This is a genomic window from Pandoraea sp. (genome assembly GCF_004297875.1).
Classification (GTDB): domain Bacteria; phylum Pseudomonadota; class Gammaproteobacteria; order Burkholderiales; family Burkholderiaceae; genus Pandoraea.
Map to the genome: position 1 here is coordinate 55,176 of NZ_SCSK01000069.1, position 57,131 is coordinate 112,306.

Sequence of the window (57,131 nt, forward strand, 5' to 3'; positions counted from 1 at the left end):
GCCAGCGCAGAATCTCGCCTTCGTCGACGAACCTGGGCAGCACCACCTTGGGAATCCGGCTGCCGGAGAGCGTCGTGTAGGTCAGCGCGGTGCGAATCTCCTTGTCGCGGATCTTCACCACATATTCGTCGCCGCTATAGGCCTTGAGCGTTTGCGGCCATTGCGCAAGCAGCTTCTTTTCGTTTGCGCCGAGCTGAGCGTCGCGCTCGGCCAGCAGTTGGCCGAGTTGCTCGGCGCCGGCCTGGTCGCCGCCGGCCTCGGCAAGCATGCGGCGCGCCTCGCGCAGTTGCTGGCGCTCGCGCGCCACGCGGCTCTGAGCTTGCACGCGCTGGTGATAATGGCGCACCGTATCGGCGATTTCCGCCAGATAGCGGCTGCGCGCCGGCGGCAAAATCGCGCCACGGTAACTCGGCATATGACCGTCGACCACCGGCAGGCGCCCCGCCTCGGCCTTCAGTCCCTTTGTCTTGAGTGCCGACAGCAGGCCCTGATACAAGGCGGTCACGCCATCGTCGTTGAAGTGCGCGGCCATCGTGCCGTAGACCGGCATTTGCTCGGGCGGCGTGCTCCATGCCTCGCGATTGCGCTGCACCTGCTTGGCGACGTCGCGCAGCGCATCGCGCGCGCCCTTGCGGTCGAACTTGTTGATCGCCACGAAGTCGGCGAAATCAAGCATGTCGATCTTTTCCAACTGGCTGGCCGCGCCGAACTCGGGCGTCATCACATACAGCGACAGGTCCGAGTGCGGCACGATCGCCGCGTTGCCCTGGCCGATACCCGAGGTCTCCACCACGATCAAATCGAAGCCGGCCACCTTGCACGCATCCAGCACGTCGGGCAGCGCCGGCGAGATCTCGCTGTCGGCCTCGCGCGTGGCCAGCGAGCGCATGAACACGCGCGGCCCCTGGCCCCAGTCGCCGATCGCGTTCATGCGGATGCGATCGCCCAGCAGCGCCCCGCCCGATTTGCGGCGCGACGGATCGACCGCGATCACGGCGATGCGCCAGCTGTCGCCCTGATCGAGCCGGAAGCGCCGAATCAGCTCATCGGTGAGCGACGACTTGCCGGCGCCCCCGGTGCCTGTAATGCCCAGTACCGGCACGCGCGACGTCTTGGCATGCGCGTGCAGGGTGTCACGCAGGCCGGCGTCGACCTTGCCGTTTTCCAGCACCGTCAACAACTGCGCGAGCGCGCGCCGGTCGCCTGCCAGCACCGCATCGAGCGAGTTCGGCGCGAATTGCGACAGATCGCCCAGCTCGGTCTCGCAGCGGTACAGCATGTCGTTGATCATGCCCTGCAGACCCAGCTGCTGACCGTCGTGCGGCGAATAGATGCGCGTCACGCCATAGGCTTCGAGCTCGGCGATTTCCTCCGGCACGATCACCCCGCCGCCGCCGCCGAACACCTTGATATGCTCGCCACCCTGGCGGCGCAGCAGATCGATCATGTACTTGAAGTATTCGACGTGGCCGCCCTGATAGCTCGACACGGCGATGCCGTGCGCATCTTCCTGCAGCGCCGCATCGACCACCTCGGCCACCGAGCGGTTGTGCCCCAGGTGCACCACCTCCGCGCCGCTGGCCTGCAGGATACGGCGCATGATATTGATTGCCGCGTCGTGGCCATCGAACAACGAGGCCGCGGTGACGAAGCGCAACCGCACGCCGGGCTTGTAGTCGGTGAGTTTTTGCGCGATGGATAAATCGGTCATGTCTCCCCCTTGGCAAAGCGCACGCTTCGCATCGCCCGCGCGGCGCAGGAACGCCTCGCCGATCGGGCATCGGTTTCAAACAGTATAGCGGAACGGATTTGCGTGTTGACGTTTACGTTAACGTAACACGATTCCGGCGACGCTCCTGATTTACCGATGGGGCCGGCCAGGCGCGGTCTCGACGCCATCTCGAGCAGGCCTTGGGGGTCAGCGGCGCATGCGCTGCCCCCGAGCGGCGCGCCAATGCCGGCTAGGGGTGAGCGTTCTCGTCAATAGCGCGGCGCTCGCTCGGCACAAAGCTGTCTGTCGAAATGCGCGCCGCGTCGAGTCCCAGAGAGATGCAGGTTTGCGCACAAGCCTCGACGAATCCGGGTGACCCGCCAATTACCGCGCGATGGGTCGCCAATGACGAAAATGTTTGCCGAATCCACGCCGGCGCCAACATTGGATGTGACGTGTATGGACTTTGCTCGTCGGTCACGAGAATTTGATACTTGAAATTGCCATGCCGCCGCGAAAGGCCGACGAGGCGGTCCAGCGCAAAGACTTCGCGCGTCTGGCTCACGGAGTGCAGCAGCAGCATGGGCTCGTCCGCACCACGCTCAAGGGCGTCTTCGAGGATGGCGAGTACGGGTGCAAGACCCGTGCCGCCGGCCAGCCCGATCACGGGGCCCGGGCCATCCGGGAGGCGGCAGGCGCCGAACGGGCCGCGCACCCGAATCAGGTCGCCCACCCGCAATGTGTCGTGGATGAACCCACTCGCCTTGCCAAAGGTGTGGCGGGACACAAACAACTCCAATAACCCGTCGTTTCGGCAGGCCGAGGCGAAGCTATACATTCGATTGGGGTCGACACCGGGAATCTGCACTTCCAGATATGAACCGGCGGGATACACGAACGTCCGGTCGGCCGGCGTAGCGAGCACGACCCGTTTGACTCTGGGCGTCAGGCTGACCACGCTGAGCACTTCCGCGCACATCTCGGTCGCCTGCTCATTGCCCGCGCCGACGCCGCTCGGTATCTCGATTCGCAACTCCGGGGTAATCGCCCGCGCCTGACACAGCAGGCAATAGCCTTGCCCCTTCTCTTCGTCGGTAATCGCCAGGCCGAGAGACCAACCGTGATCGACTGCTCCCGACAACACCCTGACTTTGCATGTGCCGCACGACGCGCCTCGGCATTGGTGAGGAATCCGGATGCCCTGTGCCAGCGCGCCATCGAGAATAATCTCGGCTTGGCCCACGGAAAACTGCTCTCCGGTATTGATCACGGTCACTTCACATGTCGTCATGACCTGAGTCTCCTGTTGTGGATCCACCCGGGCAAGCGATACCCCCGGTCGTGCCTGGCCGTAGCGTTCACCGGTGCCCGCCGGCGAATTCAGCTACCGCGAAATCGCGCGCCAGGCATGAGCGATACGGGCGGTCGATTGCTTATCCTGGGGCGGATTCCAGTTTTTATTTCCTGAATTGATGTTTATAAGCAGTCCATATTTATCAGAATATTGGAATGACTTTTTCCGGATCGTAGACGACCTCCTTGCCGCTGATGCCGACCTCCGGCAGAGCCGGAAATTCAATCCCGTAGGGATCCAGGTTGGCTTTCATTCGCAACACCGCGGTTCGCCAGTTCTCTACGCGCTCCTCCAGCGTAAGAACGCCAAGTCCCGCGGAGCGCGCGACCTCCTCGATTTGCCGTTGTGCGGGTATGAAGGTCGCCGGCAAATCCCAGAACTGTCCCGGCGGTTCATGGAGGATGCCCGACAGGAAGACGAATCCGGCCCGGAGCTGGATCGAAATCATCTCTTTGTCTTCATCTGTCAGTTGCGGCAGCAGTTTCTGAAGCACGGTCAAACAGATGCCCAGATGACGGCCTTCATCCTGTCCGATCCGGCGGAATGCCTCCTTGAATACGGGGATCGTTGTTTTTTGGTACATGCCATGAAACAACGTGGATGAAGCCACTTCGCCGAACAGGAACGAGGTGAACAGGATCGGCAACGGATATTTGTCGACCGCCTTGTTAAAGCCGTTCCAGTAACGCGAGCCGTTGTAGTAAAGCCATTGAACGTTGTTGCGCGCGAGCTTTCCGAGCACCGTTTTCGGTTCGTAGTTGAGCGGGCCGTCGGGTGTAAGGAGGCGAATGGCACGACCGCACACTTCCTCGTGGTTCATCTCGTCTCTGACAACCGAGAAGAAGCATTTTCGAATGGGGTCTTCCTGCTTGCTCTCGTATGTGTGAATCATGGCGCGCGCAAACACCGTGGGCCCGGAGCCGTCAAAGACCGACAGCAGCGTGAACCAGTAGGCCACCGCGTACCTTTGATCGACAGTGAGCGAGTCGACGTCCAGCGTATGCCACGGCAGGGTATGCGGCGACCAGCCCGGGTCTCGGGCGGAATCGTACATTTCATACAACTTTGGCGTCTCGACCTTCCATTCCAGCGGAAAGATATTTTTCGCTTCAATAACAGGGGCGGCATTCGCCGAAAACAAAAGCTTCTCGGGATCCGGCATCTCGTCAAGGAGCACCGGTGGCACCGAAATCTGATTGGCAAGCTGCTCCGTCGTTAGTTTGGTCATCGATAGTCTCCGCAATGGTTGGTCATTCATCTGTCAGGCGATGACAGCATTATAATTAATAAACCGTCTAGACGGTATATTAATTGCCCGTTTTTTTCATTTCAGTCAAACAGCAAGGGGACGCAAGGGATGCAGCCTCCCACGATGCGGCGCTTCTGCCGCGCATCACCGATTCGATAGTCTGATGACATCCGACAGCGCTCTCACGCGCGGCAAATTGATGCGCGATCAGTTCGGGATGTCCAATCAGAACGCAGAATCGCTCCCAGAACTTGGGCTCCAATGCCCCCAGGGCAACGGTGCCGCCCGCGGCCGACTCATACAATCGATAGCAGGGAAAGCGCCCCGAGAAAAACGCACTGAAGGGATCCTCCGGCACTCGGGCGCCGATCTTCGCCATCACATTCAAGTCGTCGAGAACATCGACGATACTGATGTCGATCCGGCGCCCGAGACCATCGCGCGACCGCGCCACCAACGCGGCAAGAATCTCCGCCTCGGCCGCGAGCACGCCGCCGACGATATCCCCGATCGGGAATCGTGGCAGCGGACCTGTCGGCGACAGCCCAAGAGCATCGGCCACGCCGCTGGCCGCCAGGAAATTGATGTCATGCCCCGGCAAAGCGAAGGAATCCGCACGACGGGCAAAGCCATTGATCGAGCAGTAAATGAGTCCCTTGTTTTTGCCGCGCAGGCCCCTCTCGTCGATCCCCAGTTTGCCCAACGCTCCGGGCAAAAAAGTGTCGATCACGATATCGGCGCTCTCGCATTGGGCAAGCGCCACACCACGCTGTGCGCTGTCCCGCAAATCCAGCATGACGGTATCGCCGCCGTCATGGAGCAACGAGTAAAGCAATGGCACGCCGTCGGCGGCGCGAAACATCGTCCTGGTCGGATCTCCGGCAGGGGGTTCGATATGCCGCACGTCGGCACCCTTGCGCATCAACCTGGCAGCCAGCATTGGTCCGGGCAGATTCAGACCGAAGTTCACCACCTTGATGCCGGACAAGCTGAGCGGTTTCATCAGGCAGCCCCCTTCAAGGCGACCGGCACCACGCCGGTGGAAAACATGTCGGCAATCGTCGGGGCATCGTATCCGAGCGACTCGAGAATCTGCTGCGCATGCTGAGCGAAAAAAGGCGGTGCCAGCCGATACTGCGGCCCTGTGCTGGAAAGTTTCACCGGCGACCCCGTGCCGACATAATCGGCAATTTTCACGATCATTTCGCGATGCAAGGTGTGTGGATGCTCGGCCACCGCCGCGGCATTCGCCACAGCCCCGCACGGAACCCCCGCCCTCATGAGATTCTCGGCAAGCGTGGGGCCATCGAGATGCGCGAGCAATCGCTCGATTTCCTCTCGAAGCGCCCCGCTGTGCGCAAGCCGCTGCGCGTTGGTCTGAAATCGCTTATCGACGGCCAATAAAGGTGCGCCCACGATTTCCGAGAATTTGGCGAATTGGCCGTCATTGCCGACCGCCAGGAAGACCGGCGAGGTTGCCGTGGGAAACAGGTCGTAAGGGCAAATGTTCGGATGTGCATTGCCTGAGCGGCCGGCGGAGCGACCGGACAGATAATAGTTCGGCAGATGAGGATGCATCAGCGAGACGCCGGAGTCGTAGAGCGTCGCTTCGACGAACTGTGCGCGTCCGGATTTCTCGCGCACGTGCAAAGCAAGCAGAATGCCGATCACGGCGTTCATGCCAGTGACAATGTCGATGACCGGCGCGCCCATCCTGAGGGGCGGTGCATCGCGTTCGCCATTGACCGACATCAGGCCTGACATCGCCTGCACCACCGCGTCGTAGCCGGGCATCGCCCCGAGTGGTCCGGTGGCGCCGAAGCCGGAGACTCGGCAATGAATCAGCCGGGGAAATTTCTCCGACAGACATTGTTCGAAACCCAACCCCCACTTCTCCATCGTTCCCGGCTTGAAATTTTCGACCAGCACGTCCGCATCGGCCAACAGGTCCAACAGCACATCGCGCCCGCGTGGCTGTGCCAAATCCAGCGCCATGCCGAGCTTGTTGCGGTTGACTCCCATGAAATAGGAGGACATGTCGCCCTCGAAAGGGGGGCCCCATGCTCGGGTCTCATCGCCCTGCGGAGGTTCGACCTTGATCACCGTGGCGCCGTGATCGGCCAGTAACTGCGTACAAAATGGCCCGCCCAGCACACGCGACAGATCGACGACCTTGAGTCCGTGCAGCGACGTCATGACGTCTGTCCTCCCTCGACTCCATCGCCGCGGGCGACAACCCGCACGGCCTTGGATTCATATCTGGGCAAAACGCCTTCGCCGTGACAGACAACCTTGCATGACAGCCCGAGCCGCGCCTTGAGTTTGGTCTGCGCTTCCCTGGCGATCTCGGTGTCCGATTTACCGCAGCTCGATGCACGCTCGATGGCCACCTCGACCGAGTCAAGGTGACTGTCGCCTTTCGCGACGTAAATCTGCCAGGCTTCCTTGACCGTCCCTTCGATGCCTGTGATGACGTCTTCAATCTGCGATGGGTAGACCATGACGCCGCGCACTTTCAACATATCGTCGGAGCGCCCTACGATGCGACCGATCAGCGGGAATCCACTGCGCCCGCAAGGACAATCATATGGATGGTCGGACAGCCTGACCAAGTCGCGCGTGCGCCAGCGCACCACCGGCGAGGCTTCCTTTTCGAGCGTCGTGATCACGATCTCTCCAACCTCCCCGGGCTGAACGGGGCGCAGCGTGACGGGGTCAAGCACCTCCGTCATCACCGAGTCGTCGTTGATGAGATGCATTTCGTCCGCTTCGTGGGAATGCTCACAGGACACCGCGAGAATCGGCCCCCCGGCCTCGGTCGTGCCATAGATGTTGTGTGCCATGAAGCCCGCGGGCATCAGCGACTCCATCTCCCTGCGATATGACGCGGACACCGACTGCCCGCCAAACAATCCACGCCGCAGATGCCAATCTCTCTTGGGGTCAATCCCAGCCTTCTCGGCAAGGGAAATAAGCGTCATGAGCCACAGTGGCGACATGGTCGTTGCCGTATAACGGTGGTCGCGCAGCCATTGAATTACCAACTCCCCGCGCCCGGGACCGATCGGGAAGTTGACGGCGCCATAGGCATGCAAAGCCTGATCCATCGATGTTCCGCCGATCCACATACCGTAGCCGTAGCCCTGGTAGACGAGGTCGCCAGGAGCGATTCCCACGGTCCGGAAAATTCGGCTCAACTGTTTGACAACGGTCCGCTCCCAATCGCGGCGGGTAAAACCGAACAGCACCGGCAGGCCGGTCGTGCCCGAGGTCGCGCAAAAGCGCGCGACGTCCTCAACCGGCACGGTCAGAAAAGGGAACGGGTAATGCGCCCTCACATCGGCCTTCTCGAGGGGCGGCAACGCACTGAGCGCCTGCCTGTCAGCCAGGTCTTGCGGGTGAAGTCCGGCCCTCCTGAAATGATCTCGCCAAACCGCGGAACCGGCCAGTCTGGCACCCAGTCCAGCCAACTTTGCGGCCTGTATGCCCAGCACGTCTTCCCGGGTCATGAAATCGCCGGTTTGATTTTCTGCTTCAGCAGTCTCCATCGCTGTCTCCTTGTCCCGAGGTAACCGGGACCTCATTTTTCTCGTTAAAAAAACCTTCGTGCCACCACTGCTTGCCGGACCGGGGCTACCCGAGGCTGCTCACCTGCGCACCTATTCATATCGTCCGCGCGGAGGCCTCGAGCCTGCTGCTCCCGCCGCCGGGATCGCTCTATAACGTCGCTGCGGTGCCGAAAATGGCGGTCGAATTGCTCGACATGTAACCGCCCGGGGCATGTGCGAGCGCAACCTCCGCCGCTTCGATCTGACGCTCGCCGCAACTGCCGCGCAGTTGTTGTACCGACTCGATAATCGTGTAAATCCCAAACATCCCGGGATGGCCAAAAGACAACCCGCCTCCATTGGTATTCATCGGGAACGTGCCGCCTGGATCGATGCGGCCGTCCGCCAGGAATCGCCCGCCATCCCCCTTCGCGCAAAAGCCCAGGTCTTCGGCAAACAGCACCGGCATGATGGTGAACGCGTCATAGAGTTGCGCGACATCCACGTCTTTGGGCGTGATCCCCGCCTGGTGGAATGCGCGAGCCCCGGATTGCACGGCACCCGTGCTTGTGAGGTCAGTCATTTGGGCAACACTCCTGTGCGTCACGGATTCGCCCACGCCGAGCACATAGACGGGCGCTTGCCGGCAGTGCGCCGCACGCGCCGCGGAAGTCAGAATGACCGCGCCGCCGCCATCGGTGACCAGACAGCAATCGCGCACCGTGAATGGCGTGGCCACGCACCGCGCACCGAGAACGTCGGCCACGCTGAGCTGCCGCTTGTCCAAGGCCAGGGGATTGAGCCGCGCCCACCGGCGCGCGGATACAGCGACTGACGCAAGGTGCTCGCGAGTGGTCCCGTACTGGTGCATGTGCCGCTGCGCCATGAGTGCATAGGCGGCCACCGGGCCGGGGTAATCGTATGGCGTCTCATAGGGGTTGGGCTCGGAATGGGTCTTGAATTGGCCGCCCGACGACCGCTGGGTGCTCCCGTAGGCAATCAGCGCGACCTCGCAAAGACCGGCCGATATTGCCGCTTGCGCATGATTGAGATGAGCCACGAAGGACCCGCCGCCGACCTGGGTGGAGTCGGAATATCGCGGTTCGATGCCAAGGTACTCGCAAATGCTCAGCGTGGGCATGAACAGCTGCAGCCCGGCCGCGAACACGCCGTCTATTTCATGCAGGCGGATGCCGGCGTCATGCAGCGCGTCGGCAATGGCCAGCGCCATCGCATCGAGCGGCGAACTGCCCGGCGGCAATGCAGGGAATCCGCTCATGCCGATGCCAACAATTGCTGTCGAGCCACGCAGCGGCATATTCATCGCACCACCTCAAAAACGACGCGGTGCTCGTCGGCCGTCGCCTCGAAGCCCGCGCGCACGCGCGAGCCGATCGAGAGCTCGCCGCAATCGCCGATGACAGTCGACATCATCCGGAAGCCCTCGTCCAGCTCCACAATAACAATGGGATACGGCGCGCGGCCCTTCGGATGACAGACGGTGATGGCGTAGATGGCGCCAAACCCGGCGCTGCATCGCCACTCCAGCGCATCGCGCCGCCCGCTCGGACCCACCTCGCGGGGGAAGAAAACCGGTACGCCGGCAACGCGATCAAACTGATACAGCAGCTTCCCGCTCGCCAGCCCTTGCAGGTACTTGCTTCTCGCTGATTCGATCGGCACGGGCATCATGCTCAGCGTCCGATGAAGGCCGGGGACCGGCGCGCCTTGAATGCCTCGATGCCCTCCTTGCCGTCCGCCCCTTTCATCGCCTCGTCCTGCTTGCGCGCCTCGAGTTCCGCCATATCTTCATACGAGCCGGGACAGTCGAGAATTTCCTTGCTGGCGCCAAAGGCCGCCGTGGGTCCGGTCGAAATCGCCGTGGCGAGCGTCAGGGCTGCTCTTTCGAGATCCGCCGCGCCAACGCTACGATTAACGAGACCCATGGAGGCCGCTTCGCGGCCGCTCAGCATGCGTCCGGTAAATATAAGCTCCGCGGCACGATGTCTTCCGAGGCGCTCCCGCAGATAATGGTGACCGCCGGAGTCCGTCACCAGGCCAATCCTTCTGAATGGGCTGCCGAGCATCGCGTTGTCCGCGACGAGAGTGATATCGCATGACAGCGCCAGACCAAACCCAAACCCCAACGCCGGCCCCGCTACCGCTGATACCGTCGGAACCCGGCACGCTCTGACCGCGCCGAGCGCCGGATTGATATATTTCGATAGAATTTCATAGGTGTCGTCTTTCACCGGATCGGCGTCCCTGAGGTCGCGCCCGGCGCAGAACGCATCTCCAGCACCCATGACCAAGATGCAGCGCGCGCCTGCGTCCACGGCGCGCTGCATCGCGCGCCCGACCTCGGCCATCTCGTCGACGCCGAGACTATTCTTCACCTCCGGCTTGTTCAGGGTGATTCGCGCAACGTCGGATGCGATCGTCATGAGAATCGTGTCGGAATTTTTCAATTGGACCTCCCCCGGCAGCTCATCAGGATCTGCAGGTCACTGGTCAGCACCAACGTGTCGTTCTGGTTGTAGACGTTCCAATTGAGCTTCAGAACGCCGTCCTTGCCCTGGCGCTTGTCCGTTTTTCCGATAACTTCGCCCTTGAGCCTTATGGTGTCTCCGATGAACGTCGGCGCAACGAACCGCAGCGCGTCCGTGCCGTAGTTGGCGACGATCGCCGGAGCATCGGGTGGCACGCCGAGGCCAGCCGCGATGGCATGTACCAGCAGCCCCGGCGCGATGCGCTGTCCGAAGCGGGTTTGCTCTGCATAGTGTGCGTTGGTATGAAGAACATACCAATCTCCGGTAAGCGCGCACCATTGAACAATATCGGTCTCGGTGACGGTTCTGCCTCGCGTTACGAAACGCTCACCGAGTTCGATCTCGTCGAAATACTTCGCCAGAAAGTTCATACCCGAATCTCCTTGTGGGAGCTCAGTATATATATAACCCGTCTGGACGGTCAATTAATTTAAAAAATTTAGAGAACCCCGTGAAGGCACATGTCGGCCGCCTTTTGCGCCAGATCCTTCAGGTTGAGTTTGCCCGTGGGTTCGTACCAGGTGTAAGTCCAGTTAAGCATGCCGTAGATCAGCATGGCATGCGTCGACGTGTCTATCCGGGACGCAAACTTTTTGGGGTTCAGCTCCTTCAGAAGCGCTTCCAGTTGCTTGACCAAACCCTGCTCTGCATGACGCACTTCGTTGAGCGTGGCTTCCGGCAAATACTCTGCATCGGCAAGCAGTACTTTGTGACGATCACGCGCCCCGAAATAGTAGTGCAAATGCGCAAGCACAAACTGCCTCATCTTCTCTTCCGGCGAAAGTTTCGACGCCGTGATGTCGCGAGCGATGATCAGCAAACCATTCACATGGTCGAGCAACATCGCCTCGAGCATCGCTTCTTTCGACGGAAAGTAGTGATACATGCGCGACTTCGATGCGTTGCACGCGGCCCCGATTTCTATGATGTTTGTATTTCTGAAACCCTTCTGCGCAAACAGGTGTGCCGCCGCCGTAAGGATTTCCAACTTGATGTCGTCGAAGTTTTCTGCCCGCGTCCGTGCCATGGCCCTTATCTTATCCGCGTTATGCCAATCCGCCATTCTAGCCGAATGCTCATTTCCCCTAGCTTCCGGCGAAGGTGCCTGAGGCGCGGGCGTGGCGCATGCCGCGCCCTGCGGATGGGAAGCGGCAACAGCGCTGCGACCGAGCTCATATGAAATGCCTTATACCGCGTACAACACATCCGCATAAAGGCAAAAACCGCCCGGCCAAAATGGCGCGGGCGGTGCAGTCGGGGCAGCCGCTGGGGCCGGCCGGTCAGAAGTGGGTGCGGATACCCACGCCGTAGGTGCGGCCGCTCGACAAGCCGCTGATGTGGTCGCCGAAATACGCCGCATACACGTCGGTGCGCTTGGAGAACGGATAGTCGTAGCCGAGCGCCCAGCTGTTGCGCCGGGTATCGCTCGCCCCGGTGCTCTTGGCATAGGCATACGAGGCCAGCACGCTGCCGGTACCCAACGGTACCGAGACGCCCAGTTGGCCGCCGTTCATCGAAATATTGCCGCCGGTGATGGTGTCCTTGATGTACTGATACTGGCCGTACAGCTTGACGAACCTGAAGTCATACGCCGCGCCGAGTTGCAAGGCGCGCTGGCTGCTGAAGCCCGGGATCTCGCTGTTCAGGTCGCCCGGCGCGTTGTCGAACTTGACCTGCTGGTAAGCCAGGGTCGCCGAGAACGGGCCATGGAAATACAGCAGGTTGCCGCCCCACTTGTTCTGGCCCGTCTGGCCGGCCTTGTTGCCGAATGCATATGCCAGATTCGCCGTCAGGCCACGGAAGTCGGGCGTCGTATAGGCCACCGCGTTGCTCCAGCCGGAGTCGCCGACGATGCCTTGGCCCGAAGCGCCCATGAACGTCTGATAGATCATCGGCCCGAAGGTGTACGAGTCGATGAACGGGTTGAAAAGGATCGTCGAAACGAAATACGGCGTGGTTTCACGCCCCATCGTCAAAGTCCCCAGCGTGTCGCTTTGCAGGCCGACGTAGGCATTGCGCGAGAACGTGGTGTCGCCCGTGAAACGTCCATACTGGCCGTTTTGCGGCAGAAAGAACCCTTCGATCTTGAACACCGCCTTCAGTCCGTTGCCTAGATCCTCGGTGCCCTTCATCCCCCAGTACGAGGTCGACATGCCGCCGCCGCCCTGCGTCCAGGCGGTGCCCGACTGGCCCGGGGTCTTGATCGCGCCGGCCCAGGCGTCGACCTGCCCGTACAGCGTCACCGACGATTGCGCCAGCGCGCTGCCGGCCGACGTCGCCGCAATCAGCGCGCCTGCGAGATACTTCACAAATTTGCCGCTCATGCCGTCTCCTTGATTTTTTCGAATGAATATTAACCCGCGCCATGGCAACGTCACGGCGACGATGCATGGCTTCGGGCAACTTCGGGCAAGCGCGATGATCGCACCTCTCACCCGGCCCGGCAAAAGCTGGGCTGTGATTTTTTCTTGCCAGAAGTTCGTCAATCTTGCGGGAGACGATCGCGAACAGCCATCCCGCGAAGTGTTATCGCAGGTATAGCGGGCGCGATATAGGCAAAGCCGCGTCGATCAGGTAGCGATCGACGCGGCTTGGGAAAGAAGCGTCAGGAAGAAGGGACGTGCGCGCGACGGCCAGTGCCGCCTCGCGGGATCAATCGCGGCGGCCGCGCGCGCGCCCCATCAAGGAGCCTTCGGCCATCGGCGCCGGCCCGAAGTTGCGCGCCCGGTTATCGGCAGGCGCGGCCCAGTTGGGGTAAGCCTGCTGCCCGCGGTCGGCATTGAAGCGCACGATATCCTCGCGCAGCGACGCCCGGTCAGGGCCATCGAGCAGGCCTCGCTGCCCCGGCCGCGCATGCGCCAGCGGCGGCAGCGAGGTCGCGCATAACAAGACGATAGCGAGAGAAAGGCGATGGGCATTCATGATCAGGGGTCCGCGATCCGATCGCAAACGAAGCGGATCGGCTCCCCTTTAATGTAGGTGCGCACCCTGCCGTTGTCGACTGTAAAGTTGTTAAGAACCGGATGGGGTTGCAACCTTTTGTAACTGCCGCCGGGTATGGCTTTGCGGCAGTTACTTCTTCTCCACGGCGATCGAGATCTGGCGGATTCGGTCACCGCGTTCGGTGACCGAATCGACGGCGCTCACGGCAAAGCTCACGGGCGCGCCGAACTTGCGCGTGACAGTGCGCCACTCGGCTGGCAACTGGTCCGCGTGCGACACGTCGGTGCGCCGGACCAGCTCGGTTCGGGTGCAGCGGGCCACCTGCTGGGCGAATACCTGGGCCGAATGGCGCATCACCGGCACGCTCTGCTCGCTGAAGTCCCACACGCATTCATAGGTCGGCGCCAGGCCCGGACCACGGAAGATCTGGCAGTCGCCGCGCGGCATCTGGTAGGTCGCCTGAAAACTGGCCCCTTTGTCGTCTTTAAACAACAGCGGGCCGGTAATGTTGGAAAAACCCTGCTGCGCGCTTCGCGCGAGATCGTAGATGCCCTGGCACTGGCCGGCCGCCCAGGCCATTTGCGCGCCGCACAACAGCACGACCACGAGTCCCCGAATACACTTTGCCGCCGTTTTCATCGCTCGATCCAAAAAATTGCCGCTTGATTGCGGCGCGAATATTCATTGTTTGCCGCCGCCCGCCGATTGCATCAAGGCTCCCGATTGCGCCGACCGGCCAGATCGCGCCGCACGGCCGGGCGCAATATCCGGTTTTTGACAGGGTATTGCGTCGTCTTGTGCCCAATTCTAATGAAATTCGACCACGGGTTCATCCAAATGAATGATGTCGCGCACATAAAACCGCCTATACTTCAAATGCAGTTCTGCTGCTGGGTACTGCCTGCTTTGCGACCGGTTGCAGTACAACCGGAGGCGGCACCTCGTGAAGCCAAGTCTGCTTGGCATTGCCGGTCCGGCGCAAGTCCGGGCGCGGCGCGCCCTGTGGGGCAAAACCGGCGGTGCTCCCGCCGGTTTTCTTTTGCGCCGAACCCTATTAGGGCAAGTGCCGATTCCACGCCCTGGGGCGATCTGAAACACTGGATTTACAAGAACTATAGCTGATGGGCATTCACTTCATATCAATGGAGTGTCTGTGGATACCGAAACCGCTGTCGCGTGGCTGCTCACGAGTCGACCTGCCCGGTCTTTTCGACTCCCGAGAACTATTGCCACCCCCGCCCATCGCAACCCCGCCTGTTGCCGCCGCGTGCGGCCACCCCGACCGAGATCGAAACCGACGGCTGTTCGAGCGACAGACCGATTGCGGGCGAACCCATTCGCCGCCTCACCGGTCAAAATTTCGACATACAGGAGGGCATCATGATCGGACTCGCCAAACTGCTCGATGGCCTGATGGTGCTGTATATCCTCGCGGCAACCGTATTCGGCGTGCGCACCAGCCACGTGCATTCCGATGACCTGCTGGCCAGCATCGTCGGCGCGCTGCTCGGCGTGACGCTGCTGATCATGCTGGCGCTGCCCTACTACCTGTCGCTCACCACTCTCAGCACCTTCCACGAGCGCCGCGCCAGACTGGTGCGCTGGCTGCACCGCATGCTGATCACGCTGGCGCTTGGCACCATGGTGCTGGCCCTGATCAACGGCTTCTCGCCCATGCGCATGATGCTGCTGCTGATGCTGGTGATCGCCGTGTCCGTCGTCAATCTGCTCGCGCTGGCGCAGCGGCGCGCCCGCGACCACCGGCTGGGTTATTCCTGAGTCCTGCCGGCGCGCTGGACAGCCGGCGCGATTTCGACTTTGTATTTAATTAAATCGTGAATTAATATGAAGTCATGCGCCCCCCAGCCTCCATACCCGTGCCGCGCCGGCCGGGCCGACCCGCCAACCAGCCCGGCACCGATCACCGCGACTGCCTGCTGGATGCCGCCACGACGCTGTTCGCCAGGCAGGGCGCGGCCGCCACCTCGCTGACCCAGATCGCTCGCGCGGTCGAACTGACTCCGGCGATGGTCCACTACTACTTCAGAACCCGCGACCAATTGCTCGATGCCGTGGTCGATGAGCGCATCGGCCCGCTGATCGAGCGCGTCACCGGTCCGGCGCTGGGCGACGGCGCCGAAGCCGAGGGCACGATTGCAATGATCGTCGGTTTGGCACGGCGCATGCTGCAGACGGCCGAACAGGCACCCTGGTTTCCGCCGCTGTGGATACGCGAGATCGTCAGCGACGGCGGCCTGCTGCGCGAGCGCATGCTGCAGCGTTTCGCGTTGCCGCGCGGGCAGGTCATCGTCGCGCGCATCGCGGCGGCCCAGGCGCGCGGCGAAATCAATCCGGCGCTCGAGCCGCGCATGGTATTCATCTCGGTGCTCGGCCTCACGCTGCTGCCGCTGGCCACCGCATCGATCTGGCGTCGCCTGCCCGAGCCGGGGCGCCTCGATACCGACGCCCTGGCGCGCCATGTGAGCGCACTGCTCACCAGCGGTCTTGGCACCCCACCCACGGAGCGCGACAGCTCATGAGCCACCCGATCAATCTGCCTCGCCTGGCACGCTCCCTGGCCCTGCTGCCAGCCCTCTGGCTGGCCGGGTGCGGCAAGCCGACGCCGCCCACCTACCAGGGCTACGCCGAAGGCGAATTCGTCTACGTCGCGTCGCCGCTGGCCGGCCGGCTCGACCATCTGTGGGTGCGGCGCGGGCAAACCATCGGCAACCACACGCCGCTGTTCGCGCTCGAAGCAGCCGACGAGCTTGCCGCGCAACAGCAGGCGCAGCAGCAACTGCAGGCGGCCCAGGCCCAGCTTGCCGACCTGCGGCTCGGCAAGCGGCCCGCCGAATTGGCAGTGGTGCGCGCGCAGCTTGCCCAGGCACGGGCCAACGCGCGGCAGGCCGACCTGCAATACCGGCGCGATGCCGGGCAGTTCAAACTCGGCGGCATCTCGCAAGCGCAGCTGGAGGCCAGCCGCGCCGTGCAATTGGCCGACGACGCCAAAGTGCGCGAGCTGGGCAGCCAGTTGGCGGTGGCCCGGCTGCCGGCGCGCGCCGACCAGATCAGGGCGCAAACCGCACAGGTGGCAGCCGCGCGCGCGGCGCTCGCACAGGCCACCTGGAAACTCGATCAGAAGACCGTCGGCACCACGCAGGCCGGGCTGGTGTTCGATACGCTGTACCGCGTCGGCGAGTGGGTGCCGGCCGGCAGTCCGGTGGTCTCGCTGCTGCCGCCCGGCAACATCAAGATCCGCTTCTTCGTGCCCGAATCCGTGGTCGGCGCACTGCGCATCGGACGCGCGATCGCCGTGCATTGCGACGGCTGCGGGGCCGCGATTCCCGCCAGACTCACCTACATCTCGACCGAGGCCGAATACACGCCGCCGGTCATCTACAGTAACGAGACCCGCGCCAAGCTCGTGTTCATGGTCGAAGCGCGTCCGGACAAGACCGACGCGCCGCGCTTGCACCCGGGTCAGCCGCTCGAGGTGACGCTGCGATGATGCCCGCGCGCACCGCCCCGGACGACGGCTATGCGATCGACGTGCATGGCCTGAACAAGCATTTCGGCGACAAGCACGTCGTGTGCGACCTCACCATGCAGGTGCGGCACGGCGAGATCTTCGGCTTTCTCGGCCCCAACGGCAGCGGCAAGACCACCTCGATCCGCATGATGTGCGGCCTGCTCACGCCCGACAGCGGCAGCGGCACTTGCCTGGGCTTCGACATCCTGCGCGAGCGCGAACAGCTCAAGCGCCGCGTCGGCTACATGACGCAGCGCTTCTCCTATTGGGACGATCTCTCGATTCGCGAGAATCTCGATTTCGTCGCGCGGGTCTACGGCATGCCGCGGCGCCGCGAGGCGGTCGAGCGCGCACTGGAAAATCTCGGCCTCGCGCAACGTGCCCATCAACTGGCCGGATCGCTCTCGGGCGGCTGGAAGCAACGCCTGGCATTGGCCGCCTGCATGCTGCACGAGCCCCAGTTGCTGCTGCTCGACGAGCCGACCGCCGGGGTCGACCCCAAGGCCCGGCGCGACTTCTGGGAAGATCTGTATCAGTTGGCTGCGCGCGGCATCTCGGTGCTGGTCAGCACGCATTACATGGACGAAGCCGAGCGCTGCCACAAGCTGGCGTATATCGCCTACGGCAAGCTGCTCGCGCAGGGCACCGCGGCCGACGTCATCGCCGGCCAGGAACTCAGCACGTTCTCGGTGGCCGGTCCCGACCTGGCTGCGCTCAGCCAGCGGCTGGCGGGCCAGCCCGGGGTCGACCAGACCGTCGTGTTCGGCGGCGCGCTGCACGTCACCGGGCGCGACCGCGCCGCGCTCGAGGCCACGCTGCAGCGCCTGGCCGCGCACACCGACTACCGCCCCACACCGATCGACACCGGCCTGGAAGACGTTTTCATCCACATGATGAACCGCTCGGCCGACAACTTCGGGAGCGCGCCATGAGCTTTTCCTGGCGCCGCTGGTGGGGCATCGTGCTCAAGGAATTTTTGCAACTGCGGCGCGACCGGATCACCTTCGGCCTGATCATCGGCATGCCGTTGATCCAGTTGATGCTGTTCGGGTATGCAATCAACACCGATCCGAAGCACCTGGCCACCGCCGTGATCGCCGCCGACCACAGCCCCTTCACGCGCACCTTCCTGGCCGACATGAGCGCCTCGAACTACTTCGACTTCGTCGGCGAGCTGCCCAACGAGGCGGCCGGACGCGAGGCGCTGGCGCAGGGGCGGGTGCAATTCGTCGTCAGCATTCCGGCCGACTTCACGCGCAAATTGCTGCGCGGCGAACACCCGGCGCTGCTGGTCGAGGCCGACGCCACCGATCCGTCGACCATCGGCAACGCCGTCGCGGCGCTGGTGCAGTTGCCGCAGTCGCTCTCCGACAAGGATCTGCACGGCCCCCTCGCCCCGTTGGCCGCGCGCGCGCCGCCCTTCGAAGTGCGCGTGCACAACCTCTACAACCCCGAGCGCATCACCCAGTACAACATCATTCCGGGCCTGATGAGCGTGATTCTGACCATGACCATGGTGATGATGACCGGCCTGGCGATGACCCGCGAGCGCGAGCGGGGCACGATGGAAAATCTGTTGGCCACACCGGTCGAGCCCATCGAGGTCATCACCGGCAAGATCGTCCCCTATGTGTTCATCGGCCTGGTACAGGCCACCATCATCCTGCTGGCCGCCAAATTTCTGTTTCGGGTGCCGTTCGTCGGCAGCATCGGCTCGGTGTATCTGGCCACGCTGCTGTTCATCGCCGCCAACCTGACGGTCGGCATCACGCTCTCGTCGCTGGCGCAAAACCAGTTGCAGGCGGTGCAGCTGACGTTTTTCTATTTCCTGCCGAGCATCCTGCTCTCGGGCTTCATGTTTCCGTTCCAGGGCATGCCGGGCTGGGCACGGGTCATCGGCAGCGGCCTGCCAATGACGTATTTCAATCGGCTGATCCGCGGCATCCTGCTCAAGGGCAACGGCTGGGTCGACCTGTGGCCCAACATCTGGCCGCTGATGGTCTTCACCGTCATCGTGATGAGCGTGGCGGTAAAGTTCTACCGCAAGACGCTTGACTGATCGAGTAAGGACCATGCGCGCTGCCCGCTTCTCCCGTGCAACCCTGCCACTGCTCGCGATGCTTGGCGCACTCGCCGGCTGCACCGCCGGGCCCGACTTCAAGGCCCCTGCGGCGCCGCGCGTGGCCAGCTACGTGGCAGGCTCACGGCCCGCACGCACCGTCTCGGCCGACGCACCCGGCGGCCAGGCGCAATATTTCGTGAGCGACCAGAAAATCGCCGCGCAATGGTGGACGCTGTTTCACTGTGCCGCCCTGAACAAGCTCGTCGAGCAAGCCCTGCGCGACAGCCCGACGCTGGCACAGGCGCAGGCCCGCCTGCATCAGGCCCAGCAGGCGCTGGCCGCGCAAACCAGCGCGTTCGATTACCCCAGCGTCAACGGCACGCTGTCGACTGCGCGCCAGCAGATCAATACGCGCGCGATGGGCCTTGGCGCGGCGCCGAATCCGGGGCCGTTCACCCTCTATAACGCTTCGGTCGGGGTAAGCTACACGCTCGACTTGTTCGGTGCGCAGCGGCGCGCGCTCGAGGCGTTGCGCGCGGCGCTCGACTATCAGCGCTTCGAGCTCGCAGCGGCGCGCCTGACGCTTGCCGCCAATGTGGTCACCGCGGTGGTGCGCGAGGCGTCGCTGCGCGATCAGTTGCGCGCCACGACGACGATCGTCGACGCCCAGCGCAGCCAATTGCGCATCACCGAGGGCCGCCACCGCCTGGGCGCGGTGCCCGAGCTCGACGTCATCGCCCAGCGCAACCAATTGGCGCAAACCGAAGCCACCCTGCCCGGCCTGCGCCAGCAGCTCGCGCAAACGCGGCATCTGCTGGCGGTCTACCTTGGCGTGCCGCCCGGCGCGGCGCACCTGCCGGACATCGAGCTGGTCGAGCTGCGCCTGCCGACCCGGCTGCCGCTGTCCCTGCCGTCCGAGCTGGCACGCCAGCGGCCCGACATTCAGGCTGCCGAAGCGTTGTTGCATCAGGCCAGCGCCAATGTCGGCGTGGCCACCGCCAGTCTCTATCCGCATGTCAGCCTGAGCGCCTCGCTGGGCAGCGAAGCCACCGGCCTGCGCGACGTGTTCGGCCCCGCCTCGGGCGTCTGGAATCTGGGCGCCGCGCTCACCCAGCCGCTGTTCCACGGCGGCGAATTGCGCGCCCGCCGGCGTGAGGCGGTAGCCGCCTACGATCAGGCTGCCGCCGCTTACCGCCAAACCGTACTCGCCGGACTGCAGAACGTGGCCGACACCCTGCGCGCACTGCAAGCCGACGCGCAGGCGCTGCAAGCGCGCGCCGACGCGGCCGCGCAGGCCGAACGCACCTACCGTATCACCCAGGGACAATATCGCGCCGGCGGCCTCAGCTACCTGGCCGTGCTCGATGCTCAGCAGCGGCTGGCGCAAGCCAGACTGGCGCGCATTCAGGCCACCGCGCAGCGTTACGCCGACTCGGCCGCGCTCTTGCAGGCGCTGGGCGGCGGCTGGTGGGCGCCGGGCGCGCCCGACTAGGCGTCATCCACCACCTCGAGCGCGCCGCCCAGCATCTGCCGCGCGCTCATCTCGAAGGCCTCGAGCTCGGCGCTCTTGAGCCGCACGCGCAACGTCACGGCCTCGCCATAGCCGACCTCGAGCACCTGCGCGCCGCTTTTCTCGCACAGGCGGCGCAGCGCCGACTCCGCCGCGAAAGCCACGCGGTAGGTCCGCTCGACAGTCGGTTCGGCCTGCACCAGCGTAGCGTGCTTGAGCGCTTCGCTGATCGCCTGCCCGTAGGCGCGCACCAGCCCGCCCGCGCCGAGCTTGATGCCGCCGTAGTAACGCACCACCACACCCAGCACGTTGTTCAGGCCCTTGTGCATCAGCACGTTGTACATCGGCTTGGCGGCCGTGCCCGACGGCTCGCCGTCGTCGTCGAAACCCGACGCGCCCTCGCACAGCAGCACCCAGCAGTAGTGGGTAGCGCCAGGCCATTGCGCGCGGATCTCCTGCAGCCGCTGGCGCGCCTCGTCACGCGTGTTCACGGGCAGCACCATGCCGATGAAACGGCTTTTGCGGATTTCGATTTCGGTTTGGACGGGTGCGGCTAATTCAGGCACGGCGGCGCTCGCGCAATAGTGACGCGCTAGGGTATCAGCAATCGGCGGTATCGAAGGCGAATGACAATTGCGGTGCAGGCACCACGTCGTCGCCCGACGGCGCCAAGCGCCTGGCCGCCGTGCGCGTGCGAGACTGGCGCGCCGCGCGGGGAGCTCGCGGCACGGCCGCCGGCGGAGGCGCCAGGCGGAATTCGCGGCCGTGCCCCAGTTCCACCACCCGCGCCTTGCCGGCACCCAGATGCCGGGCGAGGATATCGTGCACGTCCCGGTCGAACGCGACCACCGGCGGCGCGGCGGCCAGCACATCGGCAACACCGGCCTGGTCGCGCGCCGAGCCGAGATAGCTCCAGTTGTCGATCACATGCCATTGGCGCTCGTCGCGCGTGCGCGGCGCCTGCTCGACCACGGCGATCGGCCCCGCATAGGGCCAGGCCCGCATGGCATGCGGCGCGAGCGCGGCGCGCAAGCGCTCGCTGTGCGCCTCGCGCGATTCCTCGCCGACGCAAGCGCCCTTGCAGCGCTTGATCTGATACGCAAAGCAGGCGCGCCGCCCATCGGCTTTCTCAAGACCGAGCAGGCCGTGGCACAGCTGATGTGCGTCGGCCAGCTCGCGCAGCCCGGCTTCGGCGCGCGCCTTCGAGACGAACGGCCCGAACAGCGCCGCGGCCTGGCCAAAATCGACCTGATGCGCATACACCAGTTCCGGCGTGTCGCTGTCGGGTGCCAGGCGCCACGCGCACAGCCCCGCCTGGCGGCGCAAGCGGCGGTTGTGCGGCGGCGCAAACTGCTTGATGAGCTGCGACTCGAGCAGCAGCGCACCGATCTCGCCTGCGGTCGGGCGGTATTCGATGCGGCGGATTTCCTGCGACAGGCGCAGATCCTTGGCGACCCGGTGATCGCCCGAGAAATGCGAGGCGACGCGCTGCTTGAGATTCACGCTCTTGCCGATGTAGAGCAGCAGATCGTTCTCGCCATAAAAGAGATAGACCCCCGGCGTGGCCGGAATCTCGTCGAGCGCCCCTTCGGGCAATTGCGGCGGCGTGCTGGCGCGCTTGATCAGCGACTTGACCGCCGCGTCGATCAGCTCGACCGAATACAGGCCGTGAATGCGCTGCCAGAATTGCCACAGCAAATCGGCATCGGCCAGCGCGCGATGGCGCCCGGCCGGCTCGAGCCCGAAACGGGCGATCAAGGCGTCGAGTCCGTGCCGCTGCACCGACGGGAAAAGATGGCGCGAGAGCCGCACCGTGCACAGCACGTCGGCCTTGAACTGAATGCCGGCGCGCTTGAACTCGTTTTTCAGGAATCCGTAATCGAAGCGCGCGTTATGCGCGACAAACAGCTTGCCCTCGAGCCGCTCTGCGAGCGCCTCGGCCAGCGATTCGAAGCTCGGCTGGCCGCTCACCATGTCGTTGGTGATGCCGGTGAGTTGCTGAATGAACGGCGGGATCGATTCCTGCGGATCGACCAGCACGCTCCAATGCTCGACGCCGGCACGGCTGACCTCCACCACGCCGATCTCGGTGATGCGGTCGTGCGTTGCGTTGCCGCCGGTCGTCTCCAGATCGACGAACACGATGGGGCGCGTCAGGCGTTCGGCCAGCGCTTGCGCATCCAGGACTTCAGGCGAGGAAAATTCTTCGGAGCTCACAACTCGGGATCAGAGGGGGCGGCAATCCAGCGATTCTACTGCCAGCGCCAGCCTCGCGTGGCGCGCGCGCCGAAATTCGCGCCGCAGCCCCCTACCCGTGAGCTGCGCGGCTGTCGGCCGGGGCCTGCTCGCGCGCGTTCATGCCGTAGTCGCGCGCCACGCCGGCGATACGCAGGCGGTAGTCGGCGAACACGCCGCCGCGCCCCATCGCCTGCGCCTGCCGGTGCGCCTCGACGTTACGCCAGGCCGCCACCGCCGCCTCGTCGCGCCAGAACGACAGCGACAGCAGCTTGCCGGGCTCGCTCAGGCTCTCGAAGCGTTCGATCGAGATAAAGCCGTCGATGCGCTCGAGTTGCGGGCGCAGGCGCGCGGCCGTCTGCAGATAAATATCGCGTTGGCCGGGGGCCGGAACCACTTCGAAAATCACGGCAATCATGGTGAATCTCCAGTTGATACGGATGGGTTGGCCGACCGCTCACGCGTGGAATTGCGGCAGGCGGATATTGCCCGAGCGGCGATAGGCGAAGTTTCTGCTCAGCGCGGCCGGGTCGAGCCCCGCGTGCAGCAACTGTTCGACCGCGGAGGCGGCGATGGTCACAGCCAGCATCTCGCCCGGGCACGCGTGCACACCGGCGCCGAACGTCCACGCGCGGCGCGCGGCGCGCCGCGGCAAGAACGCGTCGGGCGAGGCATTCGCCGCCGGGTCCCGATTGGCCGCGGCCAGTACGACCAACAACGCGGCGCCGGCCGGTAATGTCTGGCCAGCCACCGTTGCCGCTTCGGCAGCGAAGCGGCGAGTGTTCTGCACCGGCGCGTCATATCGCACCACTTCCGCAACCACCTCGCGCAACGCGTGCCAATCGTGCTGCGGCGATTGTGACAACGGCGGCTGCCGGCCCAACGCAAGCAGCGTATTGCCGATCAGGGCGGCCGTGGCTTCATAGGTCTGCGAGAGCAGGCCGATGCCATTGGCGACGACGATATCCGTTGGCAAGCGCCCCATGGCCTGGGCCGCATCGGCCAGCGCAACCAGGTAAGCGCTCGTCCTCGTGCGCAGCAGCGCATGAAAAAGCCGCTGCAGATGTTCGGCCGCGCGCGTGCCGCGCACCACGGCCGCCGTATCGGCCAGGGGCGACAGGCAGCCGACGAAGTCATCGGTCCAGGCGGCCACCTCGTCCAGATGATCGTCCGGCACGCCGAGCAGATGCGCGACGGCGCGCGCTGGCATCTCGCGCACGAACGCGTCGAGCCCGGCCAGATCCGCCGCCGGCCGATGCTTGCCCAGCAGCGCCTGGGCCGATGCCAGGCCAGCCGCGCGCGCGGCCTGCGGCCCAATCGCCGCGAGCGTCGAGGCCAGTGCCTGCTTGAACGGGCAATGACCGGCGCCGTCGTTCATGCGCACCAGACGCCCGAAAATCTGTCCTGCCGCCGTGTCCTGCAACGCCTTGGGCACCGGCTCGGCCGGCGGCCTCACACGCAGCGCGGGATGCCGCAGCGCGGCCTCGACCGCTGCGGCGCTGGCCGCCACCCATAGGCCGAGCGAGGCATCGTGCCACAGCGGGGGGCGCGCGAGCAGTTCACGATAGTAGGGATACGGGTCGTCGTGGGTGACGGCGGCGATCGGGTCGGACGGCGACATGGTGGAAGCTCCGGCAAGAGGTGCAAGGCCGCGAGAGGGCCCTGTTGTCCGACAGTATCCGCGGTGCCGTGCGCACCATGTTTCACTGCGAATTGAAGCGTCGCCGTCAATCGATGGCGCGCGCTTCCAGGCGGGCGTCGATCTCGGCAATCAGCCGCTCGGCCCAGCCGCGCAGCAGCCGATTCGACGGCGCCGCCAGGCTCGAATACGCGACGATGCGGTAGACCCTGCCGCGCGGCAGCTTGGAGACGCGCGCCGGGTCCAGCCAGGCATCGTTGTTCACCAGCAGGCGCAGTGTTTCCAGGCCAATCAGGATCGGCCAGGCGCAGGCCAGCCGCAAGCGCAGCGAGGTGGGCGGAATCGCCAGCATGTAGTCGACGGCGGCGCGGAAATGCGCCAATGTCCGTTCGACGAGTGCGCGCAGCAGCGGGCGCGCGCGCCGCGAGGCATCCGGCAACAGCAGCTCGGCCGGCGTCAAACCCGCGTGCGCCAGCATCGTGGCCGGAAGATAACAGCGGCCGATGCGCAGATCCTTGCCGCAGTCGCGCAGGATATTGGTCATTTGCAGCGCCTTGCCGAACCGGATGCCGCGCGCCATGACCGACGCCTGCTCGCCGTCGAAGGTGCCAGGCACGTGCGCATCGGTCATCCGGGTCCAGAACTCGCCCACGCATCCGGCCACGAGGTAGGTATAGCGGTCGAGCTCCTCGTCATCGCGCAGAGCCGCGATGCGCCCCGAATGCTCGTCGGGAAAGGTTCGGAGGTCGAATTCCATGCCGGTGCTCAGGGTCGACACGATATCGCGCACTGCCACGCGATCCGCTTCGCTCAACTGCGCCAGCACCGCCAGCGCGGGGCCGAGCGACTCCAGCAAGACCTTTTCGTCCGATATCTGGCGCGGCGCCACATCCGCCGCGAGACGGCGCACGAAGACCCCGCCGTCGTCCGCGCCGCTGACTTGGGCGCGCAGCGCCAACAACAGTTGCAGGCGCTGCTCGGGCGCGATCAGCGTAGTGTCGGCGATGGTGTCGGCCGCGCGCGCCAGAAGATAGGCCAGGCCAACCGGGTCATGCATGCCGGCGGGCAGCACGCGCAAAGTCAGATAAAAGGAGCGGGAAACCCGCTTGAGCAGCGGGCCGAGAAGAAAAGCGCGGTTGGGCGTGGGCATCGACGGCATCGGATCGGTCTGGAACGCATCTGGCGGCTGCCGCATTGTAGCCGGCCAGCCGCGTGTTGCCCTATTGGCACGAGCGTTCCCGCAGCGACGCGGGGCATGCCTGGTTCGGCCGATACATCGGCCGGTGCCGCGAACCAGGCATGGGCAGGGCTCAGAAGTCGGGCAGCTCGCGCGCGCGCAGGTCGAACACCAGCACTTCGGCCTGATCGCCATCGGCAAACGTCAGTGCGCGCTCATCGCGCACGCGCACGCCGTCACCGGCCGACAGCGCCACGCCGTTGAGCGTCACGCTGCCGCGCGCCACATGCACATAGGCGTAGCGGTTTTCCGGCAGGCTCAGCGTCGCTTGTTCGCTGCCATCGAACAGCCCCGCATAAACGCGCGCATCCTGGTACAGGCCAAGCGAGCCGTCGGCGCCGTCCGGCGACATGATCAGGCGCAGCTTGCCGCGCTTCTGTTCCGCCGGAAAATGCGTTTGCTGGTAGCGGGGTGTCACGCCAGCCCGATCGGGCACGATCCAGATCTGCAGCAGATGCACCAGCGCGCTGTGCGAATGGTTGAACTCGCTGTGCGCCACGCCGCGCCCGGCGCTCATCGCCTGCACGTCGCCTGGGCGAATCACCGACCCGGTGCCCATCGTGTCCTTGTGCTCCAGCTCGCCCTCAAGCACATAGGTGAAGATTTCCATGTCGCGGTGCGGGTGGGTGCCGAAGCCCTTGGCCGGCGCGATGCGGTCGTCGTTGATCACCAGCAGATCGGAGAACCCCATTTGCTGCGGGTCGTGATAATGCGCGAAGGAAAAAGTGTGACGCGAACTCAACCAGCCGTGCTCGGCCACGCCGCGCTCATTGGCTTTGCGAATTTCCAGCATGTTTCTCTCCTTAAGTTGATCTGCGGCCCTGGTGAGCATCGCATTCGTGGAGTCAAGTTTATCGTTTCAAACCAGAAACACAATTCGCAAAAACAGCTTTTACCGTTACAAAAACGGAACAATAAACCGCACCCCGCCGGGCTCGCGCGTCATGCCTGCAACTCGGCAATCTCGATCAGGTTCAGGTCGGGGTCGCGCACGTAGACCGAACGAATCGGGTGCGTCGCGCCGGTGCGCGCGACCGGTCCCTCGACGATCGGCCAGCCCTTGTCGCGCAGCCGCTCGATCACCTGTTCGAGCGGGATCGACGCGATAAAGCACAGATCGAGCGCGCCGGGCACCGGCACATGCGCCTTCGGCTCGAACTCGCTGCCGCGCACGTGCAGGTTGATTTTCTGGTTGCCGAAGCGAAAGGCAAGACGCCCCTGCCCGAAGGTTTCGAGCTGCATGCCAAGCACTTCCGTGTAGAAGTGCATGGTCGCCGCCGGATCGACGCAGGTCAGCACCAGGTGGTCCAGATGATCGATCATGATGGCCTCATGAAGTTGTCGAACGAGCGTCTTCAGCCGGCGCACGCCTGGGCGCCCGGACGGGCATGCAGGTCCAGCCGGCGGCCCGCCTTGAGCACCTGGCCGGGCACCTCGTGGCCCACCAGCGCAGGCAGGCGGCGCGCGGCCTGCAGCAGCGCAGGCAGGTCGATGCCGGTATCAAAGCCCATCAGGTCGAGCATGTGCACCAGGTCTTCGGTACAGGCGTTGCCGGTTGCGCCGGGCGCATAGGGACAGCCTCCCAGCCCGCCGAGGCTGGCATCGAAACGGTCGATGCCGGCCTCGATCGCGGCCAGCGCATTGGGCAACGCCATGCCGCGCGTGTTGTGGAAATGCAGCGTCAGTTCGAGCGCGGGAAAGGCCTGCCGCACGCGCTCGCACAACTGCCGCACCTGCGTCGGATAGGCCATGCCGGTGGTGTCGCACAGCGTCATGCGCCCCACCCCGAGCGCGCAGAAGCGATCGGCCAGGCGCAGCACCTCGTCCTCGTCGATGTCGCCCTCCATCGGACAGCCGAACACCGTCGAGAGCGACACGTTGATCGCCACCGGGCTCGCCTGCACCGCTTTGATCACTTCGCTCAGTTGTGCCAACGATTGCTCGCGGGTCATGCGCAGATTCGACTGGTTATGGGTTTCGCTGACCGACATCACCAGATTCACCTCGTCGACCGCGCACGACAGCGCGCGCTCGGCGCCGCGCACATTGGGCACCAGCACCGTATAGACCACGCCGGGCACGCGCCTGATCTGCTGCATCACCGCTTCGGCGTCGCGCAGCGCGGGGATCGCGCGCGGCGAGGTGAACGAGGTCACCTCGATCTTGGCAAAACCGCAGTCGCTCAACGCATCGATCAGCGCGACCTTGTCTTCAGTGGGAATGAATGCCGCTTCGCTCTGGAAGCCGTCGCGGGGCGCGACCTCCTGCAGGTAAAGACGTGGCTGGGGGGAAGTCATGACAGTCCTCACAAGAATTCAAATAATGCCGCGCGCGCGCCAGTCGGCCAGCGTCTCGGGCGCGACGCCCATGGCCGAGAGCACTTCGTCGGTGTGCTGGCCCAGCGTCGGGGCCGGCGCGCTCACCTGGCCGGGGCTCGCGCTCAGCTTGGGCAGCACGCCCGGCAGCTTGACCGGCGTGCCGTCGGGCAACTGGCTCTCGAGAATCATCTCGCGCGCCTGGTAATGCGGATCGGCCGCGATATCGGCCACGTCGTAGATCTTGCCGGCCGGCACGCGGGCCTCGGTGAGCGCCTGCAGCACCTCGTCGAGCGAGTGTTCGGCCGCCCACTCGCCGATCGCTGCGTCGATGCGCTCGACTTGCTTGACGCGGCCGTCGTTGCGGGCCAGTGCCGGGTCTTCGGCCAGATCGCGACGACCGATCAGGGCCATCAGTCGGGCGTAAATGCTGTCGCCATTGCCGGCGATCAGCGCGTATTTGCCGTCCTTGCAGCGGTACGCGTTACTCGGCGCAATGCCCGGCAGGCTGCTGCCGGCCGGCTGGCGCACCGCGCCGAACACCGAGTATTCGGGCAGCAGGCTCTCCATCATGTTGAAGACCGACTCGTACAGCGCCACGTCGACCATCTGTCCTTGCCCACCGTTCTGGTCGCGATGGCGCAGCGCCAGCAACACGCCGATCACGCCGTGCAGCGCCGAGAGCGAGTCGCCGATCGACACCCCCACGCGTACCGGCGTGCGGCCCGGCTCGCCGCTCAAATGACGCAAGCCGCCCATCGCCTCGCCGACCACGCCGAAACCCGGGCGGTCGCGGTACGGTCCGGTCTGCCCGTAGCCCGACACGCGCAGCATGATCAGTCGCGGGTTGATCTCGTGCAGCGCTTCCCAGCCCAGCCCCCAGCCCTCCAGCGTGCCGGGCCGGAAGTTTTCGATCAGCACGTCGAACTCGCCGATCATTTGGCGCACCAGTTGCTGCGCTTCGGGCTGGCGCAAATCGAGCGTCACGGATTTCTTGTTGCGCGACTGCGCGGCCCACCAGACCGAGGTGCCGTCGTGCATCAGGCGCCATTTGCGCAGCGGATCGCCCCCCTCGGGCGGCTCGATCTTGATCACTTCGGCGCCGAACTCGGCGAGCATCTTGCTGGCAAAGGGGCCGGCGATCAGCTGGCCCAGCTCCAGCACGCGAACACCTTTGAGAGGAGTGGACATGACGGTCTCCATGGATGGCTATCGAATATCGCAGCCATCATGAACCGTCCACGGCGGTTTGAAAATATCGGTTTTTTCGCCCACCCTTTCCCAACCGGAAAGGGTCGCACACGCCCCGCGAGCCTCGTCAGGCCGCCGCGCCCGGCGCCGACGCCTGCAGGAAGGCATACAGCTTGGCCGCCTCCGGCGCGAGCTGCACGCCGGCCTTGACGCCCACCCACAGGGTGCGATTCGCCCACGCATCGGTCAGCTCGACCGCATGCAGCCCCGCGCCGAGGATCTCTGCGCGCACGGCTGCCTCGGGCAGAATGCCGATGCCCAGGCCCGCCTCGATCATGCGGCAGATGCCGTCGAAGCTGCTGACCTGCACCGTCAGGCGCAGCGCGCGCTCGGCGGCCGCAGCCTCGTCGACCATGCGCGCGAGCAGCGAGCTGCCCTGATTCAGGCCGACGTAGTCGTACTTGAGTGTGTCGGCAAAGGCGATCTTGCGGCGCCGCGCCAGCGCATGATGCGGCGGCACCAGCACCACCAGCTTGTCCTGGCGATAGCGCACCTTGTCGAGCAGCGGCGCCGGGATGTTCTCGGCGAAGATGCCGATATCGGCGCGCCCCGCCGCCACCGCATCGACGATCTCGGCGCTCATGCGTTCCTCCAGGCCGATTCGCACGCCGGGATTGGCCGCCAGGAACGCCGACAGATCGGCCGGCAAAAATTGAATCACCGCCGAGGGCGTCACCCACAAGCGCACATGGCCGCGCACGCCCACCGCGTAATCGCCGATTTCGCTGGCCATCCGGTTGACCTGATCGAGAATCTGGCGCGCATGCTCGGCCAGCCCGCGCCCGGCCGGCGTCAGATCGAGGCCGCGGGGCCGGCGCACGAACAGCGCGCAATCGACGGTTTTCTCGAGCTCGGCAATGCGCTTGCTCACCGCCGAGAGCGTCATCGCAGCGCGCTCGGCTGCCTTGGTCAGGCTGCCGAGTTCGGCGGCCATCAGAAAAACGCGCAGCGACTGCAGATCGAAGTGGGAGGGATTGACCATGAGAGGCACGCGGACCGGGCGTGGTTGACGAAACGACACCTTACCACCGTGGCGCCCACCTTGGATCGGGCACGTGCGGCGCGGCCGTCGACAGGCGGAGGGTTACCCCAACACCAGAATCCGATTCATCTCAAAGACCGCGGCGCGCCGCTTCGGCTACGGTCCCCTCACGGCGTTGCATTCGGCGCGCCACCGCCACCCATCCCGCACTGAAAAAAATCGGCATGACTGACGCAAACCATTCATCGACTTTTCCCCGGTGCGCTGACGCGGCAAACACCGCCAGCACCGCGCCGCCGAGCCTGCCCCATCTGCCGGGCATCGTTATCTTCGTGCACGGCGTCAATTCGGAGGGAGAATGGTACGACGCGGCCGAAGCCGCGCTCTGCCAGGGACTCAACCAACGCCTGCGGCGCGACGACCTCACCCCCAACCGGTACGTGAGCGCCGACCCCGTCACCGGGCAATACCGGCCGCGCCGCCTCGAACGCGCCGGCCGCTCGCCGGTGGTCCGCTTCTACTGGGGCTACCGGGCACCCTCGGGCGGCGAGCAGGCGTACCGCGTGCCGCTGCGCGACGCGCACGGCGCCAATTTCTGGCGGCCTGGCGGCGACATCGGGGCGGGCCCCTGGTTCTGGGGCGGGGGACCATTCCAGAACGGCACCAACAATCTGCAACAACTGTGGAGCGACGCCGGCTTTCGCCGCCGTCTGCTTGGCATCGACCTGCAGCGCTTCAACCCGGAATGGGAGCGCGAACTGCACGACGCGCCGCCGCGCACCTACTTCGCCCACGCCGCGCAGCGCCTGGCCGGCCTGATCGACAAAATTCGCGACACTGCGCCGCGCGACACCGTCTCGATCGTCTCGCACAGTCAAGGCACGATGCTCGCGCTGGCCGCTGTCGCGCTATGCCGGCGGCGCGCGCCCGACGCGGTATTCCTGATGAATTCTCCCTACGCGCTGGACGATAAACTCACCGACTACCTGACCTGCGGCAACGCACGGCCCACCGAGGGCGCGCGCGTGCGCACTTTCCAGGCCATTGCCGCACGTATCCGGCAGGACCGGCGCGAGTTCACCGCCATGCAACTGGCGCAATTGCGGGTCAGCGGCGACGGCAAGGCCGGCTGGCCCTGCCGTCCTGGCCAGCCCGAGCGCGACAATCACGGGCGGCTCCATGTGTACTTCAATCCGCATGACCGCGTGATCGGCGCCCGGCCGATACAAGGTATCGGCTGGCAGGGGCTCCCGGACGCGCTGCTGGCCGAGTCGGGGGATACCGTCAGGCAGCGCATGCTGGCGCGTGGCACGCCATGCGGCGATGCGCCCGGCGTCAAGCCGTTCGGCACGCTGCCGCCGATCCCCGATCCGGAGCACGGTGTAGCGCCGGGCGACTTCTGGAACGGCAACCAGCGGGTACTGGGCACCGACCTGTGGCTCGCGCCGCCGGCGAGCAGGCGGGTCACCATCAATGCCGAGCCGGTGCCGCATCCGCTCACGGCCGACGAGATGGCCGCGTCGGTAACCAGCACGGTCATCACCGCGCAAGGCACACAAAGCAAGTTGGTTTATTTCGATGCCGCCCCCAGTACCCAATCGATGTGGGGCGCCCGGCACCCCGAGCGCCGCCATGCCTACCTGTATTCCGAGTACCCCTACCTGGCCGCGCTGTACCGGCCGCAACGGATGATGGTGCGCGACGACGTTCACCGCGAGACCGGTCAGCGCGTCGAACTGGAAACCGCGCAGGAACTTCGCCATCGCATCGCGACGCATGTCACCACGCCCACCAACCACAGCACCTTGCCGGCGCACGCCGAATTCATGCGGCGCGTGGTGGCCTGCGATCTGCCGATCGGCTTTTGTGACAGCCACACCACCGAGTTCTGGCACGAGTTGATACACGAGGCCGACTGGACCAGCGGCCGCGACCCCTACTACGCGCACGGCGAGCTGCGCGTACCGCCCATGCCGCCGCAGATCGACCGAGAAACCGTCAGCGAGGCAATCAACCGGGCCGATGCGGAGAAACTGCGTTGGCGTGGGGTGTGAGGCGTGCCGCGGGATCGGGCACTCGCCGGTTGCGGTGGACAAGAGCCCCTGTTGAGACCGCGTCGATCTCCGCCGCACGCCGCCAGCGTCAATGGCTGTCCAGCTGTCCCTTGGTTTCTGGAATCGCCAGCGCGCCCCATAAGAACAGCAGGCTGAGCCCAATCAGGAAGCCGGATAGCACCAACGGCAATTGCGCAGGCGTTTTCGCGGTCAGCGACACGAAGGTCGGCATCATCCCGCCGATGGCAAATCCGATATTCCATGACAGGCCAGTGCCGCTGGCACGAATCGCGGTAGGAAAACGCTCATTCAGGAAAATCAATATCGGCGCGTAGCCAGCGCTGCCGATCGCGCACAGCGCAATCACATAAACGCCGAGGATCACCACGTCGGACGTATGCACCATCGCCAAATACAGCACAGGAAACAGCACGAGGCGCAGTACGCCGACCAGTATGAAGGTCTTTTTTCGGCCCAGAAGGTCACTGAGATAGCCGGTGAAGATCGAGGCGACGATCACCCCGACGCTGCTCAGCACAAGGATCAACGCAGCCGATGAAGCTGCCGTGTGCGTCACCACCTTCAAATAGGTCGGCAGATAACCCGAGGTCAGGTAATAGCCGCTGCCGCCGCCGATCGTCAACAGCAGGTTGACGAACAGCACGCCGCGCCAATCGCGCGAGAACAGTGTCGCCAGCGGGGAGTTTGTCTTTTGCGCGGGTGCGCTGCCGGCCGCCGCCTCCTTCTTCAATTGCTTCCACAGCGGCGACTCGTCGAGGCTGCTGAAAATGAACAGCCCCAGCACCGAGCTGATGATGCCAGTGAAGAACATGCAGCGCCAACCCCACACATCGAACGCCGCACCGGGAAAGAGCCGGGTCATGATGAGATAGACCAGCGAGGCGATCAGCGCGCCGACGCCGGCACCGCCGCCGCCGATCATGCCGGAGACCGTGCCGCGCCACGATGCCGGCACCGATTCGGTGGCGATGGTGTGGGTCGATGCCACCACGCCGCCGACGAAGATACCCTGCACCAGTCGCAGCACGATCAGCAGCGCCGGCGCGGCCAGGCCGATCTGCGCCGTCGTCGGCAGCGCGCCGAACAGTGCGGTAGCCACCCCTACGCCGATCACCGCGATGATCATCGCACCCTTGCGGCCATGGCGATCCGCATACGAACCGAACAATGCGGAACCAAACGGGCGCATGAGCAGCGTCACTGCGAAAGATGCGTACACCGCTGCCAGCGATAGCATCGGGTGGGTGGACGGGAAGAATAGCCGGCCCACCACCGGTGCGACAAAGAGCAGCACAAACAGATCGAAAAGATCGAGGGCCCAGCCCAGGCACGAGGCGCTGATGGCTGCAAAAATATGCCGGTTGCTGACCACTGCCGTGTGTGGCGTCGATTGCGTTGCGGATGTCATGAATGTCTCCTGGATCCTGCGTCGCCCGCATCGATCAGCGGGCTCGGCGTTTTTTATGAAAACCTTTGGCGCTTGCGCTGCGGGTCAAAGGTGTCGTTTCTCGCTGGTTGCTCCATCTCACCCGTGCTGGGCCTTGCGCAATCGCTTCCCGCTCTCCTGCCTGCCTAGTCCTCAGGTGCCGTGCCGCGGCACCGATCATGCAGAATCGCGTCGGCGATCTTCTCGGCGATCATGATGGTCGGCACATTGGTATTTGCCGTTGGCAGGCGCGGCATCAGCGATGCATCGACCACGCGCAATCCGGTCACGCCATGCACACGGCCCTGGGTGTCGGTCACTGCCTCGGGATCGGCGGCAGCGCCCATGCGGCATGTGCCGCTCGCATGCCATACCCCGAAAACATTGCCGCGCACGAACGCCTCGAGCCGCTGGTCATCACGCAATATTTCCGCGAGCGACTGGCCCCGCGTAATAAACTGCCGCGTCACCCAGCGGCGCAGCGGCGCCGGCACGTCGAGCAACGCGCCCAGCACCGCGGTGGCCACGCGGTTGAATGGCGTGATTCGACTCAACGCTTTGACGCGGCCTGAAAACGACGCGGGGAAAAAGTCGTCGGGATGGGTATGCAGCGCGGCGCCCCCAATAATTCTCGCCATCCGCCTGACACCTTGCATGAGACGTACCGCGTCACGCTCATCGTCGAGCAAATTGAGATTGATGCGGGCGTGCGTGGCCGGATCCGGCGAAATCAATTCCAGGGTGCCGCGCGAATACGGACGGTTGCACCACAGGAAAAAGAGGCCTAACCGGCTGCCGAGCGCATGCCATGCGGCGCGCGCCGAGCTCGATAGATACATGTCAGAGGCATCGCAGCCCGCGACGCCGGAGGAGAACCGCGCCGCGGTCATGCTGGCGCGCCGCTGTCCCGCCGGCAAGCGAAAGGGCGCCGCCAGATAGTGGCAAAAGGTTAGCGTCGGATGATCCTGCAGGTTGCGCCCGACCCCCTGCCGATTCGCTACCACGGGAATGCCCAGCGCCTGTAAAGCGCCGGCCGGACCGATGCCCGCCCGCAAAAGCAGCGTCGGCGACTGCAGGGCCCCCGCCGACAAGATAATCTGCTGCCCATCCAGTTGCAGCCGCACGCCGGCGGCATCCAGCGCCACCACCGCCCGCGCCGCGCCATCCTGCATTACGATGCGCTCGACCGTGGTGCGCGCGAATATCGTCAAATTGGCGCGCCGACGCGTCGCCTCATCGAGATAAGCGAGCGCAGTCGACACCCGCCGGTCGTGCAAATTCGAGAATGCGGCGGGAAACATCCCATCGCCGAATTCGGCATTCTGATCGGCCAGTGCCGGAAACCCGTCTTTCGCCAGTGCGTCGGCAAACGCCGTGCAAAATGGCGGCCACGCGTCGGGGAAAATTCGGCGAATCGGCACCGGGCCGCTCGCGCCGTGCAGCGGTCCGTCGAAATCGACGTCGCGCTCGAGCTTGCGGAAGTAAGGCAGGACATCGGCCCATGCCCAGCCCTTGGCGCCCATCGCGTCCCATTCGTCGTAGTCGCGCGGCAGACCCCGGTTGGCTGCCTGCACATTGATGCTCGACCCGCCGCCCATCACTCGGGCCTGTTCGTAACGCCTGGGGACCGGGCTTTGGCGCGTGGCGTGCGCGTTCAATGCCGGCCAAATGTATGTGTCGCCGTGAAACACCGGCAGCGGATAGCTATCCAGGATTTCATCCGGCACGGCCCCTGGCGGCGTGTCGACGCCCGCCTCGAGCAACGCCACGCGCAGCGAAGCGTCGGCCGACAGCCGATGCGCGAGCACGCACCCGGCCGAACCGCCGCCCACAATGATGTAATCGAACCTACCGCCGTTTTGCACCAGGGTCTCCTGCCGTCTGTTCCGTGGTTGCTCGGATTGCTGCGCGCGTCATCGCCGCCGTTGCCTCTCGGGCCGACTGCATCAGGATCCGCGGAAGGTCGGCTTGCGCTTGCCGTGGAACGCCTCCACACCTTCGCGAAAATCGTCGGAGCTGCGCAGGCGGCTGTAGCAATGCCCCTCCAACTCGATGGCGATCGACAGCGGCGCGTCTTCGGTGTCGTTCAACAGCTTCTTGGCAGTGCGCTGAGCCAGCGGCGAGAAGGCGCGTAATTCGTCGACCAGCGCGTCGGTGGCCGACTCCAGCGCCGCGTCGGCGACGCAGTCCACCGCGATGCCCCAGTCGTAGGCCTGCTGGCCCGAGATGCGGCGCGAGCGCATCACAATGTCCTTGGTGCGGCCGATGCCCACCATTTTCTGCAGGCGCGCCGAGCCGCCCGAGCCGGGGATCTGCCCCAGCTTTTGCTCAGGCAGCGCATATTGGGTGGTTACTGTCGCGATACGGAAATCGCACGCCAGCGACAACTCGAACCCCACGCCAAAGCAAAAACCGCGGGTGGCGGCGATCACCGGCTTGCTGCAGCGCGCCGGGGCGGCAACGTTCCACGCCAGTTTCGAAACATGCTCGGGCGACGCCTCGAGAAAACCCCTGATGTCGCCGCCGCTCGAAAAATGCTCCCCTTGCGCGCGCAGCACGATCACACGCACGCGCTCGTCGCGCTCGAGTGCCTCGAACACCGCGCAGAGCTGGTCGCGCTGCGGCATCGAAACGATATTGAACGGCGGGCGGCCCAGGATGATGTCGGCGCGCTCGCGCTCGGCATCGACCTCAACGGTGAAACCGTCCAGTGCCTGCAGTTGGGCCTGGCCGTGGTGGGTCAGTGCGGTCATAATGATTGGCTCCTTCGGTGAACTTGAATCAAGAAGTGGTGTCGCTGCCCTGGCTGAATGCCGGCGGGACGTCCGGCTCCCGCTCGAACTCACCCGAGGACAGCTTGCGCCGCAAAATCTTGCCGACTGGCGACTTCGGTATGTCGACCACGAATACGTATTCGCGCGGCCGCTTGAAATTGACCAGATCGGAGGCTCGGCAGTAGGCATCGAGGCCCGCCTGATCGACGTTGCCGCAGCGCTTGATGAAAGCCACCACGCGCTGCCCCCACCGCTCATCGGCCACGCCCGCCACGGCGACTTCGTCGACCGCCGGATGTAGCGAAAGAATCGATTCGATGTCGACCGGCGAGATGTTCTCGCCGCCACTGATGATCATGTCGTCGATGCGCCCGCTCACATACAGATCGCCATCGCTGTCGATGAAACCGGTGTCGCCGGTGAAATACCAGCCGTCGCGCAGCGATTTCGCATCGGCGTCGGGCCGATGCCAATACCCGTCGAACGCTTCGTCGCCGCGCAGGTCGACGATGATCTGCCCCTCCTCGCCGGGCGCTGCGAGGTCATCCGGCGAAACCGCCTGCAGGCGCACCACGCGCAAGCGGGTGTTCACGCCGGCGCGGCCCGCGCTGCCGGGCTTGGACACGGCATCCTGATTGATGCTGAAGGTGTACACCTCGGACGAACCGTAGTGATTGACGAACAGGCGTGGCTTGAACGCCAGCTCCAGGCGCCGCAACAGCGCATCGTTCATCGGCGCGCCGGCAAAACCGAGTTTCGCGACCGACGAGCAATCGGCTTTTTCGAAGGCCGGATCGGCCAGCAGATCGTGGTAGAGCGTCGGCACGAGATACAGGCAGCTCACGCGATGCGTCGCAATCTCGCGCAGCGCCTGCGCCGCACTCCACCGTCGCGTGCACACGAATAGCCCGTCGACCAGGGCCATCGAGAGCAACGAGCGAACTCCCATGGTGTGATAAAGCGGCATGACGCCGAGCGTGCGCTCACCTCGCTCGTAAAGGTTTTGCGCCACGTGCGCGAGCGCGGAGGCGCGCTCGTGGCGATGCCGGCGCGGTACGCCCTTGGGTTTGCCAGTGGTGCCCGAGGTGTAGAGGATCAGCGACAAATCATCCGCCTCGGCGCTCGGCAGCAGCGTATCGGCGCTCAGCCGCGACGCGTCGAGCAGCGTATCGAAAAGACAGGTACCGCCGGGCGCGGCATCCAGCGCGATGCGCGCAATCGCTTGCGCGGCAGCGCTGCCTGCCACAGCCGGCGCGCTGATGTCTTCGAAAACAATCGCCCTGGCGCCGGCATCGACCACACAATATTCAAGCTCCTCGGGTTTGGCGCGCCAATTCACCGGCGTGATGACGATGCCCGTGAACTGGCATGCCCAATGCAAGGTCGCCATTTCCCAGCGATTCTGCAGAATGGCGATCAAGCGGTCGCCATGTCCCAGACCCAGCTCGCGCAGGCCAGCGGCCACGCAGCGGATTTTTTCGAACCATTGCGCGTAGCTCAGCAAGACCTCGCCGTCAGCCACCGCCAACGCATTGGGACTGCGCTCGACGCTTTGAACAAAAGTGCGGCCGAGGTCAAACATGCGCCACCTCGCGCGCCTGTCGTTGAGCCTTGCGTTGCCCGGCCACGTCGAGCACCGCCGCGATAATCGGCGTGTATCCCGTGCAGCGGCACAGGTGTCCCGACAGCATCTCGCGCACCTGCGCCTCGCTCGGATCGGGCACGCGCTCCAGGAAATCGGCGCATGACATCAAAATACCAGCCGTGCAAAATCCGCACTGCAGCGCGAAGTGCCGATGAAACGCCTGCTGCAGGTCGCCCAGCCGCTCGCCATCCTGCAAGCCTTCGACCGTATCGATGCGGCGCCCCTGCGCCTGCACCGCAAGCATCAGGCACGAGCGGGCGGCCACGCCGTCCACGCGCACCGTACACGCACCGCACACGCCATGCTCGCAGCCGACGTGGGTGCCCGTCGCGCCCAGCTCGTGCCGCAGAAAATCCGACAACAGCGTGCGCGGCTCGCACCAACCGGAGCGCTTGACGCCATTGAGCACCAGTGCAATCGACTGGCGTGTCTCTCGTTCAAATACCTTGTTCACCTTGCCTCCTCGATCACGCGCCTTCCCAATTGCCGGACCAGTTGCCGGCGATACCGCGCGCTCAGATGCGCGTCGTCTTGCGCGCCCAGCCGCCAGCTCAAATCATTCAGCGCCGTTGTCAGATCCTCTGCGACCAGCCTGGGCCACACTTCCACCACCGGCCGGTCGGCGACACCGCCTACCGCCAGTCGGATCGCCGTATCGGTCACCACCGCCGCGCATGCGACCACCGCGAAGTCGCCGTGACGCAGAGAAAATTCCGCGAAACCGTAGCGCTCGCCCGCTCGCCGCAAGGGAAAACGCACTTCCTCGATCAGCTCATCCGGCGTGCGTGCGGTCATCAACATTCCCTGGAAGAAATCGGCGGCGGCCAGTTGGCGGCGCTGGCGGCGCGAGCGCAGAACAACCTCGCCGCCCAGCGCGGCAAGCACAAGCGGCAGCTCGGCGCTCGGATCGGCGTGCGCGACCGATCCGCAGACCGTACCGCGATTGCGGATCTGAAAATGGGATATCCAGGGAAAGGCCAACCCGAGCAGTGGCACTTCGCTGGCCAGCTCGGGCCGCCACTCGACACTCGCTTGCGTGGCCGCCGCCCCGACCACCAGCTGCTCGCCGTCCAGGCGCACGTAGTCCAGGTCGGGCGTGCGCGAGATATCGACCAGCAGCGACGGCTGCGCAAGGCGCATGTTCAGCACCGCCATGAGCGACTGTCCGCCGGCGAGGATGCGCGCATCCTCGCCATGCCTTGCGAGCAAATCGAGCGCATCTTGCGCCGAGTCCGCGCATACGTAATCAAAAGACACCGGTTTCATCGCTTGACTCCCAGCCACGCCAGCACGCATTGCTTGACGCGCATCCACAGGCTCGGCCCGGACGCCGCGCCGCCAACCTGCCGGCCGAGCGATTCGAAAAGCTGCCGCAGGACAATCTTCGCGGCGCCTTCGAGCATGCGCGCTCCGACTGCCGCAACCTTGCCGGACACCTCGGCTTCGTAGTCGTAGGTCAATCGCGTACCGGCCCCATGCGGCGCCAGCTCAACCATGCCGGTGCCGCGCGCTGTGCCCAGCGACGACAGTCCCGTTCCCGTCAGTCGCAGGCGATGCGGCGGATCGAGTTCGGACAGCTCGATTTCGGCGGCATAGCGCGCCTTGATCATGCCCACGCCGACCGTGACGTCGGCGCGATAGCAATTCTCGGCCGTGCGTTCGAGGCCATGACAGCCGGGTACGACCCTGGCCAGCGCCTGCGGATCGAGCAGCACGGCGAAGACGGCCTCTGGCGGCGCAGCGAGGTCAACCGTGCCACGCGCGCTCAGCGCCTTGCCGCTGGCTTTGCCTGGCGGCAGAACTGCTTGCCATTGCGCTTGCGAGGGGGGCGGATCGTCGATGCCGATGAGCGACATCACTTTCGCCGGGGTCATTGGCAAAGTGATGTCCGCCACGCCCAGCGCATCAGCGATCGCATTGCCGATGCACGCCGGGGTGCTCATATTGTTACCCTCGCCCAAGCCTTTGGCGCCCAGCGGCGTGAAAGGCGACGGCGTCTCGAGGTGCACGATCACCGGGTCGGGAACTTCGCACGTCGTAGGAATCAGGTAGTCAGCCAGCGTCCCCGAGCGGAAGCTGCCGTCCTCACCGTAGCGGAATTCCTCCAGCAGCGCGGCGCCCAGCCCCTGGGCAAACGCCCCGCGAATCTGCCCGTCGGCCAGCGCCGGGTTAAGCAACTTGCCGGCATCATGCGCCGTGACATAACGGTCGATGCTCACGCGCCCCGTGGCGCGATCGACTTCCACGCCGCACATATCGAACACGAAGCCGTAAGCTGCCGACGTGTTGACGCGGTCCTGCGCATCGGGTGCATCCAACTGCGCCGGGGTCCAAAACACGGTCTCGCGCAATCCCGGTTCTTCGCCCGCAGGCAACATCTGCGGCGACCAGTGCGGCCCGCTCGCCAGCCGGCCGAACGGCACGCCCCGATCCGGCGCCCGGCCAGACGCGACGTGCCCTTGCATGAAAACCACCTCGCCCGCTTCGCAGTGCAGTTGCGGCGCGGCGATGCGCGCGAGCTTGTCGCGCAGGCGTGTCGCAGCCAGGTGCACGGTACCGGCTACCGCGCCGGCAAAGCGGCTCGAGTAGTTGCCCGAGGCCACCGACCAGGCGTCCTTTTGCGTATCGAATTCGACGTTCACCACCACGTCTTCCGGCCGCACGCCAAGCACATCGGCCACCACCTGCGCGCACACCGTCATGTGTCCCTGCCCCGCGGGAGTCGATGCAATGGTGACGACAATGCCGCCCAGCAGATCGATGCTCACCGTTGCCGAGGCGATCGCGCCGTTCTTCGGCCCGGCCTTCTCGCGCGCCTCGCGCGGCAGCACCGTGGTGATGTAGCCCATATTGGAAATCGATGGCTCGACGATCGCCGCGAAACCGATGCCGTACAGCCGGCCCTGCGCGCGCGCCGCATCGCGGCGGCGCACCAGTTCGTCGTAGCCTCCGTCGGCCAGGGCTCGCGCCAGGACTTCCTGATAATTGCCCGAATCGAGCAGCGCGCCGGCCGTGGCGCGATAGGGAAACGCATCGGCCGGCACGAAGTTACGGCGATACACGTCCAGCGGATCGAGTCCGAGTTCGACGGCAATGCGTTGGACCAGGCGCTCCAGCGCAAAATAAACTTGCGGTCCGCCAAAACCGCGCACCAGCCCGGTCGGCGTCTTGTTGGTCAGCACGACCCGGTTGCGCACGCTCAGGTGGGGGATTGCATACGCGCCGGTCAGACAGCCATGCATGCGATAGAACGTCGCCGGCTCGGGTGCGCGCAGGTAGCCGCCGCAGTCCTCGATCTGGTCATAGCGCAACGCCGTGATGCGGCCATCGGGCTCGACGGCAGCCTCGATATCGGTAAGCCGGGCTGTCGCGGAAGTAGCCGCGCTCAGATGCTCGAGCCGGTCTTCCACCCATTTGACAGGCGCGCCGGCCTTGCGGGCCGCCAGGCACATCAGCACGACGTACTGGAACACCGCCTGCTTGACGCCAAAACTGCCACCCGAATCTCGCGGCGCTTTATGGCGCAGGCGATTGGCCGGCACGTTCAGTGCCATGGCCATCACCGCATGCAGCGAAAACGGCCCCATGAAATTGGAGGTGACGTCATACCCCTCGTCGCCGGCCAGGCGCTCTGCGATCACCACCGCGCACTCGATCGGCGTGCATGAATTGCGGGGATAGTTCACGCGCAGCGACACGCGGTGCGGCGCCCGCTCGAATGCATCGTCCGGATCACCGTAACTGAAAAGCCGGTCACTGAGTACATTCGTGCCGACGGCCGGGTGCAGCACCGATGCGTCGTCGCGCATCGCCGCCTCGATGGTGACCACCGGCGGCAAGGACTCGTAGGTCACTTTAATCAGATCGAGTGCGTCTTCGGCCATCGCGCGCGACTGCGCGACCACCACCGCGACGGGCTCCCCGACGTAGCGCACGCGGTCAACGGCCAGCGAATAATGCTGCATGGGCGACTTGACGCCTACCACGAACGGCCGCGACCACGCCTTGACGTCCTCGCCGGTGAGCACCGCTCGCACACCCGGCGCAGCCAGTGCCGCGGTCACATCAAGCGCGCCCAACACCGCGTGGGCGTGCGGAGATCGCAGCACGGCGGCATGCAGCGTGCCAGGTTTGGTGGCGAGATCGTCACCGTAGCGCCCACGGCCGGTCAGTATCGCGGCATCTTCGAGCCGCGCCGTCGAACGGCCTACATGCGGCCGCGTCGCATCGGCCACGGTATCGTTCATCGGATTCACGCGTTGATCCACGTTCATGCCTCCGGCAGGCGGGCCAGGCTGTCGCTCAACCCGGCCCAGCGCCGCGGCAGCTCCGCGTGCTCCAGCCCGAGCAGGTCGAGCAGCCGGCCCACGGTGTGATTGACGATGTCGTCGACGCTTTGCGGCCGCGTGTAAAAGGCCGGCACGGGCGGCATCACGATGGCGCCCATTTCGGTCACCGCGGCCATGTTGCGCAGATGGGCGAGATTGAGCGGCGTCTCGCGTGCCACCAGCACCAGGCGCCGGCGCTCCTTGAGCATCACGTCGGCCGCGCGGCCGATCAGGTTGTCAGCCAGGCCGTTGGCGATGCCTGCCAGTGTTTTCATCGAACACGGGACGACCACCATGCCGGCGGTAAGGAACGAGCCGCTGGCCACCGCGGCGCCGATGTCGCGCGCGCTGTAGGCCACGTCGGCCAGCGCCTCGATGTCGCTGCGCTTGATGCCCAGTTCCTGGGCTGCCGTCAGCGCGCCCGAGGACGACACGATCACGTGCGACTCGACACCGTCCAGGCGCGCCAGGGCCTGCAGGAAGCGCACGCCCAGCACTGCGCCGCTGGCGCCCGTGATGCCGACAATGATTTTGCGGGGCGTCGTCATAGGCTAGGCCAACTCATCGAACAGCGCGTCCCACGACGTCTGGGCCGGCATGCGAACCTCGGCCGCCAGATCAACGTCGGTCTCACCGGGAATGCGCACACGCGTGAAGACGTGCGAGCCGTAGACCACCGGTTTGGTCGCATCGAGTCCCATCTTGGCGCTAATGCCTTGCCGGTAGCCCGGGACCGGATCGTTGCCGGCGCCACCGGTTTTGACGATGGTCGACGGATCGAGCGCCGAGCCCTGCGCGCCGGCAATCACGAGCAGATCGCGGTCGGCCTGAAAACGCGTGGCCACCGCCCACTCGACTTCCATCGGATCATGCACGTCGACGTCGGTGTCGACCACGATGACCTGCTTGATGTCGTAGTGCGCGCCGAACGCCGCCAGAATTACATTCTTCGGCTCGCCTTCGTGCTTCTTGGCGAGCTTGATATACAGGTGGTAGCGGCACACGCCACCAACCGACAAATGCACGTCGGTCACGCCGGGGTGGCTGCGCTGCAGGTGCGAGAGCAGCGACGCCTCGCGCGGGATGCCGCCGAGCAGCAAATGCTCCATCTCGGCTGGCACGATGGTGTGATATATCGGTTTAGATCGATGCGTCACCGCGTCAATCTCGATGATTTCGCGGTTCTCGCGCTCACTGTAGTATTTCGGAAACTCGCCGAACGGGCCCTCGGGTTCGCGCACGTTCGGCAGCAGGCGTCCTTCGATCACGATCTCCGCCTGGGCGGGCACCCGCACGTCGCTGGTCACGCACTTGACCACCGGCAGCGGGGCGCCGTGCAGCGCGCCGGCGATCTCCAGTTCATCGGAATCGATCGGGGTAATCGCCTGGGAGGCCAGCATGGTGAGCGGATCGACGCCGATCGCGATGGCCACCGGCAGCGCCTGGCCCATTTTCTCGGCGGCCCGGTAGAACGCCAGCAGATGCCGTGGCAGCATCAGAATCGCCATGCGTCTGGCCGCATGCACCTGGATGCGGTTGATTGAAACGTTCTGAATGCCGGTCACCGGATTGCGCGCAATGACCAGGCCTGCGGTGATGTACGGGCCATTGTCGTGCTCGCTGTGCGTCGGGATCGGCAGCAGGGTTTTGAGGTCGATCGCTTCGGTATGGCGAACTGCCTGGCAGGGTGCCTCGCCGCAGGCCACCTCACGGCTCGGCAGTGGGTGTTCCACCGCGTCACGGAAGTGCTGCAGCAGCGCAGACTCGTCGATGCCCATGGCCTCCGCGATCCAGGCGCGCCGCGCCATGAAGCCGCTCACCACCGGAATGGCGTGACCGCCCGGGCGCGGGAAGTAGGCTGCCTGGCGGCCGTCCAGCTTTTTGGCGATTGCCGCCAGCTCGTGCTCCAGCCGCACATTCTCGCGGAGAACCGACAAGCGGTCCGTCTGCGCCAGTTTTTTCAGCCAGCTGCGCAGCGTCAGTGGCGTGGCGCCGGCTTGAAATTGACTCATCCAACACTCCTAATCAGCCAGCAGCAAATCTTGGGCGATGGGCTGGCGCGGTTAAATCGGACAGCAAGACGCGCCGCGTTGCAGCCCAAGCCGTTTGCCCTGCCGCTACAGCTCCGCAACACGGTGAGCAGCGCGGTCGAATGGAGAGAAGTCTAAGCAGACCAGGCCATAACTTCTAATATTGTTTTTTGATGTTTTTAATCAATTTTAATGATGTCAATGATTTCCCTGATAGGCGCAAAATCGCAGACAGAGAAATGAAATTAATATTTATTTATATAATAATCATGCATTTATTGAATTTTTTAAATTTATTAAAAAATATATCGTTTGATTTTTTGCAATTTATTAATAATAATTTGTGATCACAAATTCTCGCGGGTGTCTCATGGATCTGCGGCAAATCCAGTATTTCATTGCCCTTTTCGAGGACGGCTCGGTCACCCGCGCCGCGAAACGGCTGAACATCGTGCAGCCGGCGCTAAGCATGCAGATCGGCAGGCTTGAGGAAGAACTTCGCCAGCAGCTGTTCGAACGCAGCCCGCAAGGTATGACGCCGACGGCCGCCGGCCGGCTGATGTATCGCCTTTTTTTACCGATCATGCGGGACATCTCCCACGCGCGCGAGCAACTGGTACAGCGCGCCGAAATGATCACCGGGCATGTATCGATCGGTGTGATCGCCTCAGTCACGGAAAGCGTGATGTCGGAATCGCTATCGCGCTTCGCCACGCTGTATCCGCAGGTCGAGGTAACCGTGGCCGACGGCTATAGCGCGACGCTCATCGACGGGGTCTCGGGCGGCCAGCTCGATGCGGCGATCATCAATAAGCCGCGTGCCCGGCTGTCCCTGGACACCCAGCATTTACTCGATGAGGAAATGGTGCTTGTCACCAGCGCGCGGCACGGGCCGGAGCTGCCCGCCACGATCGAGCTGGCGAAGTTGCCAGGCATCGAACTGGTGTTGCCGACCAAGCGCCATGGCCTGCGGGGTGTGCTCGACACGCACGCGCAGCACGAAGACATGCTGCTCAGCCCGCGCTTCGAGATCGACTCGCTCAGCACCATCGTCAAATTCGTCGAATCGACTCGATTCGCGACGATCTTGCCGCGCATTGCCGTGCAACGGGGCGTGCAAGACGGCTCGCTGCGCGCTCATCCGATTCTGGCACCGCGAATCGTGCGTCACATCACGCGCATCAGCCATCCGCGCCGCCCTCTGAGCAATGCGGCCGAGGCGCTCATGGGCATCATCGCCGAGGAAATTCATCGCGCTGCCAACCCGCCCGCATTGAAGTTCGGCCAGTCCGCTTAGCAGCGGTGGCGCCTATCGCACCATCTGTACGAGGAGAAACACGACGTGAGAGTCCAACATTGGATCGGCGGGCAATGGGTCGGCACCCCAACCGTCGCAAGCATCGATCCGGCGACCGGCGAGGGCATCGGTTATTTCGCCGATGGCGGCATACCCGAGTGCGCGGCTGCGGTCGCCGCCGCACGCCATGCCTTCGATCGCACGACGTGGCCGCAAGACGCGCGGACGCGCCAGAATGCGCTGCTGGCATGGGCCAATGCGCTGGAGGGCGAGGCCGCGACTCTGGCCGACCTGTTGACGAAAGAGAACGGCAAAGCGATCGCGCAATCGCGCGGCGAAATTGCCGCGGCAATTTCTGAAGTGCGTTACTACGCCGGTCTCGCACGGCACATACCCGGTCACGCGTTGGAACCGGAACCCGGCGTGTTCTCGACCATCCTGCGCGAACCGGCTGGCGTTGCGGGCATCATCGTGCCGTGGAACGCGCCGGCAGTGCTGCTGGTACGCTCGGTTGCGCCCGCTCTGGCGGCGGGCTGCACGGTTGTCGTCAAACCCGCGGCGCAGACCACGCTTTTCAATGCCGCGATGATGCGCCTGCTCGACAGCCGGTGGCTGCCCCCCGGAGTTGTCAACGTGGTCGGCGAGGCTGGGTTTGCCGCCGCCGAGCACCTGGTCAAATCGCATGACGTCGATGTGATCAGCTTCACAGGATCGACCGCCACAGGCAAAAAAATCATGGCCGCCGCGGCCGACAGCGTCAAGAAGTTGTCGCTGGAACTGGGCGGAAAATCTTGCTGCGTGGTGTTCGACGACGCGGACGTGGCGGCTGTCGCGCCCCGATTGGCGCGCGCGGCCACGATAATTTCAGGCCAGCAATGCACGGCCGCGCGCCGCGTGCTCGTGCACGAAGCGTGCGCGGAGGCAATGCGCGAGCACCTGTGCCGCGCGCTGGCCGCGTTGCGCACAGGGCCGGGATCGGTCGCAGGCACCGATATGGGCCCGCTCATCGATTTTGCCGCGCGCGCAACCGTAGAAAATGCCGTGGCTAACGCATGCGACACCGCCGACGCAGTGCTGCTGCGCGGCCAGCGCCTGGACGGTCCATACGAACGCGGCGCGTTTCTCACGCCTACGCTGGTCGAGCATAGCGATCCGAACGCCTCCTTCTGCCAAGAGGAAATTTTTGGCCCGTTCCTGGTGCTCGAGACATTCGGCTCTGAAGCGCAGGCGCTGGAAAAGGCGAACAACGCTGTGTTTGGCTTATCGGCGAGCGTATGGACCGACAACGCAGCCCGCGCGATGCGCGTAGCGCGCGCGCTACGCAACGGCACGGTGTGGATCAACGACCATAACCGCCTGTTTGCGGAGGCAGAAACCGGCGGCTACCGGCAAAGCGGGCTGGGGCGGCTGCATGGGTACGAGGCGCTGGCCGACTTCACCGAACTAAAGCATATTTGCCTGAACGCCGGCGTTGCCGGCATCCAGGCGCCGTGATCGCCTGCGGCGGGGGCTTTGCCTGCCCCCGCTGGGTGCCTGCGGGGCCTAACTGGACCTCGTCGAATCGAGCGGTGCCGCTGGATTCGACGATGTGGCGGCACCTGGCCGGCCCCGCATTTTCTTGAGATCCTCCGGCTTGACCGCATCGTTCGACATGCCGTTGAAGAGCGTCGCCCACAGGCCCTTGTCGAGGTCGCTGGTGCCGAACAGCACGTCGCAGATCGGGAAGGTCAGATTGAAATTGCGCGTGCCCATGAGTTCCGGATGGTGATGCACCACATGCATGCGCCGCACGGTATTCACCAGCGGCAGGCGGTCGAGCAGCGGACTATCGACGACGTGCGCCAGTGTGTGCAGGCCTTCGTACATGAGGTAATAAGCGGCCATGGTGAACATAACGATATAGCCCGCGTTGGCTGACCAAAAATAACCGACCAGCAGCGCCGCCGGCAGGGCCGACAAAACGAACAGCACTGGCGCAAACGGCGGGAAAAGCAGGGCTCGCCAGTGCCGCTGGCCATCGTATTCAAGCGTCTTGTGAGTGAAGAATTGATGATGAACCGACACATGCCGCTTATAGACGCCCTTCATCAACCGGGTAGGCCGGTGCAGCAAATAGCGGTGTGCAGCCCATTCTGCCCAGTTGCCGAAAAGGAAAAACGGGATCACCATCAGCCATTGGCCGAGTGTCGAGTGATGTATCTGGAGAAACGAGTACAGCAGCACACCGCCGGTAAATATCAGCGTGAAGGCCAAGTGCAATTCGCCTCGGTACCAGCTCGGCGTGGCCGCTATATATTCATCGCGAAACCGATAAGAACGTTGCGCGATTTCTTCATCTTTTGTCATCTTGCGTCTCCTGTAAGCATGGGTATGCAGCGCGCACACGAGCTGTTCCGCATGCGACACACCAGCGTATCCAAGGCGACGCGCACCGTCCTTAGCCAAGGGTACGAAAATTTACCCAAAAGTCTGTTTTTTATGATGCTCAGCGCCGTCGAGGCTCACCGGGGCGGGTTGCGCCAAGGGCATGAAACCGTGACAAAATGGCCCATCGGGCGCTGTGCAAAATGCTTCTCCGGGAGCTGAGGATGTCGGCTGCAATACGTGAATACCAAGGACGATTCGGACGGGTAGCGCTGCTGGATGTCGACCGCCCGCTGGTCACGCATGCGCACTCGCAATGCCACGTGCTGCTCAAGGCCGGCGGCGCGGACACGTTTTTTGCGGTGCGCGGCGAACTGCAGCCCCTGACCGACGACAGCGCAGTCATGGTCAATGCGTGGGAGCCCCACGCGTACGTTCAGCCGCGGCCCGACGCTCCGCGCACCGTCTTTCTCGCTCTCTATATCGAACCGGCCTGGTTGCTCTCGCTCGAGGGTGGGTTACGCTGGGCCGGCCAGCCCGGATTTTTCCCTGAACCCAGCGCAAGGATTTCGCCCGCGATCAGGCGCCGGATCGATGAACTGGCCTCGCAAATGCTGTTTGGCGAGCAACCCAATGAGACCGTGCTGGCATCGACGCTGTGTGGCCTGGTATTGGAAATCATCGGGCCGATCTGCGGCTCGCGGCCAGTACTCGCACCAACCGGGCGCGCGTTCGCGACCTACGATCGCCGCATCCGGCAAGCGGTTGACCACATGCGCAACAACCTCGGTGCACCCATCGATGTCGAGCGGCTGGCACGCGAAGCGTGCCTGTCGAGAGCGCATTTCTTCAAGCTGTTCCAGCAATGCACCTCGCTCACGCCGCACGTCTATGCGAACGTCCTGCGCATGGAGAGCGCGGTGCGCGAGCTGGCCCAAACCGACCATTCGATCGCTCTGGTCTCCGATACTCTCGGGTTCAGCGCGCAAAGCCACTTCACGCGCTTCTTTCAACAGCACCTGGGCGTCATGCCAAGCCAGTACCGGCGTGTCGTGGATGTTTATCCCGATGCGTGAGGCACGCGCGAGCGTGCCGCCGGTCAGGACGCCTTGCCCTGCAACGAGTAAATCGATGAATAGCCGGCGCTGAAATCGGGCGGCAGCTCGATCGAGCCGGCCTCCACGCGCGCGTGAGTGGCTGGCTGGCCGCGTACCATGTGATTTCGATGCCGGCTGTCGATCACCGGTGCCGTGTAAGCAAAGGCGTCGGCCGCGGCATACTGAATGATCAGCGTAGTGCGCATCGCGTCTGACAAATTCGGGCCCGAACCATGAACCGTCAGACCGTGGTGAGCAACAATGTCGCCAGGGTCCAGTTCACTGTCCTCGGCCAGCGCCAACTCATCGGCCGTGACGCTGGCGTTGCAGTTCAGCACGTACTTCCCGGCCGCCCAGTGGCTACGCGGCCCCTGGCGATGCGTCCCGGGAATCGTCCGCAAGCACCCATTGCCAGCGCGCGAAGGGTTGAGCGGCACGCTTAACGCCACGAGATTGGCATTGGTATGCGGAAACACCGGCCAGTCTTGATGCCAGCCGATTTCAGCGCCGCCGGAGGGCAGCTTGAAATTGATTTTGGCATGGTAGAACTTGACTGCGCCTTCGACCAGATCCGCGGCGATATCTCCGAGGATGGATTCGAATGCGGCCTCCACATACACATCGTCGAGTTCCGTCGGACTCGAGATCCTCCGTATGCGGGGCTTGCCGGGCCGATGAGCCGCGTCCAGATCGTAATGGCGGGTCGGCGTCTCAAGCATGCGGCCGGCCTCCCAGAGACGATCCGTGACGTCAGTCAGCCGCTGCAATAGCGCTCGATCGAGCCGATCGCGCAACGTCAGGTAGCCGCGCGACTGGTATTCGACGAGCTGCGCCTGGGAGAGAATGGGGCGATGAGGCGTCGTCATACCAATGCCTCCGAAGCCGCATGCGCGACCAGAATGTCGTCGGTGCCCACCGCAAGCGGTGCGAAATTCGTGGAGCGCACGTAATCCGGCCTCGGTTTCGGCACGGCCAGGGGTTGATTGGTCACCGGATTGAAAACCACATAGACCTGCCAGCGATCGTGCCTGGACAGGTTGTGGCCGGAGGCATGCAGAATGTTGCAATCGAAGAACACCACGGTCCCCGGCCGGCCGATGATCGGCACCGGCTCGGGACTGCGCGCCATGATCTCGAGCAGCTCCGGTTTGGGAACGACCCAGAATTTATACGCAGTGCCATCGTCGAACACGGGATCCAGATTGCCTTCCTTATGGCTGCCGGGAATGAAATAAAGGCATCCGTTAGCCTGCGTCGGCTCGTCAAGCATGATTAGCGCCGTGGTAAGCGTAGGCCGGGGCACGCCATCGATTTTCCAGGTGCCGTAGTCCTGATGCCACTGCCATACCGATCCATCGATGGCGGTTTTGAGATTGCACTTGGTGTGATAAACGTACAACGCTTGCTCGCCCAACAATTGCTGCGCCGGCTCGAGCAGCCGAGGCGAGCGGGAGGCTGCATGAAAAACCGCGGAGGACGTCGGGCCGTCTGCTTCGTGCACACGATAGATCGTCTTCGCGACTCCGCCGGTCCGCTCGCGAACGAGATGGTCGGTGTCGATACCCTGGATGCGGCGCAGTTCGGCCTTCATGGCGTCGACCTCGGCGAGCGTGAATAACTCGGGCAGGATCAGGAATCCGTCGCGTTCATAGGCGTCGAGCTGATTTTTCGAAAATTTCATGGCCGGTAGCGCTCCCGTGAAACAGCCGTTCATGGCGCACCGGAGTGCTCATCGACAAGGCGAACCAATGAGCCCCCGACACATAAGGCGATGCAGCGCTTCGCCTTGCCCAGATTCATGGCATGGCCCGGCAAATGCCCGCGAGACCACGCCACGGTTCCCGAGCTTAGAGGTCAAATAGCCATCGGTAAAATATATAATTGGTCGGTTATTCATACCTTTTGGGTATTGCCATGGACTTGCGGCGCCTGCGGTACTTCATTGCGGTGGCGGAGGAGTTGAATTTCACCAAAGCCGCGGCGCGGCTGCACATGGCGCAGCCACCGCTTAGCCGGCAAATCCGGGATCTGGAGGAAGAGCTCGGCGTCACGCTGCTCAACCGGACGCACCACCACATCGAACTGTCCGACGCCGGTCGGGTTTTCCTGGAAAAAGCAAAACAGGTCTTACTCGCCGCCGACTCGGCCGTCGTTGAAGCGCAACGTGCCCAACGCGGCGAAATCGGGTCGCTTGCAATAGGTTTTTTCGAACAGATTGCCTACACGCTGCTCCCGCCGACGCTGCGAGCCTTTCAGGAACGGCATCCGATGGTCGAGGTGCAATTACGCTGGTTTCCCGTGGTCGACCAAGTCGAGGCGCTACGGCGCGGAGACATCGACCTGGCGTTTGTTCGCCCCGTGACTGATCTGGCCGGTCTATCGAAAGAGACGCTGCTGGAGGAGCCGTTCGTCTTGGTCGCGCCGAGCGATCATCCTTTGGCGGCCAAAGACATCGTTTCGGTTGCCGATTGCTCGCGTGAGCGTTTTATCAATTACACGCAGCACCTGGCCCCGGACTACCACGCCATTATCATGCGGCTGTGCGCGCTGGCCGGCTTTGCTCCCCGCATTTTCCTGGAAGTGGGACAGGTTTATACCGCGCTCGGCCTGGTCAGTTCCGGCACCGGCATCACGTTCGTGCCGGCCTCGGTCCAACGCCTTCATTTCGACAACCTGGTCTATCGACCGCTACGTGAACAGCAGTTACTCAGCCAAACCTACCTGGCCTGGACCCGCCCCAGCCCTTCGCCGGTACTGAGCGCTTTTGTCGCCACGGCGCGGCAGATCGCCCAGACGGAGTTTTCGGGATGACCGGCTCGATCGGCAAGCAGTTGCCCTCTCGAGGCACGGTACTGCACTGATGGCTCCGGCGCCGCACTAACCATCGGCGACTACTGCGGCGGCTTCGGCAACCTGGTGTCGGCGCGGCAGGTGGCCAGCGGCAGTTGCCGCGCCGACAGAATTCTCACGACCCGCATATCCTTTTTGTCGACCACCACCTTCAGGCACGCGCAGCTGTAGCCGTGCGGCCCATTGGTCGCAACGAATTGGGCGTCGCTCGCATCCGGAATGCGGTCGATGCCCTGCGCCTGCGGGCCGCCCATCGTGCCGATGGTCCAGGAGCCATCGCGGTCGTCGAGCCACCAGTTGCCGGGCGTGGGGTTGTCGAGCCAGCCGCAGCGCGTCTGCGCGGCCTCGGCGGAGCGCACGACGCCGCACTGCAGGGCGACGCCCAGGCAGGCGGCGAGCGCCAGGCTTGCCATGCCGCTGCGCGATAGTTTCAACGTTGTCATGATCGGCGCGTTCGCGTGTCGAGAGGATCCGGCATCATACCGCCGGCGTACCGATTTCAGGCACCATAGGGCCCATGGAGCATTTTTACCTGCATTTCCTGCATGGGCTGGCCGGTCATCCGCACTGGGCCGAAGCGGTGGTGTTTCTCGCTTCGCTGCTGGAATCGGTGGCGTTCATCGGCACCTTCATCCCCGGCAGCACTACGCTGTTCCTGGCCGGCGCCCTGGTCGGCACCGGTGCGCTGGGGCTCTGGACCACGCTCGCCTGGGCGGTGGCCGGCGCAGTGCTGGGCGATGGCGCGAGTTTCTGGATCGGCCGCCGCTATAAAACGCAAATCGCCGCATTGCGGCCATTTCGCCGGCACCCCGAGATGCTCGATCAGGGCCAGTCGTTCTTCGCCAGGCACGGCGGCAAGAGCGTCCTGCTGGCCCGTTTCGTCGGGCCGGTCCGGGCGGTCGTGCCGGTAGTGGCCGGCATGCTCGATATGCCGCCCGGCCGCTTTTATCTGATCAACGTGCTATCGGCGCTGGCCTGGGCGCCGGTCCACATGCTGCCGGGGCTGGTGTTCGGGGCGTCGCTGCAACTGGCCGGCGCCGTCACGTTCCGCCTGGCGCTCATCCTGCTGCTGTGCGCCACCGTGCTGTGGGCCGGCGTGCGACTGGTGCGGCTGGCCATCGCACACGGCGTGCCGCGCCTTGCGGCCTGGGGTGACCGGCTGCTGGCCTGGGCGCGCCGCGCCGACAGCCGCGTCGGCCGCTTCGCGCTGCGGCTGCTCGATGCCAACCAGCCGGCGGCCGGTGCGCTGCTGCTGATGTCGCTGCTTTTGCTGGCCGGCGGCTGGGTTTTTCTCGGTGTGCTGCAGGACGTGCTGGCGCACGATCCGCTGGTGGGCGTCGACAGCACGGTCGATCGCTTTCTGGGCACCCTGCACTCCCCGTGGGGCGACCAGGCGATGCTCGCCATCGCGGCGCTCGGCAGCCTGCCGACGCTGCTGGCCGTGGTGCTGGCCGTGGCAGCGTGGCTCGCGTGGCGGCGTCATTGGCGCACGCTCGGTTACTGGTTCGCGACGACGGCCTTCTCGCAGCCGCTGATCCTGATCATCGAGACGGCGGTGGCACGGCGCCCACCGCCGGCGGCCGGCAGCGCGCTGTTCTCGTTTCCGAGCGCGCATATCACCAGCAGCGCAGTGGTGTTCGGGTTCCTCGCGTTCCTGCTGGCGCGCTCCGCCGGCGAACGCGCGCGCGACGGCTGGCGCGCCGTCATTGCCGGCACGGCGACCGCGCTGGTATTGCTCGTCGCGCTGGCCGATCTTTACCTGGGCCGCAACTGGCTCTCCGACGCGATTGGCGGCATCGCGCTGGGCGTGGCCTGGGTCGCGGTGGTGTCGCTGGTATACGCCTACCATCGCGTCGCCGTGCCGCGGGTGCGCGAGCTCGCTGTATTGGCAGCGGTGGCGCTGCTGGCGAGCCTCGGCCTGCAATGGCAAGCCGGCCCGGTTGGCACGCCCCCGCCTTACCGGGCTGCCGCGACGGTGACGCTCGTCAGCGCGCCGCAGTGGCGAGAAACCGGCTGGCGGCAATTGCCCACCCATCGATCCGATCTGGAAGGCGATCGGCAGGAGGCCTTCAGCATGCAATGGGCCGGCCCGCTCGAGCGCATCGACCAGCACCTGCAGACGCAGGGCTGGCGCGCGGCCGCGCCGCTCTCGGCAAGCCGGCTGCTGTTGCTGCTCGCGCCGCACACGCCGGTGATGCAACTGCCGGTGCTGCCCAAACTGAACGATGGCGCGCCGCCTGCATTGCAGCTGATTCATGCCGGCGACACGCCGGATACGCGCCTAGTGCTGCGCTTATGGCCAACCGCCTATCGCGTGGGCGAGAGCGCCAGCACGCCGGCCCAGCCGCTCTGGCTCGGCTCGGTCGCACGCGAATCGGTGTCGCACACGCTGCGGCTGGTCAATATCGTGCGCATCGATCGCCAGGCGTCGCCCGCCGGACAATCGCTGGCCGCCCTGCTGGGCGCGCCGGCGCCGCCCGCGGCGGACATGCCGCTGCTGCTGGAGAGCGCGCCGGCGCACAAATCGGCGCAAAATAAGTAAGATTCCGCTCGCCCCACGGCAATTCCAGCGCCATTCGTACCATCGAGAGAGATCATGTCCATCCGTCTGAACGCCGCCTTCACGGCACTCCTTGCCGCCGCGCTGTTCGGCGCCACCACGCCGCTGGCCAAGGCGCTGCTCGGCACGCTGCCGCCGGTGATGGTCGCTGGCCTGTTCTATCTCGGCAGCGGCCTGGGCCTGGCAGCGCTGATCGGCGTGCGTCGCTGGCGCCGGGCCGCCGGCGCGCCGGCCGACGCAGGAAGGATTCCGCCTGCCGATATTCCCTGGCTGGCCGGCGCGATCGCCGCCGGCGGCGTGGCCGGGCCGGCGCTGCTGATGCTCGGCCTGAGCACCACGCCGGCAGCCGCCAGCGCCTTGCTGCTCAATCTCGAAAGCGTTTTTACGGCACTTATCGCATGGTTGGTGTTTCGCGAGAATGTCGACACCCAGGTGGCGCTCGGCATGGCCGCGATCGTTGCCGGCGGCGTGGCGCTGTCCTGGCATCCGGGCGCCACGGGCGTTTCGCCCGGCGCCTTGCTGATCGCCGGCGCCTGCCTGTGCTGGGCGATCGACAACAACCTCACCCGCAAGGTCTCGGCCAACGATGCCATGACGATCGCCTGCATCAAGGGGCTGGCAGCCGGCGCGGTCAACTTCGGCCTGGCCCTGGCGCTGGGCGCGCGCCTGCCGGGCCTGGCCAGCGCGGCGGCGGCCATGCTCACCGGCTTCGCCGGCTACGGCGTAAGCCTGGTGCTGTTCGTGGTGGCGCTGCGCCATCTCGGCACGGCGCGCACCGGCGCCTATTTTTCGGTCGCGCCGCTGTTCGGCGTGACGATCGCGCTGGCGCTCTGGCCGGCGCTTCCCACGCCGCTGTTCTGGGTGGCCACCGCGCTGATGGCGCTGGGGGTATGGCTTCATCTGCGCGAGCGGCATGAGCACGAGCATACGCATGAAGCGCTCGAACACACGCACAGTCATCGTCACGACGCGCACCACCAGCACACGCACGACTTCCCATGGGACGGCACCGAGCCGCATACCCACCTCCACCGGCATGAGGTCATCACGCACTCCCACGCGCATTTTCCGGACATTCACCATCGGCATCGGCATCGATCGTCGTAGCAGCCGCCCATCGAGCCGCCAAATTAAATCCGGGTGTTATTGACGCCCGATTAATATCCGGATAATATTCAGGCCATTCCATTTCTGGACAGCCATGATGACGACCGTCTCGAACCCCGCCATCGTCAACCATTACACCGTTTTCGACGGCCAGCGCCGCATTGCCGCCGGTTCGCTGGCGACTGCCGCGCTGGCGTTCAAGCACGCGCTGGCGCAGGGCGCGAGCGGGCCCGTGCTGATCTACGACGACCGCACCGGGCGGGTGATCGACGTCGATACGCGCGGCACCGACGCGCAGGTCGCGGCGCGCTACGCGAATGGCGACGGCACCGCCCCCTCGGCCGAGCCGCGCGGGCGCGGGCGGCCCCGGCTCGGTGTGGTGGCCCGTGAAGTCACGCTGCTGCCACGCCACTGGGACTGGCTGGCGGCCCAGCCCGGCGGCGCCTCGGTGGCCCTGCGCAAGCTGGTCGACCAGGCGCGGCATGCTCATGGCGAGCAGGACCGGCGCCGGGCGGCGCACGAGCGCGCCTATCACTTCATGTCGGCAATGGCCGGCGACGTGCCGCACTTCGAGGAAGCGGTCCGCGCGCTGTTCGTCGACGACCGGCCGCGCTTCGAGACGCTGGTGGCCGGCTGGCCCGAGGACGTGCGCGAGTACGCCACCCGGCTCGCATTCGAGCGCGACGATCCGGCACTGGTCCCACCGCAGCCGTAGGCGAGGCCAAGGGGGTCGAGGGGGACGCCAGCGGCCTTCGCCAGCCGGTGACATAATTGGCCCGGGCGACGCGCCGCCGGGCGCGTCGCACATCTTGCCTATGTCTTTGTCACGCTTGACCTGGAGCCCCCTATGACCCTTTCGATGTATCAAGCATCCCTACCCGTGATGACGCGCATGATGCGCAATCTCGATGCGATCCTCGCCAAGGCGGCCGCGCATGCGGAAGAGAAAAAGATCGATCCGGCGGTGCTGATCGGCAGCCGGCTGTATCCCGACATGTTCGCGCTGGCGCGCCAGGTGCAGATCGTCACCGACACCGCCAAAGGCTGCGCCGCGCGCCTGGCCGGCGTCGAGCCGCCGAAGTACGACGACACCGAAACGACCTTCGCGGAACTCGCGGCGCGCCTGCAGAAAACCATCGATTATCTGGAGAGCTTCAAGGCCGGCCAGATCGACGGCACCGAGAAAAAAGACATCACGCTCAAGCTCGGCGGCAAACCGGTCACCTTCACCGGCGAGTTCTATCTGCTCAATTTCGTACTGCCCAATTTCTATTTCCATGTGAGCACCGCTTACGGCATCCTGCGCCATAGCGGCGTGCCGCTGGGCAAAATGGATTACCTCGGCCAGCTCGCCTGAGCTGCGGCGCGGCGGCCGGTGATGCTCAACCGCAACAAGCGCGGCATCGCGCTGAACCTCAAGACCGAGGGCGGGCGGCGCGTGCTGCGCCGCATGATCGCCGGGGC

Annotated in this window: 53 protein-coding genes and 1 pseudogene (2 of these 54 cut by a window edge); 17 read left to right on the forward strand and 37 right to left on the reverse strand. The window is 64.8% G+C overall.

What is annotated here, in order from left to right; translation table 11 throughout:
* The 12 genes from icmF to EPN80_RS20450 all read right to left on the reverse strand — a co-directional run.
* A protein-coding gene (gene icmF / locus EPN80_RS20395) for a fused isobutyryl-CoA mutase/GTPase IcmF (RefSeq protein WP_293031756.1) crosses the window boundary here: on the reverse strand, positions 1-1,711 show its 5' portion. It extends 1,577 nt beyond the left edge of the window; the window shows 1,711 of its 3,288 coding nt (coding positions 1-1,711); it begins with the start codon at positions 1,709-1,711; the stop codon falls past the left edge of the window.
* A gap of 250 nt (positions 1,712-1,961) precedes the next feature.
* Positions 1,962-3,002, reverse strand: coding sequence for a 2Fe-2S iron-sulfur cluster binding domain-containing protein (locus tag EPN80_RS20400; RefSeq protein ID WP_293031758.1), 1,041 nt, complete (start codon positions 3,000-3,002; stop codon positions 1,962-1,964).
* A gap of 205 nt (positions 3,003-3,207) precedes the next feature.
* Entirely contained in the window at positions 3,208-4,293 is a 1,086-nt protein-coding gene (locus EPN80_RS20405; protein WP_083566825.1) for a hypothetical protein, read from the reverse strand.
* A 79-nt stretch (positions 4,294-4,372) separates the two neighbouring features.
* Complete coding sequence (locus EPN80_RS20410; protein WP_293031762.1) at positions 4,373-5,317, reverse strand: CoA transferase; 945 nt, start codon at positions 5,315-5,317, stop codon at positions 4,373-4,375.
* Positions 5,317-6,510, reverse strand: coding sequence for a CoA transferase (locus EPN80_RS20415; protein ID WP_293031764.1), 1,194 nt, complete (start codon positions 6,508-6,510; stop codon positions 5,317-5,319). The genes EPN80_RS20410 and EPN80_RS20415 overlap by 1 nt, the downstream gene beginning before the upstream one ends.
* The gene (locus EPN80_RS20420) at positions 6,507-7,862 is read right to left on the reverse strand and encodes an AMP-binding protein (protein ID WP_293031766.1); all 1,356 of its coding nucleotides are present in this window, start codon (positions 7,860-7,862) and stop codon (positions 6,507-6,509) included. Before EPN80_RS20420 ends, EPN80_RS20415 begins: the two co-directional genes overlap by 4 nt.
* A 169-nt stretch (positions 7,863-8,031) precedes the next feature.
* Positions 8,032-9,141: an acetyl-CoA acetyltransferase gene (locus EPN80_RS20425; protein ID WP_293031768.1), complete on the reverse strand. Its 1,110-nt coding sequence runs from the start codon at positions 9,139-9,141 to the stop codon at positions 8,032-8,034.
* A 41-nt stretch (positions 9,142-9,182) separates the two neighbouring features.
* Positions 9,183-9,554, reverse strand: a complete 372-nt coding sequence (locus EPN80_RS20430; protein WP_293031770.1) for an OB-fold domain-containing protein — start codon at positions 9,552-9,554, stop codon at positions 9,183-9,185.
* Between the two features lie 2 nt (positions 9,555-9,556).
* Positions 9,557-10,330: an enoyl-CoA hydratase-related protein gene (locus tag EPN80_RS20435; RefSeq protein ID WP_293031772.1), complete on the reverse strand. Its 774-nt coding sequence runs from the start codon at positions 10,328-10,330 to the stop codon at positions 9,557-9,559.
* Positions 10,327-10,782, reverse strand: coding sequence for a MaoC/PaaZ C-terminal domain-containing protein (locus tag EPN80_RS20440; protein ID WP_293031774.1), 456 nt, complete (start codon positions 10,780-10,782; stop codon positions 10,327-10,329). The genes EPN80_RS20435 and EPN80_RS20440 overlap by 4 nt, the downstream gene beginning before the upstream one ends.
* 68 nt (positions 10,783-10,850) lie before the next feature.
* Complete coding sequence (locus EPN80_RS20445; protein ID WP_047215245.1) at positions 10,851-11,438, reverse strand: TetR/AcrR family transcriptional regulator; 588 nt, start codon at positions 11,436-11,438, stop codon at positions 10,851-10,853.
* Positions 11,439-11,691: 253 nt separating this feature from the next.
* Complete coding sequence (locus EPN80_RS20450; protein WP_293031777.1) at positions 11,692-12,735, reverse strand: porin; 1,044 nt, start codon at positions 12,733-12,735, stop codon at positions 11,692-11,694.
* Positions 12,736-12,757: 22 nt separating this feature from the next.
* Between EPN80_RS20450 and EPN80_RS20455 the strand changes: the two genes are divergently transcribed.
* Entirely contained in the window at positions 12,758-12,952 is a 195-nt protein-coding gene (locus EPN80_RS20455; RefSeq protein ID WP_293031779.1) for a hypothetical protein, read from the forward strand.
* 111 nt (positions 12,953-13,063) lie between these two features.
* Here the strand turns inward: EPN80_RS20455 and EPN80_RS20460 are convergent, their stop codons facing one another.
* A complete protein-coding gene (locus tag EPN80_RS20460; protein WP_293031781.1) occupies positions 13,064-13,333 on the reverse strand; it encodes a hypothetical protein in 270 nt (89 codons plus the stop codon).
* Between the two features lie 150 nt (positions 13,334-13,483).
* Complete coding sequence (locus EPN80_RS20465; RefSeq protein WP_293031783.1) at positions 13,484-13,993, reverse strand: hypothetical protein; 510 nt, start codon at positions 13,991-13,993, stop codon at positions 13,484-13,486.
* 741 nt (positions 13,994-14,734) lie between these two features.
* On the opposite strand from EPN80_RS20465, the gene EPN80_RS20470 reads away from it, so the two are divergent.
* From EPN80_RS20470 to EPN80_RS20495, 6 genes are all read left to right on the forward strand, one after another.
* Positions 14,735-15,133: a hypothetical protein gene (locus EPN80_RS20470; protein WP_293031785.1), complete on the forward strand. Its 399-nt coding sequence runs from the start codon at positions 14,735-14,737 to the stop codon at positions 15,131-15,133.
* A gap of 74 nt (positions 15,134-15,207) precedes the next feature.
* Positions 15,208-15,894 carry a TetR/AcrR family transcriptional regulator gene (locus tag EPN80_RS20475; RefSeq protein WP_293031787.1) on the forward strand — a complete coding sequence of 229 codons (687 nt, stop codon included), beginning with the start codon at positions 15,208-15,210 and terminating at the stop codon, positions 15,892-15,894.
* Positions 15,891-16,862 (forward strand): HlyD family efflux transporter periplasmic adaptor subunit, encoded by a 972-nt coding sequence (locus tag EPN80_RS20480; protein ID WP_293031789.1) that lies wholly within the window; start codon positions 15,891-15,893, stop codon positions 16,860-16,862. The genes EPN80_RS20475 and EPN80_RS20480 overlap by 4 nt, the downstream gene beginning before the upstream one ends.
* Positions 16,859-17,815 carry an ABC transporter ATP-binding protein gene (locus tag EPN80_RS20485; protein ID WP_293031791.1) on the forward strand — a complete coding sequence of 319 codons (957 nt, stop codon included), beginning with the start codon at positions 16,859-16,861 and terminating at the stop codon, positions 17,813-17,815. Before EPN80_RS20480 ends, EPN80_RS20485 begins: the two co-directional genes overlap by 4 nt.
* Positions 17,812-18,942 (forward strand): ABC transporter permease, encoded by a 1,131-nt coding sequence (locus EPN80_RS20490; protein WP_047215252.1) that lies wholly within the window; start codon positions 17,812-17,814, stop codon positions 18,940-18,942. Before EPN80_RS20485 ends, EPN80_RS20490 begins: the two co-directional genes overlap by 4 nt.
* A 13-nt stretch (positions 18,943-18,955) precedes the next feature.
* Entirely contained in the window at positions 18,956-20,437 is a 1,482-nt protein-coding gene (locus tag EPN80_RS20495; protein ID WP_293031794.1) for an efflux transporter outer membrane subunit, read from the forward strand.
* Here EPN80_RS20495 and EPN80_RS20500 read toward each other — a convergent pair.
* From EPN80_RS20500 to EPN80_RS20545, 10 genes are all read right to left on the reverse strand, one after another.
* A complete protein-coding gene (locus EPN80_RS20500) occupies positions 20,434-21,021 on the reverse strand; it encodes a YigZ family protein (protein WP_293031796.1) in 588 nt (195 codons plus the stop codon). The genes EPN80_RS20495 and EPN80_RS20500 overlap by 4 nt on opposite strands.
* A 34-nt stretch (positions 21,022-21,055) precedes the next feature.
* Complete coding sequence (locus tag EPN80_RS20505; protein WP_293031798.1) at positions 21,056-22,672, reverse strand: 3'-5' exonuclease family protein; 1,617 nt, start codon at positions 22,670-22,672, stop codon at positions 21,056-21,058.
* A 91-nt stretch (positions 22,673-22,763) separates the two neighbouring features.
* Positions 22,764-23,108: an antibiotic biosynthesis monooxygenase gene (locus EPN80_RS20510; protein WP_293031800.1), complete on the reverse strand. Its 345-nt coding sequence runs from the start codon at positions 23,106-23,108 to the stop codon at positions 22,764-22,766.
* Positions 23,109-23,147: 39 nt separating this feature from the next.
* Positions 23,148-24,311: a cytochrome P450 gene (locus tag EPN80_RS20515; RefSeq protein WP_293031801.1), complete on the reverse strand. Its 1,164-nt coding sequence runs from the start codon at positions 24,309-24,311 to the stop codon at positions 23,148-23,150.
* A 106-nt stretch (positions 24,312-24,417) separates the two neighbouring features.
* A complete protein-coding gene (locus EPN80_RS20520; RefSeq protein WP_293031872.1) occupies positions 24,418-25,479 on the reverse strand; it encodes a phytoene/squalene synthase family protein in 1,062 nt (353 codons plus the stop codon).
* Positions 25,480-25,639: 160 nt separating this feature from the next.
* Positions 25,640-26,359 carry a pirin family protein gene (locus EPN80_RS20525; protein ID WP_293031803.1) on the reverse strand — a complete coding sequence of 240 codons (720 nt, stop codon included), beginning with the start codon at positions 26,357-26,359 and terminating at the stop codon, positions 25,640-25,642.
* A gap of 149 nt (positions 26,360-26,508) precedes the next feature.
* A complete protein-coding gene (locus EPN80_RS20530) occupies positions 26,509-26,889 on the reverse strand; it encodes a VOC family protein (RefSeq protein WP_293031805.1) in 381 nt (126 codons plus the stop codon).
* 32 nt (positions 26,890-26,921) lie between these two features.
* The gene (locus EPN80_RS20535) at positions 26,922-27,863 is read right to left on the reverse strand and encodes a hydroxymethylglutaryl-CoA lyase (RefSeq protein ID WP_293031807.1); all 942 of its coding nucleotides are present in this window, start codon (positions 27,861-27,863) and stop codon (positions 26,922-26,924) included.
* Between the two features lie 18 nt (positions 27,864-27,881).
* Positions 27,882-29,072, reverse strand: a complete 1,191-nt coding sequence (locus EPN80_RS20540; RefSeq protein ID WP_293031809.1) for a CoA transferase — start codon at positions 29,070-29,072, stop codon at positions 27,882-27,884.
* A gap of 127 nt (positions 29,073-29,199) precedes the next feature.
* Positions 29,200-30,114: a LysR family transcriptional regulator gene (locus EPN80_RS20545; protein WP_293031811.1), complete on the reverse strand. Its 915-nt coding sequence runs from the start codon at positions 30,112-30,114 to the stop codon at positions 29,200-29,202.
* Positions 30,115-30,338: 224 nt separating this feature from the next.
* Here EPN80_RS20545 and EPN80_RS20550 point away from each other — a divergent pair, with 224 nt between their 5' ends.
* Positions 30,339-32,168, forward strand: a complete 1,830-nt coding sequence (locus EPN80_RS20550) for a DUF3274 domain-containing protein (protein WP_293031813.1) — start codon at positions 30,339-30,341, stop codon at positions 32,166-32,168.
* An 88-nt stretch (positions 32,169-32,256) separates the two neighbouring features.
* On the opposite strand, the gene EPN80_RS20555 is transcribed toward EPN80_RS20550, so the two are convergent.
* The 9 genes from EPN80_RS20555 to EPN80_RS20595 form a co-directional block, all read right to left on the reverse strand.
* The gene (locus tag EPN80_RS20555; protein WP_293031815.1) at positions 32,257-33,597 is read right to left on the reverse strand and encodes an MFS transporter; all 1,341 of its coding nucleotides are present in this window, start codon (positions 33,595-33,597) and stop codon (positions 32,257-32,259) included.
* Between the two features lie 164 nt (positions 33,598-33,761).
* Positions 33,762-35,480, reverse strand: coding sequence for a GMC family oxidoreductase N-terminal domain-containing protein (locus EPN80_RS20560; protein ID WP_293031817.1), 1,719 nt, complete (start codon positions 35,478-35,480; stop codon positions 33,762-33,764).
* Between the two features lie 81 nt (positions 35,481-35,561).
* Positions 35,562-36,368: an enoyl-CoA hydratase/isomerase family protein gene (locus EPN80_RS20565; RefSeq protein ID WP_293031819.1), complete on the reverse strand. Its 807-nt coding sequence runs from the start codon at positions 36,366-36,368 to the stop codon at positions 35,562-35,564.
* A 28-nt stretch (positions 36,369-36,396) separates the two neighbouring features.
* Complete coding sequence (locus tag EPN80_RS20570; protein ID WP_293031821.1) at positions 36,397-37,971, reverse strand: AMP-binding protein; 1,575 nt, start codon at positions 37,969-37,971, stop codon at positions 36,397-36,399.
* A complete protein-coding gene (locus tag EPN80_RS20575; protein ID WP_293031823.1) occupies positions 37,964-38,488 on the reverse strand; it encodes a (2Fe-2S)-binding protein in 525 nt (174 codons plus the stop codon). Before EPN80_RS20575 ends, EPN80_RS20570 begins: the two co-directional genes overlap by 8 nt.
* The gene (locus tag EPN80_RS20580) at positions 38,485-39,300 is read right to left on the reverse strand and encodes an FAD binding domain-containing protein (RefSeq protein WP_293031825.1); all 816 of its coding nucleotides are present in this window, start codon (positions 39,298-39,300) and stop codon (positions 38,485-38,487) included. Before EPN80_RS20580 ends, EPN80_RS20575 begins: the two co-directional genes overlap by 4 nt.
* Positions 39,297-42,308 carry a molybdopterin cofactor-binding domain-containing protein gene (locus tag EPN80_RS20585; RefSeq protein WP_293031826.1) on the reverse strand — a complete coding sequence of 1,004 codons (3,012 nt, stop codon included), beginning with the start codon at positions 42,306-42,308 and terminating at the stop codon, positions 39,297-39,299. The genes EPN80_RS20580 and EPN80_RS20585 overlap by 4 nt, the downstream gene beginning before the upstream one ends.
* Positions 42,305-42,910: a UbiX family flavin prenyltransferase gene (locus EPN80_RS20590; RefSeq protein WP_293031828.1), complete on the reverse strand. Its 606-nt coding sequence runs from the start codon at positions 42,908-42,910 to the stop codon at positions 42,305-42,307. The genes EPN80_RS20585 and EPN80_RS20590 overlap by 4 nt, the downstream gene beginning before the upstream one ends.
* Positions 42,911-42,913: 3 nt before the next feature.
* Positions 42,914-44,374: a UbiD family decarboxylase gene (locus EPN80_RS20595; protein WP_293031830.1), complete on the reverse strand. Its 1,461-nt coding sequence runs from the start codon at positions 44,372-44,374 to the stop codon at positions 42,914-42,916.
* A 388-nt stretch (positions 44,375-44,762) separates the two neighbouring features.
* Between EPN80_RS20595 and EPN80_RS20600 the strand changes: the two genes are divergently transcribed.
* Both EPN80_RS20600 and EPN80_RS20605 read left to right on the forward strand, forming a co-directional pair.
* Positions 44,763-45,689 (forward strand): LysR family transcriptional regulator, encoded by a 927-nt coding sequence (locus tag EPN80_RS20600; protein WP_293031832.1) that lies wholly within the window; start codon positions 44,763-44,765, stop codon positions 45,687-45,689.
* A 45-nt stretch (positions 45,690-45,734) separates the two neighbouring features.
* Positions 45,735-47,183, forward strand: a complete 1,449-nt coding sequence (locus tag EPN80_RS20605) for an aldehyde dehydrogenase family protein (RefSeq protein WP_293031834.1) — start codon at positions 45,735-45,737, stop codon at positions 47,181-47,183.
* Between the two features lie 48 nt (positions 47,184-47,231).
* On the opposite strand, the gene EPN80_RS20610 is transcribed toward EPN80_RS20605, so the two are convergent.
* Complete coding sequence (locus tag EPN80_RS20610; protein WP_293031836.1) at positions 47,232-48,035, reverse strand: sterol desaturase family protein; 804 nt, start codon at positions 48,033-48,035, stop codon at positions 47,232-47,234.
* 242 nt (positions 48,036-48,277) lie between these two features.
* On the opposite strand from EPN80_RS20610, the gene EPN80_RS20615 reads away from it, so the two are divergent.
* A complete protein-coding gene (locus tag EPN80_RS20615; protein WP_293031838.1) occupies positions 48,278-49,129 on the forward strand; it encodes an AraC family transcriptional regulator in 852 nt (283 codons plus the stop codon).
* A gap of 23 nt (positions 49,130-49,152) precedes the next feature.
* On the opposite strand, the gene EPN80_RS20620 is transcribed toward EPN80_RS20615, so the two are convergent.
* Positions 49,153-50,016: a phytanoyl-CoA dioxygenase family protein gene (locus EPN80_RS20620; protein WP_293031840.1), complete on the reverse strand. Its 864-nt coding sequence runs from the start codon at positions 50,014-50,016 to the stop codon at positions 49,153-49,155.
* On the reverse strand, positions 50,013-50,831 hold the full coding sequence (locus EPN80_RS20625) for a phytanoyl-CoA dioxygenase family protein (protein ID WP_293031842.1): 819 nt from the start codon (positions 50,829-50,831) through the stop codon (positions 50,013-50,015). Before EPN80_RS20625 ends, EPN80_RS20620 begins: the two co-directional genes overlap by 4 nt.
* 233 nt (positions 50,832-51,064) lie before the next feature.
* On the opposite strand from EPN80_RS20625, the gene EPN80_RS20630 reads away from it, so the two are divergent.
* Positions 51,065-51,961 (forward strand): LysR family transcriptional regulator, encoded by an 897-nt coding sequence (locus tag EPN80_RS20630; protein ID WP_293031844.1) that lies wholly within the window; start codon positions 51,065-51,067, stop codon positions 51,959-51,961.
* Between the two features lie 80 nt (positions 51,962-52,041).
* Here EPN80_RS20630 and EPN80_RS20635 read toward each other — a convergent pair whose 3' ends face one another.
* Complete coding sequence (locus EPN80_RS20635; RefSeq protein ID WP_293031846.1) at positions 52,042-52,443, reverse strand: DUF4087 domain-containing protein; 402 nt, start codon at positions 52,441-52,443, stop codon at positions 52,042-52,044.
* A gap of 74 nt (positions 52,444-52,517) precedes the next feature.
* Here EPN80_RS20635 and EPN80_RS20640 point away from each other — a divergent pair, with 74 nt between their 5' ends.
* The 5 genes and pseudogenes from EPN80_RS20640 to EPN80_RS20660 all read left to right on the forward strand — a co-directional run.
* The gene (locus tag EPN80_RS20640) at positions 52,518-54,542 is read left to right on the forward strand and encodes a VTT domain-containing protein (protein WP_293031847.1); all 2,025 of its coding nucleotides are present in this window, start codon (positions 52,518-52,520) and stop codon (positions 54,540-54,542) included.
* Positions 54,543-54,596: 54 nt separating this feature from the next.
* Positions 54,597-55,667: a DMT family transporter gene (locus EPN80_RS20645; protein ID WP_293031849.1), complete on the forward strand. Its 1,071-nt coding sequence runs from the start codon at positions 54,597-54,599 to the stop codon at positions 55,665-55,667.
* 94 nt (positions 55,668-55,761) lie between these two features.
* Entirely contained in the window at positions 55,762-56,382 is a 621-nt protein-coding gene (locus EPN80_RS20650) for a DUF2239 family protein (protein WP_293031851.1), read from the forward strand.
* Positions 56,383-56,514: 132 nt separating this feature from the next.
* On the forward strand, positions 56,515-57,024 hold the full coding sequence (locus tag EPN80_RS20655; protein WP_293031853.1) for a DUF1993 family protein: 510 nt from the start codon (positions 56,515-56,517) through the stop codon (positions 57,022-57,024).
* An 18-nt stretch (positions 57,025-57,042) separates the two neighbouring features.
* A pseudogene (locus EPN80_RS20660) lies at positions 57,043-57,131 on the forward strand (CoA transferase) (its annotated part continues 448 nt past the right edge of the window); the annotation flags it as partial.

Bases quoted from the DNA above. Each gene is read 5' to 3' on its own strand.
- EPN80_RS20510 (WP_293031800.1), bottom strand. From the start codon at position 23,108: ATGATTGCCGTGATTTTCGAAGTGGTTCCGGCCCCCGGCCAACGCGAT.
- EPN80_RS20420 (WP_293031766.1), bottom strand. From the start codon at position 7,862: ATGGAGACTGCTGAAGCAGAAAATCAAACCGGCGATTTCATGACCCGG.
- EPN80_RS20620 (WP_293031840.1), bottom strand. From the start codon at position 50,016: ATGACGACGCCTCATCGCCCCATTCTCTCCCAGGCGCAGCTCGTCGAA.
- EPN80_RS20535 (WP_293031807.1), bottom strand. From the start codon at position 27,863: ATGACTTCCCCCCAGCCACGTCTTTACCTGCAGGAGGTCGCGCCCCGC.
- EPN80_RS20595 (WP_293031830.1), bottom strand. From the start codon at position 44,374: ATGAGTCAATTTCAAGCCGGCGCCACGCCACTGACGCTGCGCAGCTGG.
- EPN80_RS20475 (WP_293031787.1), top strand. From the start codon at position 15,208: ATGCGCCCCCCAGCCTCCATACCCGTGCCGCGCCGGCCGGGCCGACCC.
- EPN80_RS20400 (WP_293031758.1), bottom strand. From the start codon at position 3,002: ATGACGACATGTGAAGTGACCGTGATCAATACCGGAGAGCAGTTTTCC.
- EPN80_RS20590 (WP_293031828.1), bottom strand. From the start codon at position 42,910: ATGACGACGCCCCGCAAAATCATTGTCGGCATCACGGGCGCCAGCGGC.
- EPN80_RS20630 (WP_293031844.1), top strand. From the start codon at position 51,065: ATGGACTTGCGGCGCCTGCGGTACTTCATTGCGGTGGCGGAGGAGTTG.
- EPN80_RS20650 (WP_293031851.1), top strand. From the start codon at position 55,762: ATGATGACGACCGTCTCGAACCCCGCCATCGTCAACCATTACACCGTT.
- EPN80_RS20520 (WP_293031872.1), bottom strand. From the start codon at position 25,479: ATGCCCACGCCCAACCGCGCTTTTCTTCTCGGCCCGCTGCTCAAGCGG.
- EPN80_RS20570 (WP_293031821.1), bottom strand. From the start codon at position 37,971: ATGTTTGACCTCGGCCGCACTTTTGTTCAAAGCGTCGAGCGCAGTCCC.
- EPN80_RS20460 (WP_293031781.1), bottom strand. From the start codon at position 13,333: ATGAATGCCCATCGCCTTTCTCTCGCTATCGTCTTGTTATGCGCGACC.
- EPN80_RS20455 (WP_293031779.1), top strand. From the start codon at position 12,758: ATGAATATTAACCCGCGCCATGGCAACGTCACGGCGACGATGCATGGC.
- EPN80_RS20635 (WP_293031846.1), bottom strand. From the start codon at position 52,443: ATGACAACGTTGAAACTATCGCGCAGCGGCATGGCAAGCCTGGCGCTC.
- EPN80_RS20445 (WP_047215245.1), bottom strand. From the start codon at position 11,438: ATGGCACGGACGCGGGCAGAAAACTTCGACGACATCAAGTTGGAAATC.
- EPN80_RS20405 (WP_083566825.1), bottom strand. From the start codon at position 4,293: ATGACCAAACTAACGACGGAGCAGCTTGCCAATCAGATTTCGGTGCCA.
- EPN80_RS20640 (WP_293031847.1), top strand. From the start codon at position 52,518: ATGGAGCATTTTTACCTGCATTTCCTGCATGGGCTGGCCGGTCATCCG.
- EPN80_RS20430 (WP_293031770.1), bottom strand. From the start codon at position 9,554: ATGATGCCCGTGCCGATCGAATCAGCGAGAAGCAAGTACCTGCAAGGG.
- EPN80_RS20490 (WP_047215252.1), top strand. From the start codon at position 17,812: ATGAGCTTTTCCTGGCGCCGCTGGTGGGGCATCGTGCTCAAGGAATTT.
- EPN80_RS20440 (WP_293031774.1), bottom strand. From the start codon at position 10,782: ATGAACTTTCTGGCGAAGTATTTCGACGAGATCGAACTCGGTGAGCGT.
- EPN80_RS20625 (WP_293031842.1), bottom strand. From the start codon at position 50,831: ATGAAATTTTCGAAAAATCAGCTCGACGCCTATGAACGCGACGGATTC.
- EPN80_RS20515 (WP_293031801.1), bottom strand. From the start codon at position 24,311: ATGTCGCCGTCCGACCCGATCGCCGCCGTCACCCACGACGACCCGTAT.
- EPN80_RS20540 (WP_293031809.1), bottom strand. From the start codon at position 29,072: ATGTCCACTCCTCTCAAAGGTGTTCGCGTGCTGGAGCTGGGCCAGCTG.
- EPN80_RS20485 (WP_293031791.1), top strand. From the start codon at position 16,859: ATGATGCCCGCGCGCACCGCCCCGGACGACGGCTATGCGATCGACGTG.
- EPN80_RS20425 (WP_293031768.1), bottom strand. From the start codon at position 9,141: ATGAGCGGATTCCCTGCATTGCCGCCGGGCAGTTCGCCGCTCGATGCG.
- EPN80_RS20470 (WP_293031785.1), top strand. From the start codon at position 14,735: ATGATCGGACTCGCCAAACTGCTCGATGGCCTGATGGTGCTGTATATC.
- EPN80_RS20610 (WP_293031836.1), bottom strand. From the start codon at position 48,035: ATGACAAAAGATGAAGAAATCGCGCAACGTTCTTATCGGTTTCGCGAT.
- EPN80_RS20585 (WP_293031826.1), bottom strand. From the start codon at position 42,308: ATGAACGTGGATCAACGCGTGAATCCGATGAACGATACCGTGGCCGAT.
- EPN80_RS20410 (WP_293031762.1), bottom strand. From the start codon at position 5,317: ATGAAACCGCTCAGCTTGTCCGGCATCAAGGTGGTGAACTTCGGTCTG.
- EPN80_RS20465 (WP_293031783.1), bottom strand. From the start codon at position 13,993: ATGAAAACGGCGGCAAAGTGTATTCGGGGACTCGTGGTCGTGCTGTTG.
- EPN80_RS20415 (WP_293031764.1), bottom strand. From the start codon at position 6,510: ATGACGTCGCTGCACGGACTCAAGGTCGTCGATCTGTCGCGTGTGCTG.
- EPN80_RS20450 (WP_293031777.1), bottom strand. From the start codon at position 12,735: ATGAGCGGCAAATTTGTGAAGTATCTCGCAGGCGCGCTGATTGCGGCG.
- EPN80_RS20530 (WP_293031805.1), bottom strand. From the start codon at position 26,889: ATGATCGATCATCTGGACCACCTGGTGCTGACCTGCGTCGATCCGGCG.
- EPN80_RS20525 (WP_293031803.1), bottom strand. From the start codon at position 26,359: ATGCTGGAAATTCGCAAAGCCAATGAGCGCGGCGTGGCCGAGCACGGC.
- EPN80_RS20655 (WP_293031853.1), top strand. From the start codon at position 56,515: ATGACCCTTTCGATGTATCAAGCATCCCTACCCGTGATGACGCGCATG.
- EPN80_RS20545 (WP_293031811.1), bottom strand. From the start codon at position 30,114: ATGGTCAATCCCTCCCACTTCGATCTGCAGTCGCTGCGCGTTTTTCTG.
- EPN80_RS20550 (WP_293031813.1), top strand. From the start codon at position 30,339: ATGACTGACGCAAACCATTCATCGACTTTTCCCCGGTGCGCTGACGCG.
- EPN80_RS20580 (WP_293031825.1), bottom strand. From the start codon at position 39,300: ATGAAACCGGTGTCTTTTGATTACGTATGCGCGGACTCGGCGCAAGAT.
- EPN80_RS20565 (WP_293031819.1), bottom strand. From the start codon at position 36,368: ATGACCGCACTGACCCACCACGGCCAGGCCCAACTGCAGGCACTGGAC.
- EPN80_RS20555 (WP_293031815.1), bottom strand. From the start codon at position 33,597: ATGACATCCGCAACGCAATCGACGCCACACACGGCAGTGGTCAGCAAC.
- EPN80_RS20480 (WP_293031789.1), top strand. From the start codon at position 15,891: ATGAGCCACCCGATCAATCTGCCTCGCCTGGCACGCTCCCTGGCCCTG.
- EPN80_RS20600 (WP_293031832.1), top strand. From the start codon at position 44,763: ATGGATCTGCGGCAAATCCAGTATTTCATTGCCCTTTTCGAGGACGGC.
- EPN80_RS20495 (WP_293031794.1), top strand. From the start codon at position 18,956: ATGCGCGCTGCCCGCTTCTCCCGTGCAACCCTGCCACTGCTCGCGATG.
- EPN80_RS20615 (WP_293031838.1), top strand. From the start codon at position 48,278: ATGTCGGCTGCAATACGTGAATACCAAGGACGATTCGGACGGGTAGCG.
- EPN80_RS20645 (WP_293031849.1), top strand. From the start codon at position 54,597: ATGTCCATCCGTCTGAACGCCGCCTTCACGGCACTCCTTGCCGCCGCG.